The sequence below is a fragment of the Streptomyces sp. NBC_01268 genome (genome assembly GCF_036240795.1).
Taxonomy (GTDB): Bacteria; Actinomycetota; Actinomycetes; order Streptomycetales; family Streptomycetaceae; genus Streptomyces.
The window spans coordinates 5,843,632-5,901,302 of sequence record NZ_CP108454.1; the positions used below are offsets into that span (position 1 = coordinate 5,843,632).

49 protein-coding genes and 1 riboswitch (1 of these 50 running past the window's edge) are annotated in these 57,671 nt (G+C 72.4%); of the genes, 38 read left to right on the forward strand and 11 right to left on the reverse strand.

Annotated elements, in window-relative coordinates:
- Window positions 1-21 precede the first annotated feature (21 nt).
- From OG309_RS26475 to OG309_RS26495, 5 genes are all read left to right on the forward strand, one after another.
- A complete protein-coding gene (locus tag OG309_RS26475) occupies window positions 22-1,266 on the forward strand; it encodes a L,D-transpeptidase (RefSeq protein ID WP_329424399.1) in 1,245 nt (414 codons plus the stop codon).
- 85 nt (window positions 1,267-1,351) lie between these two features.
- Entirely contained in the window at window positions 1,352-2,119 is a 768-nt protein-coding gene (locus OG309_RS26480; protein ID WP_329424401.1) for an enoyl-CoA hydratase/isomerase family protein, read from the forward strand.
- 40 nt (window positions 2,120-2,159) lie between these two features.
- Window positions 2,160-2,759: an ATP-binding protein gene (locus OG309_RS26485; RefSeq protein WP_402546165.1), complete on the forward strand. Its 600-nt coding sequence runs from the start codon at window positions 2,160-2,162 to the stop codon at window positions 2,757-2,759.
- Between the two features lie 397 nt (window positions 2,760-3,156).
- Window positions 3,157-3,912 (forward strand): polysaccharide deacetylase family protein, encoded by a 756-nt coding sequence (locus tag OG309_RS26490; protein ID WP_329424404.1) that lies wholly within the window; start codon window positions 3,157-3,159, stop codon window positions 3,910-3,912.
- Entirely contained in the window at window positions 3,912-5,108 is a 1,197-nt protein-coding gene (locus tag OG309_RS26495; protein WP_329424406.1) for a YncE family protein, read from the forward strand. Before OG309_RS26490 ends, OG309_RS26495 begins: the two co-directional genes overlap by 1 nt.
- A 68-nt stretch (window positions 5,109-5,176) precedes the next feature.
- On the opposite strand, the gene OG309_RS26500 is transcribed toward OG309_RS26495, so the two are convergent.
- Window positions 5,177-5,815 carry a GNAT family N-acetyltransferase gene (locus OG309_RS26500; protein ID WP_329424408.1) on the reverse strand — a complete coding sequence of 213 codons (639 nt, stop codon included), beginning with the start codon at window positions 5,813-5,815 and terminating at the stop codon, window positions 5,177-5,179.
- A gap of 72 nt (window positions 5,816-5,887) precedes the next feature.
- Here OG309_RS26500 and OG309_RS26505 point away from each other — a divergent pair, with 72 nt between their 5' ends.
- The 3 genes from OG309_RS26505 (at window position 5,888) to OG309_RS26515 (ending at window position 8,496) form a co-directional block, all read left to right on the forward strand.
- Window positions 5,888-6,103: an EF-hand domain-containing protein gene (locus OG309_RS26505; protein WP_329424410.1), complete on the forward strand. Its 216-nt coding sequence runs from the start codon at window positions 5,888-5,890 to the stop codon at window positions 6,101-6,103.
- 207 nt (window positions 6,104-6,310) lie between these two features.
- The gene (locus OG309_RS26510) at window positions 6,311-7,855 is read left to right on the forward strand and encodes a hypothetical protein (RefSeq protein ID WP_329424412.1); all 1,545 of its coding nucleotides are present in this window, start codon (window positions 6,311-6,313) and stop codon (window positions 7,853-7,855) included.
- Window positions 7,852-8,496 carry a hypothetical protein gene (locus tag OG309_RS26515; RefSeq protein WP_329424414.1) on the forward strand — a complete coding sequence of 215 codons (645 nt, stop codon included), beginning with the start codon at window positions 7,852-7,854 and terminating at the stop codon, window positions 8,494-8,496. Before OG309_RS26510 ends, OG309_RS26515 begins: the two co-directional genes overlap by 4 nt.
- On the opposite strand, the gene OG309_RS26520 is transcribed toward OG309_RS26515, so the two are convergent.
- From OG309_RS26520 to gcvT, 4 genes are all read right to left on the reverse strand, one after another.
- Window positions 8,497-9,882 carry an L-serine ammonia-lyase gene (locus OG309_RS26520; RefSeq protein WP_329424416.1) on the reverse strand — a complete coding sequence of 462 codons (1,386 nt, stop codon included), beginning with the start codon at window positions 9,880-9,882 and terminating at the stop codon, window positions 8,497-8,499.
- Between the two features lie 169 nt (window positions 9,883-10,051).
- Window positions 10,052-11,311 (reverse strand): serine hydroxymethyltransferase, encoded by a 1,260-nt coding sequence (glyA, locus tag OG309_RS26525; RefSeq protein ID WP_329424417.1) that lies wholly within the window; start codon window positions 11,309-11,311, stop codon window positions 10,052-10,054.
- A gap of 25 nt (window positions 11,312-11,336) precedes the next feature.
- Window positions 11,337-11,714 carry a glycine cleavage system protein GcvH gene (gcvH, locus tag OG309_RS26530; RefSeq protein ID WP_329424419.1) on the reverse strand — a complete coding sequence of 126 codons (378 nt, stop codon included), beginning with the start codon at window positions 11,712-11,714 and terminating at the stop codon, window positions 11,337-11,339.
- Window positions 11,715-11,843: 129 nt separating this feature from the next.
- Window positions 11,844-12,968 (reverse strand): glycine cleavage system aminomethyltransferase GcvT, encoded by a 1,125-nt coding sequence (gene gcvT / locus OG309_RS26535; RefSeq protein ID WP_329424421.1) that lies wholly within the window; start codon window positions 12,966-12,968, stop codon window positions 11,844-11,846.
- Window positions 12,969-13,125: 157 nt separating this feature from the next.
- Window positions 13,126-13,237, reverse strand: a riboswitch (glycine riboswitch).
- Window positions 13,238-13,391: 154 nt separating this feature from the next.
- Between gcvT and OG309_RS26540 the strand changes: the two genes are divergently transcribed.
- The 11 genes from OG309_RS26540 (at window position 13,392) to OG309_RS26590 (ending at window position 25,473) form a co-directional block, all read left to right on the forward strand.
- On the forward strand, window positions 13,392-14,090 hold the full coding sequence (locus OG309_RS26540) for an AAA family ATPase (protein WP_443067592.1): 699 nt from the start codon (window positions 13,392-13,394) through the stop codon (window positions 14,088-14,090).
- Between the two features lie 74 nt (window positions 14,091-14,164).
- The gene (locus OG309_RS26545) at window positions 14,165-14,929 is read left to right on the forward strand and encodes an enhanced serine sensitivity protein SseB (protein ID WP_329424423.1); all 765 of its coding nucleotides are present in this window, start codon (window positions 14,165-14,167) and stop codon (window positions 14,927-14,929) included.
- A 76-nt stretch (window positions 14,930-15,005) separates the two neighbouring features.
- Window positions 15,006-15,797 (forward strand): enhanced serine sensitivity protein SseB C-terminal domain-containing protein, encoded by a 792-nt coding sequence (locus OG309_RS26550; protein ID WP_329424424.1) that lies wholly within the window; start codon window positions 15,006-15,008, stop codon window positions 15,795-15,797.
- A 338-nt stretch (window positions 15,798-16,135) separates the two neighbouring features.
- Window positions 16,136-17,137: an ABC transporter permease gene (locus tag OG309_RS26555; protein WP_329424426.1), complete on the forward strand. Its 1,002-nt coding sequence runs from the start codon at window positions 16,136-16,138 to the stop codon at window positions 17,135-17,137.
- Between the two features lie 111 nt (window positions 17,138-17,248).
- On the forward strand, window positions 17,249-19,024 hold the full coding sequence (locus tag OG309_RS26560) for an ABC transporter substrate-binding protein (RefSeq protein ID WP_329424428.1): 1,776 nt from the start codon (window positions 17,249-17,251) through the stop codon (window positions 19,022-19,024).
- 134 nt (window positions 19,025-19,158) lie between these two features.
- Window positions 19,159-20,157, forward strand: a complete 999-nt coding sequence (locus OG309_RS26565) for an ABC transporter permease (protein ID WP_329424430.1) — start codon at window positions 19,159-19,161, stop codon at window positions 20,155-20,157.
- Window positions 20,154-21,257 carry an ABC transporter ATP-binding protein gene (locus OG309_RS26570; RefSeq protein WP_329424431.1) on the forward strand — a complete coding sequence of 368 codons (1,104 nt, stop codon included), beginning with the start codon at window positions 20,154-20,156 and terminating at the stop codon, window positions 21,255-21,257. Before OG309_RS26565 ends, OG309_RS26570 begins: the two co-directional genes overlap by 4 nt.
- The gene (locus OG309_RS26575) at window positions 21,227-22,372 is read left to right on the forward strand and encodes an ABC transporter ATP-binding protein (RefSeq protein WP_443067643.1); all 1,146 of its coding nucleotides are present in this window, start codon (window positions 21,227-21,229) and stop codon (window positions 22,370-22,372) included. The genes OG309_RS26570 and OG309_RS26575 overlap by 31 nt, the downstream gene beginning before the upstream one ends.
- Before the next feature lie 90 nt (window positions 22,373-22,462).
- Entirely contained in the window at window positions 22,463-23,140 is a 678-nt protein-coding gene (locus tag OG309_RS26580) for a trimeric intracellular cation channel family protein (RefSeq protein ID WP_329424435.1), read from the forward strand.
- A 23-nt stretch (window positions 23,141-23,163) separates the two neighbouring features.
- Window positions 23,164-24,003, forward strand: a complete 840-nt coding sequence (locus tag OG309_RS26585) for a thioesterase family protein (protein ID WP_329424437.1) — start codon at window positions 23,164-23,166, stop codon at window positions 24,001-24,003.
- A gap of 306 nt (window positions 24,004-24,309) precedes the next feature.
- Window positions 24,310-25,473, forward strand: coding sequence for a cysteine desulfurase family protein (locus tag OG309_RS26590; protein WP_329424439.1), 1,164 nt, complete (start codon window positions 24,310-24,312; stop codon window positions 25,471-25,473).
- Here the strand turns inward: OG309_RS26590 and OG309_RS26595 are convergent.
- Complete coding sequence (locus tag OG309_RS26595; RefSeq protein WP_329424440.1) at window positions 25,466-26,215, reverse strand: N-acetylmuramoyl-L-alanine amidase; 750 nt, start codon at window positions 26,213-26,215, stop codon at window positions 25,466-25,468. The genes OG309_RS26590 and OG309_RS26595 overlap by 8 nt on opposite strands.
- A 60-nt stretch (window positions 26,216-26,275) precedes the next feature.
- Between OG309_RS26595 and mnmA the strand changes: the two genes are divergently transcribed.
- Complete coding sequence (gene mnmA, locus OG309_RS26600) at window positions 26,276-27,409, forward strand: tRNA 2-thiouridine(34) synthase MnmA (RefSeq protein WP_329424443.1); 1,134 nt, start codon at window positions 26,276-26,278, stop codon at window positions 27,407-27,409.
- A 51-nt stretch (window positions 27,410-27,460) separates the two neighbouring features.
- Here mnmA and OG309_RS26605 read toward each other — a convergent pair whose 3' ends face one another.
- Entirely contained in the window at window positions 27,461-28,093 is a 633-nt protein-coding gene (locus tag OG309_RS26605) for an alpha/beta hydrolase (protein WP_329424444.1), read from the reverse strand.
- A gap of 97 nt (window positions 28,094-28,190) precedes the next feature.
- On the opposite strand from OG309_RS26605, the gene OG309_RS26610 reads away from it, so the two are divergent.
- From OG309_RS26610 to OG309_RS26660, 11 genes are all read left to right on the forward strand, one after another.
- Window positions 28,191-28,733, forward strand: coding sequence for a TIGR00730 family Rossman fold protein (locus OG309_RS26610; RefSeq protein ID WP_329424445.1), 543 nt, complete (start codon window positions 28,191-28,193; stop codon window positions 28,731-28,733).
- Between the two features lie 7 nt (window positions 28,734-28,740).
- Window positions 28,741-29,439 carry an SDR family oxidoreductase gene (locus OG309_RS26615; RefSeq protein WP_329424446.1) on the forward strand — a complete coding sequence of 233 codons (699 nt, stop codon included), beginning with the start codon at window positions 28,741-28,743 and terminating at the stop codon, window positions 29,437-29,439.
- A gap of 253 nt (window positions 29,440-29,692) precedes the next feature.
- The gene (locus tag OG309_RS26620) at window positions 29,693-31,759 is read left to right on the forward strand and encodes a tetratricopeptide repeat protein (RefSeq protein ID WP_329424448.1); all 2,067 of its coding nucleotides are present in this window, start codon (window positions 29,693-29,695) and stop codon (window positions 31,757-31,759) included.
- Entirely contained in the window at window positions 31,756-32,778 is a 1,023-nt protein-coding gene (locus OG309_RS26625) for a methionine synthase (RefSeq protein WP_329424450.1), read from the forward strand. The genes OG309_RS26620 and OG309_RS26625 overlap by 4 nt, the downstream gene beginning before the upstream one ends.
- A gap of 41 nt (window positions 32,779-32,819) precedes the next feature.
- Window positions 32,820-34,997, forward strand: a complete 2,178-nt coding sequence (gene ligA, locus OG309_RS26630; protein ID WP_329424452.1) for an NAD-dependent DNA ligase LigA — start codon at window positions 32,820-32,822, stop codon at window positions 34,995-34,997.
- A gap of 273 nt (window positions 34,998-35,270) precedes the next feature.
- Window positions 35,271-37,400, forward strand: a complete 2,130-nt coding sequence (locus tag OG309_RS26635) for a putative bifunctional diguanylate cyclase/phosphodiesterase (protein ID WP_329424454.1) — start codon at window positions 35,271-35,273, stop codon at window positions 37,398-37,400.
- Between the two features lie 167 nt (window positions 37,401-37,567).
- Complete coding sequence (gatC, locus tag OG309_RS26640) at window positions 37,568-37,864, forward strand: Asp-tRNA(Asn)/Glu-tRNA(Gln) amidotransferase subunit GatC (protein ID WP_329424456.1); 297 nt, start codon at window positions 37,568-37,570, stop codon at window positions 37,862-37,864.
- A gap of 6 nt (window positions 37,865-37,870) precedes the next feature.
- A complete protein-coding gene (gene gatA / locus OG309_RS26645) occupies window positions 37,871-39,370 on the forward strand; it encodes an Asp-tRNA(Asn)/Glu-tRNA(Gln) amidotransferase subunit GatA (RefSeq protein ID WP_329424458.1) in 1,500 nt (499 codons plus the stop codon).
- Window positions 39,367-39,612 carry a hypothetical protein gene (locus OG309_RS26650; RefSeq protein WP_329424459.1) on the forward strand — a complete coding sequence of 82 codons (246 nt, stop codon included), beginning with the start codon at window positions 39,367-39,369 and terminating at the stop codon, window positions 39,610-39,612. Before gatA ends, OG309_RS26650 begins: the two co-directional genes overlap by 4 nt.
- A 15-nt stretch (window positions 39,613-39,627) precedes the next feature.
- Window positions 39,628-41,139, forward strand: coding sequence for an Asp-tRNA(Asn)/Glu-tRNA(Gln) amidotransferase subunit GatB (gatB, locus tag OG309_RS26655; protein ID WP_329424461.1), 1,512 nt, complete (start codon window positions 39,628-39,630; stop codon window positions 41,137-41,139).
- 156 nt (window positions 41,140-41,295) lie between these two features.
- A complete protein-coding gene (locus OG309_RS26660; RefSeq protein WP_329424463.1) occupies window positions 41,296-42,705 on the forward strand; it encodes a ricin-type beta-trefoil lectin domain protein in 1,410 nt (469 codons plus the stop codon).
- A gap of 24 nt (window positions 42,706-42,729) precedes the next feature.
- Here the strand turns inward: OG309_RS26660 and OG309_RS26665 are convergent, their stop codons facing one another.
- Complete coding sequence (locus OG309_RS26665; protein WP_329424464.1) at window positions 42,730-43,926, reverse strand: acyltransferase family protein; 1,197 nt, start codon at window positions 43,924-43,926, stop codon at window positions 42,730-42,732.
- 248 nt (window positions 43,927-44,174) lie between these two features.
- Between OG309_RS26665 and OG309_RS26670 the strand changes: the two genes are divergently transcribed.
- The 5 genes from OG309_RS26670 (at window position 44,175) to OG309_RS26690 (ending at window position 52,870) form a co-directional block, all read left to right on the forward strand.
- The gene (locus OG309_RS26670) at window positions 44,175-46,283 is read left to right on the forward strand and encodes a phosphocholine-specific phospholipase C (protein ID WP_329428548.1); all 2,109 of its coding nucleotides are present in this window, start codon (window positions 44,175-44,177) and stop codon (window positions 46,281-46,283) included.
- A gap of 166 nt (window positions 46,284-46,449) precedes the next feature.
- Complete coding sequence (locus OG309_RS26675; protein ID WP_329424465.1) at window positions 46,450-48,714, forward strand: MMPL family transporter; 2,265 nt, start codon at window positions 46,450-46,452, stop codon at window positions 48,712-48,714.
- The gene (locus OG309_RS26680; protein WP_329424466.1) at window positions 48,692-49,249 is read left to right on the forward strand and encodes a GNAT family N-acetyltransferase; all 558 of its coding nucleotides are present in this window, start codon (window positions 48,692-48,694) and stop codon (window positions 49,247-49,249) included. Before OG309_RS26675 ends, OG309_RS26680 begins: the two co-directional genes overlap by 23 nt.
- A gap of 374 nt (window positions 49,250-49,623) precedes the next feature.
- Window positions 49,624-49,797: a hypothetical protein gene (locus tag OG309_RS26685; RefSeq protein WP_329424468.1), complete on the forward strand. Its 174-nt coding sequence runs from the start codon at window positions 49,624-49,626 to the stop codon at window positions 49,795-49,797.
- 7 nt (window positions 49,798-49,804) lie between these two features.
- Window positions 49,805-52,870, forward strand: coding sequence for a helix-turn-helix transcriptional regulator (locus OG309_RS26690; RefSeq protein ID WP_329424470.1), 3,066 nt, complete (start codon window positions 49,805-49,807; stop codon window positions 52,868-52,870).
- Here the strand turns inward: OG309_RS26690 and OG309_RS26695 are convergent.
- The 3 genes from OG309_RS26695 to OG309_RS26705 form a co-directional block, all read right to left on the reverse strand.
- On the reverse strand, window positions 52,867-53,091 hold the full coding sequence (locus OG309_RS26695; RefSeq protein WP_329424472.1) for a DUF6191 domain-containing protein: 225 nt from the start codon (window positions 53,089-53,091) through the stop codon (window positions 52,867-52,869). The two genes, OG309_RS26690 and OG309_RS26695, sit on opposite strands and share 4 nt — an antisense overlap.
- Window positions 53,092-53,104: 13 nt before the next feature.
- Complete coding sequence (locus OG309_RS26700) at window positions 53,105-54,241, reverse strand: PQQ-dependent sugar dehydrogenase (protein WP_329424474.1); 1,137 nt, start codon at window positions 54,239-54,241, stop codon at window positions 53,105-53,107.
- 190 nt (window positions 54,242-54,431) lie between these two features.
- Window positions 54,432-55,436: an aldo/keto reductase gene (locus OG309_RS26705; protein ID WP_329424476.1), complete on the reverse strand. Its 1,005-nt coding sequence runs from the start codon at window positions 55,434-55,436 to the stop codon at window positions 54,432-54,434.
- Between the two features lie 74 nt (window positions 55,437-55,510).
- On the opposite strand from OG309_RS26705, the gene OG309_RS26710 reads away from it, so the two are divergent.
- Both OG309_RS26710 and OG309_RS26715 read left to right on the forward strand, forming a co-directional pair.
- Window positions 55,511-56,473 carry a 2-hydroxyacid dehydrogenase gene (locus tag OG309_RS26710; protein ID WP_329424478.1) on the forward strand — a complete coding sequence of 321 codons (963 nt, stop codon included), beginning with the start codon at window positions 55,511-55,513 and terminating at the stop codon, window positions 56,471-56,473.
- A 659-nt stretch (window positions 56,474-57,132) separates the two neighbouring features.
- Window positions 57,133-57,671, forward strand: the start of a protein-coding gene (locus tag OG309_RS26715; protein WP_402546162.1) for a putative bifunctional diguanylate cyclase/phosphodiesterase. 2,221 nt of this gene lie beyond the right edge of the window; 539 of the gene's 2,760 nt are visible here — the first part of the coding sequence; its start codon is at window positions 57,133-57,135; its stop codon lies beyond the right edge, outside the window.

The window sequence follows — 57,671 nt, forward strand, 5'->3', positions numbered from 1 at the left end:
GTGCGAGGGGAGAAGACCATAGTGAACGGGCAGCCGATATCCGGAGGGACCGCCGGACGACGGCGCCGAGGCGCCCGCCTGGGGGCGCTGGCGACGGGGACGCTGCTCCTCGTGCTGACCGCGTGCGGCGGCGGCGGCGCCACCGGCGGCGGCAAGGGGAGCCAGGACCCGGCGGGGACCGGCGGCAAGCAGGAGATCGCGGCTTCCGCCGCGGTCGTGACGATCGCCCCGAAGGACGGCGCCGACTCGGTCGCCACCAGCGGCGCGCTCAAGGTGACGGCCGATCAGGGCAAGCTGACCACCGTCACGGTCGCCGACACCAAGGGCACCGCGGTCGAGGGCAAGCTCTCCGCGGACGGCGCGAGCTGGGAGCCGCTCGGCCACCTGTCCGCCGGCACCCAGTACAAGGTGCACGCGGTCGCCAAGGACACCGAGGGCCGTGAGTCGGCGAAGGACACCACCTTCAGCACCCTCGTCCCGAAGAACACCTTCCTCGGCCACTACACGCCGGAGGACGGTGCGACGGTCGGCGTCGGCATGCCGGTCTCGATCAACTTCACCCGGGGCATCACCGACCCGGAGGCCGTCGAGCGCGCCATCAAGGTGACCGCGGAGCCGGCCGTGGAGATCGAGGGCCACTGGTTCGGCAACGACCGCCTCGACTTCCGTCCCGAGGAGTACTGGGCCGCGGGCACCAAGGTGACCGTCAAGCTGAACCTGGACGGCGTCGAGGGCCGCCCGGGCGTGTACGGCAAGCAGAAGAAGACCGTCACCTTCACCATCGGCCGCCGCCAGGTCTCCACGGTGGACGCCAGCGCCAAGACGATGAAGATCGAGCGCGACGGCCAGATCATCAAGACCCTGCCGATCACCGCCGGCGCACCGTCCACGACCACGTACAACGGTGAGATGGTCATCAGCGAGAAGTACAAGGTGACGCGCATGAACGGCGCCACCGTGGGCTTCGGCGGCGAGTACGACATCAAGGACGTGCCGCACGCGATGCGCCTGTCCACCTCGGGCACCTTCGTGCACGGCAACTACTGGGCCTCGGCCTCGACGTTCGGCTCGGCCAACGTCAGCCACGGCTGCGTGGGTCTGCGGGACTCCCGCGGCGCCGGGGACAGCTCGACGCCGGCCGCCTGGTTCTTCGACCGTTCGATCATCGGTGACGTCGTCATCGTGAAGAACTCGCGCGACAAGCAGATCAAGCCGGACAACGGCCTCAACGGCTGGAACATGTCCTGGTCGGAGTGGAAGGCCTGACCTTCCCCGTCCGACGACGCGGGCCCCGGTGCTGTGACCAACGGCACCGGGGCCCGCGTCGTTAACGGCGGCTAACCTTCGGACCATGACTGTGAACCTCGAAGTCGCCGAAGGCGTCGGCACGATCCGCCTCGACCGCCCCCCGATGAACGCCCTCGACATCGCCACCCAGGACCGGCTGCGCGAGCTGGCCGCGGAGGCGACCGACCGCGACGACGTGCGGGCCGTGATCCTCTACGGCGGCGAGAAGGTGTTCGCGGCCGGTGCGGACATCAAGGAGATGCAGGTCATGGACCACGCGGCCATGGTCAAGCGGTCCCGCGCGCTGCAGGACTCCTTCACCGCGATCGCCCGCATCCCCAAGCCGGTCGTCGCGGCCGTCACGGGCTACGCGCTGGGCGGCGGCTGCGAGCTCGCGCTCTGCGCCGACTACCGGATCGCCGCGGACAACGCCAAGCTGGGCCAGCCCGAGATCCTGCTCGGCCTCATCCCCGGCGCCGGCGGCACCCAGCGGCTCTCCCGTCTGATCGGCCCGTCCCGGGCCAAGGACCTCATCTTCACCGGCCGCATGGTGAAGGCGGACGAGGCGCTCCGGCTGGGCCTGGTCGACCGGGTCGTGCCGGCCGCCGAGGTGTACGAGCAGGCGCACGCCTGGGCCGCCAAGCTGGCGCAGGGCCCGGCGCTCGCGCTGCGGGCGGCGAAGGAGTCGGTCGACCAGGGCCTGGAGGCGGACATCGACACCGGTCTCGCCATCGAACGCACCTGGTTCGCGGGCCTGTTCGCGACGGAGGACCGGGAGCGCGGCATGCGCAGCTTCGTCGAGGAGGGTCCGGGCAAGGCCAAGTTCGTCTGAGGCGCGGTGCCGGAGCGGCCGCGTCCGGCCGCGCTTTCGACTGCCTCTGGCACATGCCGAACGAATCCCCCGGAATTATCGATTCCGGGGGGTCGATTCCCAGGGAACGGCCCCGCGCTCCGCTCCGTGCGGCCATGATGGGGGCATGGCGGGCCTGGATGGTACGGATCAACCGCGGCAGCGCGGCGGTGCGACCGCCGCACGGGCCGCAGAGGACGAACAGGCCGCGGAAGCGCTGCAGTTGTACGGTAATCCGGCCGAGGAGGATGTCCGGCTGCCGTCCCGTCCCGAGTCCGCCGCGGTCGCCCGCCGGCTCACCCAGTGGGTCGTGCTGCGCCAGTGGGCGCTCGGCCCGCAGATCGCCGAGCACGCGGTGCTGCTCGTCTCCGAGCTGGTCGGCAACGCCGTGCGGCACACCGGGGCCCGGGTGTTCGCCCTGCGGATGCTGCGCCGCCGCGGTTGGATCCGGATCGAGGTGCGCGACCCCTCGCGCGGGCTGCCCTGTCTGATGCCGGTGCACGAGCTCGACACGAGCGGCCGGGGCCTCTTCCTCGTCGACAAGCTGTCCGACCGCTGGGGCGTCGACCTCGCCCCGCGGGGCAAGACCACCTGGTTCGAGATGCGGGTCTCCGACCGCTGACCCCGCCCCCCGGGCCCTGCCCGTGACGCACGAAAGCCCCCGTCCGCCATGGTGAGGCGCGTGGGGGCTTTCGTGTGATGCGCCGTGGATCGGGGGGGTGTATCCACGGCCGCTACGTCGACCTGGCCCGGGTCAATGGGGGTCGTGTCTCCGACTATGGCAGACAGGTGGCCTCTCCGCCAAAAGTCCCTACCGGGATAGATCAGGACATACATGGACAGTTTACCGATGAATCGTTGGTGACATGGAGCACCGTCCTTATAAACGATGAATAAGTATGGCGTTCATCGGGTGTTTCCTCGCCTTGTCCGCATAATGGACGGCGTATCCAGCGCGACAAACGTCCTGAATTGGCCCAATCGCCGTGATTCCGGCATAGCGGGCCTTAAATGGTGCCGTGACGCCCACCGACCGCCGCGGTGCCCTCAGGGCCGGCGCGGCCACCGCCCTCGCGGGAGCCCTCGCCACCGCCTGCGGAACGGAGCCACGCCCCGCACCGCCCAAGGGACCCGCCCCCGCACCCGCAGCCCCGTCCCCCCGCCGCTACCCCGGCCGCCCGGACGAGATCGCCAACGGACCCCGGGACCGGCCCCGGGTCGCCCTCACCTTCCACGGACAGGGCGACCCCGCCCTCGCCCGCGCCGTCCTCGGCCACGCCGAACGGGCCGGCGCCCGCGTCACCGTCCTCGCCGTCGGCGACTGGCTCGACCGGCACCCCGAGATGGCCCGCCGCGTCCTCGACGGCGGCCACGACCTCGGCAACCACACCCAGCGCCACCTCGACGTCACCACCATGACCGAGGCCCGCGCCTTCGACGAGATCCAGTCCTGCGCCACCCGGCTGCGCCGCCTCACCGGCTCCATCGGCACCTGGTTCCGGCCCTCCCGCACCCAGCACGCCGGGCAGACCGTCCGCCGGGCCGCCCGGCGCGCCGGATACCCGCACGTCCTCTCGTACGACGTCGACTCCCTCGACTACACCTCGCCGGGCCCCGCCGCCGTCGTCGCCAACGTCACCGGCGGGATCCGCAACGGATCGGTGGTCAGCCTCCACTTCGGCTACGCCGACACGGTCGCCGCGCTGCCCCTCCTCCTCGCCGACCTCGACCGCCGCGGCCTGCGCGCGGTGACCACCACGGAGCTGCTGACCTGATGCCGACCCACGCCCCCCGCCCGACCCCGCGCACCAAGGGCCTGCTCGCCGCCGCCCTGCTCCTCGCCCTGGCCGGCTGCGGCAGTCCCCACCCCGCCGAGCACGGCGGCGGCGTCAAGAAGGCCGCCGTGCTCCCCGCCGTACCGAAACCGGCCGCCGCCCCCGCCGGGCTGCCCGGCATGCCACCGTTGCTCAAGCCCGACGACGTCTACGCCGCCGACCGGCCGAACCAGCTCTCCCCGGTCGTCAAGGGCTTCCCCTCCCGGGTGTACGTCCCCAACACCAGCTCCAACACGGTCTCGGTCATCGACCCCGCCACGTACAAGGTCGTCGAGACCATCCCGGTCGGCAACCAGCCGCAGCACGTCGTCCCGTCCTGGGACATGAAGACCCTCTGGGTCAACAACAACCGCGGCCACACGCTCACGCCCATCGACCCGGCCACCGGCGTCGCCGGCAAGCCCGTCGAGGTGCACGACCCGTACAACCTCTACTTCACCCCGAACGGCAAGTACGCCGTCGTCATGGCCTCGCTCGACCGCGAACTCGTCTTCCGCGACCCGCACACCATGGAACGCCGCAAGACCGTCCCCGTCTCCTGTTACGGCGTCAACCACGCCGACTTCTCCGCCGACGGGCGCTACTTCGTCGTCTCCTGCGAGTTCTCCGGCGAACTCCTCAAGGTCGACACCGAGAAGATGCAGGTCGTCGGCCAGCAGAAGCTGCCCTTCCAGGGCGCCATGCCGCAGGACGTGAAGATCTCCCCGGACGGCAGGACCTTCTACATCGCCGACATGATGGCCCACGGCATGTGGGTCCTCGACGGCGAGAAGTTCACCACCCCGACGCTGCTGCCCACCGGCAAGGGCTGCCACGGCCTCTACGTCTCCCGCGACTCCAAGGAGATGTACGTCTCCAACCGCGGCGAAGGCTCCGTCTCCGTCTTCGACTTCACGCAGAACCGCCTCACCAAGAAGTGGTGGCTCCCCCACGGTGGATCACCCGACATGGGAGGGGTCTCCGCCGACGGCAAGGTGCTCTGGCTCTCCGGACGTTACGACTCCGAGGTGTACGCGATCGACACGAGCACCGGGAAGCAGCTCGCCCGCATCCCCGTCGGCGGCGGCCCGCACGGCCTGGCCGTCTACCCGCAGCCCGGCCGCTACTCCCTCGGCCACACCGGCGTCTTCCGCTGACGCCACGCGCCCGGCGGGCCCTCGCACGACCCGCCGGGCCCTCGCACGACCCGCCGGGCTCCCGCGCCCTAGCCCGCGACGAGCAGCACCTCCGCGCCCACCGGACGGTAGCCCGCCGCCTGGAAGGTGCGGACGCTGCGCGCGTTGCCCGGGGTGTTCTGCGCCCACACCACGGCGTCCGGGGTCAGCTGCCGGGCCGCCGTCGCGAGCGCCCGGCCCAGCCCCCGGTGGCGCACGTCCTCGTCCACCTCGACCGCGACCTCCATGCGGCCCGCCACGCCCCGGCCCAGGATCAGCACGCCGCCGTCCGCCGCCCACACCCGGACCTCGTCGCGGTACTTCAGCGCCCGCGCCACCCGCGGATGCTCCTGGTCCTCGATCTCCCGCAGCTCGATCTCCGGCTCGCCCGGCAGCGCGTCCGCGACCGTCATCATGTCGACCGTGGTCACGTACCGGCCCGTGCGCGCCGTCAGCGCCGAGAGGAACCCCGGGGTCATGCTCGCCACCAGCGGGTCCGTCGACGCGGCCGCCAGCTCCGCCCGGATCCACTCGGGGTCCTCGTCCAGGAAGACCACGGAGTGGGCCGTGAACGACAGCACCCCCGCATCTCTCGGGTTCGGCTGCGGAACGATCGTCGTCGACCCGTCCGCGGGCGGGAACTCCCCGTGCGCCGCCGCTGCCAGTATGCGTGCCACTTCGCTGTTCATACCCCCATCATCGGGCACCGCGGCGCCCGATAATCTGACCCCCTACATCAGGCACCTCGAAGGGGCGGAAGCATGGCGGACATCGATTCGGCGCGCACGGCATTCAACAAGTTCGACGTGGACGGTGACGGCTTCATCACCGCCGCCGAGTACAAGAGCGTCATGGCGCAGCTGGGTGACTTCAACGTCACCGAGTCCGTCGCCGAGGCGCTGATCAACCGCCAGGACACCAACGGCGACCACAAGCTGTCCTGGGACGAGTTCTGGAACAACCTCAACAAGGCCTGAGCCTCGCGGGGGAGGACGGGCGGCACCGTACGGCCGAGCGCGCGTACGCCGAGCGGCCGCCCGTCCGACCCCCACCCCCGCTTTCGTGACGCTCCGTGCACGACGAGCGGATTTGCGTGGCGGGGAGGAAGATGGGGAGTGATCCACCCACCCCCCCTCATCCTCATGTTCACTGCCGTGCGACTGGCGCGTCGATCTCTGATGGCGGTGCTTCTGAGCGCAGCGATCAGTGTGGGCCCGCTCGCCTTCACACCCCTCGCCGCGGCCGCCCCGGAGCGGCTGCTCAAGGTCGAGGCACTCGCCCTGAACCCGGGGTCGGGCCCGCCCGGCACCAGCGTGACGGTGACCGGCACGGGCTTCGAGCACTGCGACGCCGCCCACCTCGGCCTGGAGGGCGGACCCGCCACCACGGCGTACGTGCAGCAGGCCACCCACACCCTCCACGGCGTCGTGCAGATCCCGCAGGGCACCGCCGTCGGCGGCCACGAGATCGTGGCCGACTGCTCCCCGGACGCCGACTACGCCACCAGCACCTTCACGGTCACCGGCGCCACGCCCCCGACCACGCCCCCGACCACGCCTCCGTCGCCGAACGAGGCCATCCCGGCCGTCACGCTCGACCGCTCCGAGGGCCCGCCCGGGGCGACCTTCAACGTCAGCGGCTCGGGCTTCGGCAAGTGCTACGCCGAGGACGTCGAGCTGTACGTGGACCAGGCGAAGGCACTGGACTACCGCATCGACGTCGGCGCGGAGACGGGGACCTTCACCCAGGAGCTGAAGGTCCCCGCCGACGCCAAGCCGGGCACCTACCAGATCCGGGCCGTGTGCGTCGGCTACCCGGGCACATCGGCGAGCGCGCCGTTCAAGGTGACGGGCACGGGCACGGAGGCGCACCCGTCGCTCACCCTCGACCCGGCCCAGGGCGAGAAAGGGACGCCCGTGCGGGCCGTGGGCACCGGCTTCACCTGCCCCGACGTCGAGATCGGCTGGGACGACGGCGGGGCGGCGCTGGGCACCGCGTCCGTAGCGGAGGGCGGCGGCTTCAGCACCGGGATCAAGGCCCCGGACGATGCCAAGCCCGGAGCCCACACCGTACGGGCCGTCTGCACAGCCGATCCGAAGCAGTACGCGGACGCCTCCTTCACCGTGAAGGACACCGCGCCGGGGACCACCGGTGACCAGAACGGTGGGAACCAGAACGGCGGTGACCAGAACGGCGGTGACCAGAACGGCGGTGACCAGAACGGTGGGAACCAGAACGGCGGTGACCAGAACGGTGGGAACCAGAACGGCGGTGACCAGAACGGCGGGAACCAGAACGGCGGCGACCAGAACGGCGGGAACCAGAACGGCGGCGACCAGAACGGCGGCGACCAGAACGGCGGGAACCAGAACGGCGGCGACCAGAACGGTGGGAACCAGAACGGTGGCACCACCGACGGTAGCGGCACCACCGGCTCCACCACGGGCGGCGACACCGGCGGCTCCACCACTCCCGTCGGGTGGATCGCCGGGCCCGCCTCCCTCGGCGGCGCGCTCGCGCTCGCCGTGGCCGCCGGCGCCTACTTCGGGCGGCTGCACCGCGGCCCCCGCTGGGTCCGCGGGCACGTGAAGGCCACGCTCCGCCCGGTCACCGGCAGTGCCGAGCTGGCCGAGACGCGGGCGCCCGGCGAGCCGCCCACCCACTCGACGCGGCTGGACCCGCACCCGGACCCCGGCCGGCAGAACCTCGACGAGGAGGAGGAACGATGAGTACCACCGCGCCCATGGCGGCCCCCACCGCGGCCCCCGCGACCGTCCGATCGTTCCTGCTCGGGCCCGAGGACGCCCTCGACGGCCCGCTGCGCGCCCACGGCACGGCGGGCCCGCTGCTCGCACCGGTGCGGGGCAGGACGCCCGCCGCCGACCGGGCCGTCGAGCACGAGCTGGCCGGCGTCGTGGACGACTTCCTCGGCCTCGACGTGCTCGACCTCGTGGCCGGCGGCTGGCGCGGCCACGCGGCGCTGCGGGCCGCCGCCCGGCGCACCCGGGAGCTGCCGGGCAGCGAGGAGGTCGTGGCGCTGGCGACCCACCGGGTCACCTCGACGCACCGGCCGTACGTCGACGTCTACGTGGACGGTGCGAAGCTGGGCACCCTCCAGGTCGAGCTCAACCTGGTCTTCTGGGTGTCCGGGTTCGTCTGCGTGGTCCGGGACGCGTGCCTGACCGGGGTGAACGCGGGGACCTGCTCGGTCGACGCGAGCCTCGCCGTGCAGGGGGCCGTCCTGGTCGAGCGCAAGGGCGGCCCGCTGGACCTGCCGGGCGCCTTCGCGCTGCGCGGCCCGGTGCCGCTGCTCGCGGAGGAGCCGGACCCGTACCGGGCCCGGACCGTCCCCCGGGTCAGCGGCCGGTGATCAGCACTCGATGATGTTGACGGCGAGGCCGCCGCGCGCCGTCTCCTTGTACTTCACGCTCATGTCCGCGCCGGTCTCCTTCATGGTCTTGATGACCTTGTCGAGGGAGACCATGTGGCTGCCGTCGCCGCGCATCGACATCTTCGCCGCGGTGACGGCCTTGACCGCCGCCATGCCGTTGCGCTCGATGCACGGGATCTGGACCAGGCCGCCGACCGGGTCGCAGGTGAGGCCGAGGTTGTGCTCCATGCCGATCTCGGCCGCGTTCTCCACCTGCTCGGGGGAGCCGCCGAGCACCTCGGCGAGGGCGCCGGCCGCCATCGAGCAGGCCGAGCCGACCTCGCCCTGGCAGCCGACCTCGGCGCCGGAGATGGAGGCGTTCTCCTTGAACAGCATGCCGATCGCACCGGCGGCGAGGAGGAAGCGGACCACGCCGTCCTCCTTCTCCTCCGGGGTGCAGGAGCCGGTGCCGAAGTTCATGTAGTAGTGCAGGACGGCGGGGATGATGCCGGCCGCGCCGTTGGTCGGGGCGGTGACCACCCGGCCGCCCGCGGCGTTCTCCTCGTTCACGGCCATCGCGTAGAGGGTGATCCACTCCATCGCGTGCGCGGCCGGGTCGCCCTCGGAGCGCAGCTTGCGGGCCGACGTGGCGGCGCGGCGGCGGACCTTCAGGCCGCCGGGCAGGATGCCCTCGCGGGACATGCCGCGCGAGACGCAGGCCTGCATGACCCGCCAGATCTCCAGGAGGCCCGCGCGGATCTCGTCCTCGGTGCGCCAGGCCTTCTCGTTCTCCAGCATCAGCGAGGAGATCGACAGACCGGTCTCCTTGGTGAGGCGGAGCAGCTCGTCACCGGTGCGGAAGGGGTACTTCAGGACGGTGTCCTCGGGGACGATCGGGTTCTCGCCGGCGACCGCGTCCTCGTCGACGACGAAGCCGCCGCCGACCGAGTAGTACGTCTTCTCCAGGACGAGGGCGCCCTCGGCGTCGTACGCGAAGACCGTCATGCCGTTGGCGTGGTACGGCAGCGCCTTGCGGCGGTGCAGGATCAGGTCGTCGTCGAAGGAGAAGGGGATCTCGTGCATGCCGAGCAGGTTGATCCGGCCGCTCGACTTGATCCGCTCGAACTCCTCGTCGGCGTGCTCGACGTCGACGGTGCGCGGGGAGTTGCCCTCCAGGCCGAGGAGGACGGCCTTCGGGGTGCCGTGGCCGTGGCCGGTGGCGCCCAGCGAGCCGTACAGCTCCGCTCGTATCGCCGCCGTGTGGGCGAGCAGCCCCTCGTTCTTCAGCCGGCGGGCGAACATCCGGGCCGCACGCATGGGGCCCACCGTGTGGGAGCTCGACGGGCCGATGCCGATCGAGAACAGGTCGAAGACCGAGATGGCCACGGGGGAACTCCTTGTGGGGGCTGGACGCCGTTGTCTGCCGGGGTGACGCAGAAACGAAGAGCGGTGGAGAAAGGGGCCGGGGCACCGCGCTCACTGTCCAGTGTGCGCGGTGCCCCGGAGGTTTCGTACGAACGGGCGCAAACGAACCCGGTAACAAAAGGGTACGAAACTACTTCAGGCCGGGGTACAGCGGGTGCTTGTCGGCGAGCGCCGTCACCCGGGCCTTGAGCGCCTCGGCGTCGAAGCCGGGCTTCAGCGTCTCGGCGATGATGTCGGCGACCTCGGCGAAGTCCTCGGCCTGGAAGCCGCGGGTCGCGAGGGCCGGCGTGCCGATGCGCAGGCCGGAGGTGACCATCGGCGGGCGCGGGTCGTTCGGAACGGCGTTCCGGTTGACCGTGATGCCGACCTCGTGGAGACGGTCCTCGGCCTGCTGGCCGTCGAGCTCCGAGTCGCGCAGGTCGACGAGGAGCAGGTGCACGTCGGTGCCGCCGGACAGGACGGAGACACCGTGGGCGGTGACGTCGTCCTGGACCAGGCGCTCGGCGATGATGCGGGCGCCGTCCAGGGTGCGCTGCTGGCGCTCCTTGAACTCCTCCGAGGCCGCGACCTTGAAGGAGACGGCCTTGGCCGCGATCACGTGCTCCAGGGGGCCGCCCTGGAAGCCGGGGAAGACCGAGGAGTTCAGCTTCTTGGCGAACTCCTTCTTCGCCAGGATGATGCCGCCGCGCGGGCCGCCGAGCGTCTTGTGCGTGGTCGAGGTGACCACGTCCGCGTACTCGACCGGGTTCGGGTGCAGACCCGCGGCGACCAGACCCGCGAAGTGGGCCATGTCGACCCACAGGTAGGCCTCGACCTCGTCGGCGATCCGGCGGAACTCGGCGAAGTCCAGCTGGCGCGGGTAGGCGGACCAGCCCGCGATGATCACCTTGGGGCGGTGCTCCTTGGCGAGGCGCTCGACCTCGGCCATGTCGACCAGACCGGCCTCGTCGACGTGGTACGCGACCACGTTGAACTGCTTGCCGGAGAAGTTCAGGCGCATGCCGTGGGTCAGGTGACCGCCGTGCGCCAGGTCCAGGCCGAGGATCGTGTCGCCCGGCTGGGCGATCGCGAAGAGGGCGGCCTGGTTGGCGGAGGCACCGGAGTGGGGCTGCACGTTGGCGTACTCGGCGCCGAACAGGTCCTTGATCCGGTCGATGGCGATCTGCTCGGCCACGTCGACGTGCTCGCAGCCGCCGTAGTAGCGGCGGCCGGGGTAGCCCTCGGCGTACTTGTTGGTGAGGACCGAGCCCTGGGCCTCCATGACCGCGACCGGAGCGAAGTTCTCCGAGGCGATCATCTCGAGGGTGGACTGCTGGCGGCGGAGCTCGGCGTCGACGGCGGCGGCGACGTCGGGGTCCAGCTCGTGGAGAGGGGTGTTCAGAAGCGACATGAATCGATCCCTTGGGGGTCTCGGTTTAGCCGGCGGTGAAGGCGGTGTACTCGTCGGCGCTGAGCAGGTCGTCCGGCTCGCCCGCGAGGCGCACCTTGAACAGCCAGCCGCCCTCGAACGGAGCGGAGTTCACGAGCGCCGGGTCGTCGACGACGTCCTGGTTGGCCTCGACGACCTCGCCGGTCACCGGGGCGTACAGGTCGCTGACGGACTTGGTGGACTCCAGCTCGCCGCAGGTCTCGCCCGCGGTCACCGTGTCGCCGACCTCGGGGAGCTGCACGTAGACGATGTCACCGAGCGCGTTGGCGGCGTGCTCCGTGATGCCGATCGTGGCGACGCCGTCCTCGACGGCCGACAGCCACTCGTGCTCCTTGCTGTAGCGCAGCTGCTGGGGGTTGCTCATGACCTGATTCTCCTGGATCGAGGGAGTACTGATGAACGTGGGTCTTGCGTGATGAGACACGAAGTGAGACATCCGAGTGAGGGAAACGTCACTCCTCGGACCCGAATGCGTCACTCGGGTCCCTTCATGTCACTTCTGGCGCTTGTAGAACGGCAGCGCCACGGTCTCGTACGGCTCGTGCGCGCCGCGGATGTCGACGCCGACGCCCTCGGTGCCGGGCGCGGCGAACTCCGCGTCCACGTACGCCATGGCGATCGGCTTGCCCAGGGTCGGCGACGGGGCGCCGGAGGTGACCTCACCGATGACCTGCCCGTTCGCGACGACGGCGAAGCCGGCGCGCGGGACCCGGCGGCCCTCGGCGATCAGGCCGACCAGCTTGCGCGGCGGGGCGGACTCGGCGCGCTCGGCGGCCTTCTCCAGCGCCTCGCGGCCGACGAAACGGCCCTCGTTGGTGGTCTTCTCGAACTTGACGACCCGGCCGAGGCCCGCGTCGAAGGGGGTCAGCGCGGTGGTCAGCTCGTGGCCGTAGAGCGGCATGCCCGCCTCCAGGCGGAGCGTGTCCCGGCAGGACAGGCCGCAGGGGATCAGGCCGACGCCCGCTCCCGCCTCGGTCAGCGCCTTCCACACGCCCTCGGCGTGCTCGGGCTTCAGGAACAGCTCGAAGCCGTCCTCGCCGGTGTAGCCGGTGCGGGCGATCAGCGCGGGGACGCCGGCGACGGTTCCGGGCAGGCCGGCGTAGTACTTCAGGCCGTCCAGGTCGGCGTCGGTGAGGGACTTCAGGATGCCGGGGGACTCCGGGCCCTGGACGGCGAGCAGCGCGTAGGCCTCGCGGTCGTCGCGGACCTCGGCGTCGAAGCCCTCGGCGCGGGCCACGAGCGCGTCCAGGACGATCTGGGCGTTGGAGGCGTTGGCGACGACCATGTACTCGGTCTCGCCCAGGCGGTAGACGATCAGGTCGTCGAGGATGCCGCCGTCCTCCTGGCAGATCATCGTGTAGCGGGCGCGGCCGTTGCCCACCGTGGAGATGTTGCCGACCAGGGCGTAGTCCAGAAGGTCGACGGCCTGCGGGCCCGTGACGGTGATCTCGCCCATGTGGGAGAGGTCGAAGAGGCCGGCCTGGTGACGGACGGCGTTGTGCTCGTCGCGCTCGCTGCCGTAGCGCAGCGGCATGTCCCAGCCGGCGAAGTCGGTCATGGTCGCGCCGAGCGAACGATGCAGCGCATCGAGGGCGGTCAGGCGGGGGGCAGTGCTCATCGGGTGGCTCCCGGGTCCCAGGGCGTGCGGGGCACGACATGCATGACGGAGGACGGTCCTCCCCATCTGTCATGGAACCTGAGAGGTTCACCGAGGGCATCCTCGGCTTGCACCTTGGGTGGGGTCGCGACAGGCGCGGCCCGCTTTTCAGATCTGCCTCATCCACGCGGTACGGGGCCTGAGAGATTCAAGGGAGGAACTTGCTCCTTCGGCGCCCGGGCGCACCCTGTGACTGCGGTGCGTGACCGGAACTCTCCCGCGCGGATTCGAGCGGCCGGTATGTGGTTGTGGACGCTCGTGCGAGCGCCTGCGCGCACATCATTGCACGGCGGTTCGGCCCGGCAAATCGCTTGCGTCTCATTACCCTTTCTTTACACTTCGTGGGCAAGGGTCTCCGCAGGGCCTACCAGGGGGAGCGACGCGATGCAGATGCCGCCGAGGATGCCGATGCGGCCGGTCCAGCGCGCCGGCGCCTACGCCACCGGTGCGGGCATACCCGTGCAGCACGCCGGAGCCCGCGCCCGCGCCCGGACCCGCCGGGGCCGACTGCTGCGCGACCTGCGCGACCGCGGCGGCCGGGGCCCCCGCGCCCTGGCCTTCGCCATGGGCGACGTCGTGGTCGTCTCCGGACTCCCCGGCAGCGGCAAGTCGACGCTCATGGGGCGCACGGCCGAGGGCCGCGCCATCGACTCCCAGCACACCCGCGAGCGCTGGGAGGCCCGGCTGCCCCGCTACCTGCCGTACGCCGTCTACCGCCCGCTCGCCCGCCTCGCGCACTACGCGGGGCTCCGCCGCGTCCTGCGCTCCGGCGCGAGCGTCGTCGTCCACGACTGCGGCACCCAGTCCTGGGTGCGCGGCTGGCTCGCCCGCGAGGCCAGGCGCCGCGGCACCGCCCTGCACCTGATCCTGCTCGACGTCGAGCCCGCGACCGCCCGCGAAGGGCAGCTGGCCCGCGGCCGCGGCGTCTCGGGCTACGCCTTCGCCCGCCACCGCCGCGCCGTCGGCCGGCTCGTGCGCACCGCCGAGGCCGGCCGGCTGCCACCGGGCTGCGCCTCGGTCACCCTGCTCGACCGGGACGCGGCCGACGCCCTGCGGAAGATCGGCTTCCGCGACGTGGCGTGAAGCACTCCACGGTCTTTCCGCACCTTTTTCGGTCACGGCGGCGCCGACGCGCCGTTAAGGTGCTGAACCGCACCATGTGCCGAGAGGGAGAAGACGAGACCGTGGACGTGACGTGGCCGGGCAATGAGCTCGAAGAGGTACTGGCCGCCTCGCTCGGCAACCCCTCGGCCGGCGGCCGCCTGGTCGAGGTGCTCGGGCGCAGCCCCGTATGGGTCCCGCTGCCCAACGGCGGAAGCCCCGACAGCAGCGACCTCGACCTGCCCACCCTGGAGATAGACGGCTACGCCTTCGTTCCCGTCTTCAGCTCCGAGCAGCAGTTCCTCGCCTGCGTCGGCGACCACATGTCCTTCACCGTCGCCCCCGCCCGCGACTTCGCCCGCGGCCTGCCCCCGCAGCTCGGCATCGCCGTGAACCCCGGCGGCACCGTCGGCGTCCCGCTGCCGCCGCCCGCCGTCGCCGAACTGTGCCGGGCCGGCCGCACCCCCCTCGACGGGCCCGCCAGCGGCGGCCGCGTCCGCCTCTTCGAGCCCGACTGGCAGGACGACCCCGTCGACTTCCTCGCCGCCGCGTCCGCCGAGTTCGAGGCCACCGGCACCGTCGCCACCGCCCGCCGCGTCCTCGCCAGCGTCGAGGGCACCGAACCCGCCCTCTTCATCGGCGTCCAGCTGCTCACCCCCGACGCCGACCGCAACGGGCCGCTCGACGCCCTCGGCCGCGCCCTCGGCCGGGTCGAGGCGGCCTGGCCGGTCAACCTCATCCTGCTCGACGTGGCACAGGACCCGGTCGGCGACTGGATGCTGGCGAAGGTGCGCCCCTTCTACCAGCGCGCCGCCGTGTGAGCGCCCCCCTGTTTAAGCTGAACTGATTCAAGCCGATCCACACCGCGATACGGACGACGAGGGGCGGGACCCAAAGGTGAGCGCGTCAGGCACCGCTGCGACCGGAATGGTCGAGCACACGCTGCGCCAGGTGACACCCGGGCGCCCCGACGCCTACGAGCAGCTGCTGCACGCCCTCGCCACCGCCGACGTCTGGATGCTGCTCTGGCAGGGCTCGCCCGGCTCGCCCGACGCCCAGTACGGGAACATGGAGGTCGACGGCTTCGGGTACGCGCCCTGCGTCACCTCCGCCCAGGAGCTCGCCGCCTCCGGCTGGAACCGCGCCCACGAGCTCGCCTCCGGCCTGGAGATCGCCCGCGCCCTCTATCCCGACCGCTGGGGCATCTGGCTGAATCCGCACGCCCCCGGCGGCGGCGTCGGCATCCCCTGGGCCGATCTGCGCCGCATCGCCACCGGCCTGGACCGGATGCCCGCCGGACCCCTGCGCCTGACCGAACCCGCCGTGGAGATCCCGCAGTTCTACGCCCTGCTCACGCAGAACGCCCACCGCACCCCGGCCGTGCGCTCGCTTCGCCGCGCCTGGGTGCAGCCCGCGCTGGGCTCCCCGTACCTCGCGATCGGTCTGGACCTGTACGACTCCTCGCCGGCCTCCGTCGAGGCGGTGCGCACGATGATGCGCCAGACCGTCGCGTCCGTCCCCGAGGGGCTGCCCGTCTCCACCGTCGCGATGTCCGACGCGTACGACCCGGTCGCGATGTGGCTGCACGCCCACGCCCGGCCCTTCTACGACCGCGACGCGCACGCCGCTCCCGCGGCCCCGCCCGCCCCCGGCTACGGCTACCCGCCGGCCGCGCCCCGCCCGTACTGACCCGTCCCGGACGGGTACGTCCGTTCCGTCGCTTCCGTCGCCCCAATTCACTCCTGCCCGACAGGAGTTGAGCGGGATGTCCGGTCTGGCCGAATAGCGGCCGAGTTGGTCCGCTCACGCGATCACGACGTCCGGATAACGGAAGACAACGCACCGCATCACGTTTACGCAAACATTCCTCTTGGGGTCTGGCGGGTGATCGCGGACACATTGAAGACTCCCCGGAACACCAGGCGTTCGGCTCCCCCCGAGCCGGTGCCCAGCAGTTGTTCCACCGAGCCGCTACCCGCGGCGGGCAAGGGCCGGCGACCCGGCGGCCGAGAGGGGTCCTCACCACGATGACGGCACCACTGCACGAGACGAATGCGGCTGAGCAGGCCGCGGCCGTCGACGCCGTGCCCGACGCGCCGGCCAAGGCGATCGAGGGACGTTCCCCCTGGAAGATCGCCTGGACCCGGCTGAAGCGCGACAAACTCGCCCTCGCGGGCGCCTTCGTGGTCGTCTTCCTGATCCTGGTCGCGATCTTCGCGCCGGTCATCGTCGGCCTCCTCGGCCACCCGCCGGACGAGTTCCACGAGGACCAGATCGACCCGCTCTTCGGCACCCCGATCGGCTCCTGGGGCGGCGTGAGCTCCGACTTCCTCTTCGGCGTCGAGCCGGTCAACGGCCGCGACGTCTTCAGCCGCATCGTCTACGGCGCCCGGATCTCGCTGCTCGTGGCCTTCGCCGCCGCGCTCTTCGCGGTCCTGCTCGGCACCGTCCTCGGTGTCGTCGCCGGCTACTTCGGCGGCTGGATCGATGCGGCCCTCAGCCGGGTCATGGACGTCATGCTCGCCTTCCCGCAGCTGCTGTTCACGATCGCCCTGGTCTCCGTGCTGCCGAACCAGCTCCTCGGACTCGACGGATCGGGCGTCCGCATCGTCGCCCTGGTCGTCGTGATCGGCTTCTTCGGCTGGCCCTACGTGGGCCGCATCGTCCGCGGCCAGACGCTCAGCCTGCGCAACCGCGAGTACGTCGAGGCCGCCCAGAGCCTGGGCGCCGGCCGGCTGTACATCCTGCGCCGGGAGCTGCTGCCCAACCTGATCGCACCGATCATGGTCTATACCACTCTCATGATCCCCACCAACATCCTCACCGAAGCGGCGCTCAGCTTCCTCGGTGCGGGTGTGAAGCCTCCCACCGCTTCCTGGGGGCAGATGCTGTCGACGGCCATCACCACCTACGAGGCCGACCCGCTCTTCATGGTGATCCCCGGCCTCGCGATCTTCATCACCGTGCTGGCGTTCAACCTCTTCGGCGACGGCGTGCGCGACGCGCTCGACCCGAAGAGCTCCCGCTGACCGTACGCCGTTCACCGCAAGACCAGCCCCTGCCGCTGTCGACAGGAGGCACATCCCCCAACGGCGGACCACCGTGACAACGGCCGCCACTACTTCGGAGGTTGCTCGACCATGACTCTGAACAGCTCCCAGAGGCGCAGAATCGCCGCAGGCGCGCTGCTCGCCGCGGCCACGATGGTCGCGACCACCGCGTGTGGCGGCGGCAAGGGCGGCGACAGCGGCGGCAAGGGCGGCAAGGCGGGTGCGCCCGGCTTCAACGCCGCGGTCAACCAGGTCGCCAGCCCCTCCGACAAGAAGGGCGGCGAGCTGAAGTTCATCGGCTCGCAGGAGGCCGACTCGTGGGACCCGCAGCGCGGCTACTACGGCTTCGTGTGGGACTTCCAGCGCTACTACACGCGCCAGCTGGTCTCGTTCAAGTCCGAGCCGGGCGCCGCCTCCACCGAGCTGGTCCCGGACCTCGCCACCGACGCGGGCAAGGTCTCGGCCGACGGCCTCACCTACACGTTCACGCTGAAGGACGGCGTGAAGTGGGAGGACGGCAAGCCGATCACCTCCAAGGACGTCAAGTACGGCATCGAGCGCATCTGGGCCCAGGACGTCATCTCCGGCGGCCCGATCTACCTCCAGCAGGTCCTCGACCCCAAGAAGACCTACGCGGGCCCGTACAAGGACACCGCCGCGGACAAGCTGGGCCTCAAGGCGATCGAGACCCCGGACGACAAGACCATCGTCTTCAAGCTGCCGGTCGCCAACGGTGACTTCCTGCAGATGCTGGCGATGCCCGCCGCCTCCCCGGTCCGCCAGGACAAGGACACCAAGGCCAAGTACGGCCTGAACGTCTTCTCCTCCGGCCCGTACAAGTGGCAGTCGTACGCGCCGAACAAGTCCATGAAGCTCGTGCGCAACGAGAACTGGGACGCCAAGTCGGACACCATCCGCAAGGCCCTCCCGGACACCATCAGCGTCACGTTCACCACGAACGCCGACGACATGGACAACCGCCTGATCGAGGGCGAGTACGACCTCGACATCAACGCGACCGGTGTCGGCGCCGCCGCCCGCCAGAAGGTTCTCCAGCAGAACAAGGCGAACGCGGACAACCCGCAGACCGGCTTCATCCGTTACGCGGTCTTCCCGCAGACGGTCATCACCAACGTCGAGTGCCGCAAGGCCATCATCTACGCGGCCGACTCGAAGTCCCTCCAGACCGCCCGTGGCGGCCCGCAGGCCGGTGGCGACATCGCCTCCAACATGCTGCCGCCGGCGATCAAGGGTGCCGACCCGAAGTACGACCCGTACGGCAAGCTGGGCGGTGCCCCGGACGTCGCCAAGGCGAAGGACGCGCTGAAGAAGTGCGGTAAGCCGAACGGCTTCAAGACCACGATCGCGGTCCGCAACAACAAGAAGATCGAGATCGCGACCGCCGAGTCCCTCCAGCAGTCGCTGAAGGCCGTCGGCATCGACGCCCAGATCGACCAGTTCGACGGCGCCCAGACCTCCGGCATCATCGGTTCGCCGAAGGTGGTCAAGGAGAAGGGCTACGGCATCATCATCATGGGCTGGGGCGCCGACTTCCCGACCGGCCAGGGCTTCCTGCAGCCGCTCGTCGACGGCCGCTTCATCCTGCAGTCCGGCAACAACAACTTCTCCGAGCTGAACGACCCGGCCGTCAACGGCCTGTTCGACCAGGCGCTGAAGGAGACCGACCCGACCAAGGCCGGCGAGATCTACAAGCAGATCAACACCAAGGTCTCCGAGGCCGCGGTCTACCTGCCCTTCACCCACGAGAAGAACATCATCTGGCGCGGTTCGCGCCTGACCAACGTCTACACGGCCGACGCCTACAACGGCCGCTACGACTACGCGTCGCTCGGCGTCGTCAAGTAAGTCGCCTCCAGCCGAGTCTGAAAACCAACTCGCTCCAACGGCGCACCCGCCGCTAGGTCCGAAGGGCAGGTGAGGGCCGTGCGCGGCGGCCGGGGAACCCGATCGGGTTCCCCGGCCGCCGACCGGCCGACCGCATGCTTGCATACATAATCCGACGGCTCTTCGCCGTCGTCATGATGCTGCTCGTCGTCACCCTGGTGACGCTCAGCATCTTCTTCCTCATCCCCAAGCTGACCGGCAGTGACCCTGCCGCGATGTTCGTCGGCAAGCAGGCGGATCCGGCTGCCATCGAAGGCGTCCGTCAGAAGCTGGGCCTCGGCGATCCGATCCTGGTGCAGTTCTGGCACTTCGTCTCCGGGATCTTCGTCGGCCGCGACTACGTGGGCGGCGGCGACTCCATCCACTGCGCGGCGCCCTGCTTCGGCTACTCGTTCAAGACCGAGCAGGACGTCTGGTCCATGCTGGTCGACGCCTTCCCGATCACCCTGTCCATGGTCATCGGCGCGGCCGTGCTGTGGCTGGTCCTCGGCGTCTCCACGGGCGTCCTCTCCGCGCTCAAGCGGGGCACGATCGTCGACCGCGCGGCGATGATCACCGCGCTCGCCGGCGTCTCGCTCCCCATCTTCTTCACGGCCATGCTGGCGATGCTCGTCTTCCGCACCCAGCTCGGCTGGCTCGACGCCACGTACGTGCCGATCGGCGACTCCATCGGCGGCTGGTTCGGCGGCCTGATCCTCCCGTGGGTCACGCTCGCCTTCCTGTACGCGGCGATGTACGCGCGCCTCACCCGCGCCACCATGCTGGAGGTCCTCGGCGAGGACTACATCCGCACCGCGCGGGCCAAGGGCCTGCCGGAGCCGGTGGTGCTCGGCAAGCACGCGATGCGCTCCACCATGACCCCCATCCTGACCATCTTCGGCATGGACCTCGGCGCCCTCGTCGGCGGCGCGATCCTGACCGAGACCGCGTTCAACCTCCAGGGCCTCGGCTGGATGGCCATCAAGGGCGTGAGCGACCGCGACCTGCCGCTGATCATGGCCGTCACGCTCATCACCGCCGCCTGTGTCGTCCTCGCGAACCTCGTGGTGGACCTTATGTACGCAGTGATCGACCCCCGAGTGAGGCTGGCATGACCGACAAGCTGGCACGGACCGGCGCCGCCGTCGGCGAGCCGGTCGCCACCGGGAACGCGCCCTCCGACGCGTTCCTCGACGTCCGCGACCTGAAGATCCACTTCCCGACCGACGACGGCCTGGTGAAGTCGGTCGACGGCCTCACCTTCCAGCTGGAGAAGGGCAAGACCCTCGGCATCGTGGGCGAGTCCGGCTCCGGCAAGTCGGTCACCTCGCTCGGCATCATGGGCCTGCACACCGTCGGCCAGTACGGCCGGCAGAAGGCCCGCATCTCCGGCGAGATCTGGCTCAACGGCCGGGAGCTGCTCACCGCCGACGCGGACACCGTGCGGAAGATGCGCGGCCGCGAGATGGCGATGATCTTCCAGGACCCGCTGTCCGCGATGCACCCGTACTACACGGTCGGCCACCAGATCGTGGAGGCCTACCGGGTCCACCACAACGTCGACAAGAAGACCGCCCGCAGGCGGGCCGTCGAACTCCTCGACCGGGTGGGCATCCCCGAGCCGGCCAAGCGCTTCGACAACTACCCGCACGAGTTCTCCGGCGGTATGCGCCAGCGCGCGATGATCGCGATGGCGCTGGTCAACAACCCCGAGCTGCTCATCGCGGACGAGCCGACCACCGCGCTCGACGTGACCGTCCAGGCGCAGATCCTCGACCTGATGCGGGACCTGCAGAAGGAGTTCGGCTCCGCGGTCATCATCATCACGCACGACCTCGGCGTGGTCGCCGAGATCGCTGACGACATCCTCGTGATGTACGGCGGACGGTGCGTGGAGCGCGGCTCGGCCGAGGACGTCTTCTACGAGCCGAAGCACCCCTACACCTGGGGCCTGCTGGGCTCCATGCCGCGCATCGACCGGGAGCAGACCGAACGGCTCATCCCGGTCAAGGGCAACCCGCCCAGCCTCATCAACGTCCCCAGCGGCTGCGCCTTCAACCCGCGCTGCCCGTACGCGGACGTCCCCAAGGGCGGCATCACCCGGACCGTGCGCCCCGAGCTGACGGAGACCGGTTCCCGACACTTCTCGGCCTGCCACATGTCGCAGGAGGAGCGGAACCGGATCTGGACCGAAGAGATTGCGCCGAAGCTGTGAGCGAGACGACGGAACCCCTGCTGAAGGTCACCGGCCTGCAGAAGCACTTCCCCATCAAGAAGGGGCTGCTGCAGCGCCAGACCGGCGCCGTGAAGGCGGTCGACGGGATCGACTTCGAGGTCTATCCCGGAGAGACCCTCGGCGTGGTCGGCGAGTCCGGCTGCGGCAAGTCGACGATGGGCCGCCTGATCACCCGTCTCCTGGAACCGACCGGCGGGAAGATCGAGTTCGAGGGCACGGACATCTCGCACCTCGGCGTCGCGAAGATGCGCCCGCTGCGCCGCGACGTCCAGATGATCTTCCAGGACCCGTACGGTTCCCTGAACCCGCGCCACACGGTCGGCGCGATCGTCTCGGCCCCCTTCAAGCTGCAGGGCGTCGAGCCCGAGGGCGGCGTGAAGAAGGAGGTCCAGCGCCTCCTCGGCCTGGTCGGCCTCAACCCCGAGCACTACAACCGCTACCCGCACGAGTTCTCGGGCGGCCAGCGCCAGCGCATCGGCATCGCCCGCGCGCTCGCGCTCAAGCCCAAGCTGGTGGTCGCGGACGAGCCCGTCTCCGCCCTGGACGTCTCCATCCAGGCGCAGGTGGTCAACCTCCTGGACGACCTCCAGGAGGAGCTCGGCCTCACCTACGTGATCATCGCGCACGACCTGTCGGTCATCCGGCACGTGTCGGACCGCATCGCGGTCATGTACCTGGGCAAGGTCGTCGAGCTCGCCGACCGCAAGTCCCTGTACGAGAGCCCGATGCACCCGTACACCCGCGCGCTGATGTCCGCGGTCCCGATCCCGGACCCGCGCCGGCGGGGCCAGAAGACCGACCGCATCCTGCTCACCGGCGACGTCCCGTCGCCGATCGCCCCGCCGCCGGGCTGCCGCTTCCACACCCGCTGCTGGAAGGCGACGGAGCTGTGCAAGACCCAGGAGCCCCCGCTCCTGGAGCTGCGGCCGGGCCAGCGCGTGGCCTGCCACCACCCGGAGAACGCGGACGGCCTGAGCGTCCCCGCGGCGCGCGAGTCGGTGGAGGTCGCCATCACGAAGAAGCCGGAGGCGACCGCCCCGGAGGAGACCGCCCCCGAGCCGGACGCGACGGACGAGGCGACGCCAGAGTCCTGAAGCCGTCACGAGGCCCCCACGGCCCGCCCGGGCCGTGGGGGCCTCGTGCCCATGTCAGGCCCGCCCGGGAACAAGCGGCACAATTGGGCGGTGCTCCACGATCTGTTCAATCCCTCCGTCCAGCACGCCCTGGACCTCATCGGCATCTTCGTCTTCGCGATCTCCGGCGCCCTCCTGGCCGTACGCAAGAACTTCGACGTCTTCGGCATCGCGGTCCTCGCCGAGGCGACGGCGCTGGGCGGCGGCATCGTCCGCGACCTGATCATCGGCGCGGTGCCCCCGGCGGCCTTCACGGACCTCGGCTACTTCCTGATGCCCCTGGTCGCGAGCGGCCTGGTCTTCTTCCTGCACCCCGAGGTGGAGCGCACCCAGACCGCGGTTAACGTCTTCGACGCGGCGGGCCTCGGACTCTTCTGTGTCACGGGCACCACCAAGGCGTACGACTACGGCCTCGGCCTGACCTCCTCCGCGGCGCTCGGCCTGGTGACGGCCGTCGGCGGCGGTGTGCTGCGCGACGTGCTGGCCAACGAGGTGCCGTCGCTGCTGCGCTGGGACCGCGACCTGTACGCCGTGCCGGCGATGGTGGGCGCCACGATGGTGGTGCTCTGCATCCGCTTCGACGCGCTCAACGTGTTCACGAGCAGCGCGGCCGTGCTCACCGCGTTCGTGCTGCGCCTCCTGGCGATGCGCTATCACTGGCGGGCGCCGCGCGCCTGGAACCGGCGCTCCTCCGCCCGCGAGGAACCCGAAAAAGCTACCGCTCAGTAGCTAAATCCTGTACGGTCGCCGCCATGAGCACGAGCATCGAGGCGACGAGCGAGTTCGACCGCGACACGGCCGTCACCCTGCGCGCCCCGGGCGTCTACGACGCCGAACTCTCCGCGGGCTGGACGATCATCCAGGCGGTCAACGGCGGCTACCTGCTCGCCCTCCTCGGTCGCGCCCTCGGCGACCACCTGCCCCACCCGGACCCGTTCACGATCTCGGCGCACTACCTGACGCCGTCCGTGCCGGGCCCGGCGGTCATCCGCACCGAGACGGTCCGCACCGGCCGCACCCTCTCCACCGGCCAGGCCTCCCTCTTCCAGTACGCGGAGGACGGCACCGAGGTCGAGCGCATCCGCGTGCTGGCCTCCTACGGCGACCTGGACCAGCTCCCCGCCGAGGTCCGCACCACGGCGACCCCGCCGGCCATGGCCCCCATCGACCAGTGCTTCGGCGCCTCGGACGGCCCGACCCCCCAGATCCCCGGCTCCTCGGCGATCACGGAGCGCCTGGACATCCGCCTGGACCCGGCCTGCGTGGGCTGGGCGATCGGCGCGCCCTCCGGCAAGGGCGAGATGCGCGCCTGGTTCGGCCTGGCCGACGCCCGCGACCCGGACCCGCTCTCCCTCCTCCTCACGGTCGACGCGCTGCCGCCGACCTCCTTCGAGCTGGGCCTCAAGGGCTGGACCCCCACGGTGGAGCTCACGACCCACGTCCGCTGCCGCCCGGCCCCCGGCCCGCTGCGCGTCTCCATCACCACCCGCAACCTGGCGGGCGGCTTCCTGGAGGAGGACGCGGAGGTCTGGGACTCGGCCGACCGCCTGGTGGCCCAGTCCCGCCAGCTGGCGAGGGCCCCCCGGGGCTGACCGGACACCCGACGACGGCGGGGAGGGCGGCGGGGCCGGAGCGGGGGTGGGGGTGTCCGGACGTGGCGGCGCCCGTGACGAGCGAAGCGAAGTGAAGGTCGCGGTCCGGACACCCCCACCCCCGCGGAGGTTCCGGCGCCCGTGGAGGCACGGGTCTCGGGGCGAAGGCCCCCTGAGGGGAAGCCCCGGACGGGATCAAGGGCGAAGGCGAGGCCACGCCGAGCGGAAGCCGAGCGGCGGGATAAGAGCGCCACAAACAGGCCACACGACGGCCCGCCCCACCCGGCCTCGTAGAATCGACCCACCATGGCTTACCTCGACCACGCGGCGACCACGCCCATGCTCCCCGAGGCGATCGAGGCGATGACCGCCCAGCTCGCCGTCACGGGCAACGCCTCCTCGCTGCACGCCGCAGGCCGGCGCGCCCGGCGGACCGTCGAGGAGGCCCGCGAGACGCTCGCGAGCGCGCTCGGCGCCCGCCCCAGCGAGGTCGTCTTCACCTCGGGCGGCACCGAGGCCGACAACCTCGCCGTCAAGGGCCTCTACTGGGCCCGCCGCGCCGCCGACCCGCGCCGCACCCGCGTCCTGTCGAGCCCGGTCGAGCACCACGCCGTGCTGGACGCCGTCGACTGGCTGGCCACCCACGAGGGCGCCACGGTCGAGTACCTCCCGGTGGACCGGTACGGCCGGGTGCACCCCGAGGCCCTGCGCGAGGCCGTCGCCCGCGACCCCGGCTCCGTCGCGCTCGCCACCGTGATGTGGGCGAACAACGAGATCGGCACGGTCATGCCGGTCCGCGAACTGGCGGACGTGGCGGCCGAGTTCGGCGTGCCGCTGCACGCCGACGCGGTCCAGGCCTTCGGTCAGGTCCCGGTCGACTTCGCCGCCTCCGGCCTCGCCGCGATGACGGTCTCGGGCCACAAGATCGGCGGCCCGTACGGCATCGGCGCCCTGCTCCTGGGCCGTGAGTACACCCCGGTCCCGGTCCTGCACGGCGGCGGCCAGGAGCGCCACGTCCGCTCCGGCACCCTCGACGTACCGGCCATCGCGGCCTTCGCCGTGGCCGGACGCCTCGCGGCGGAGGGCCGCGAGGAGTTCGCCCGCACGGTGGGCGCCCTGCGCGACGAGCTGGTCACGGCGGTCCGGACGGCCGTCCCGGACGCGCTGCTCGGCGGCGACCCGGACGACCGCCTCCCGGCCAACGCGCACTTCACCTTCCCCGGCTGCGAGGGCGACTCCCTGCTCCTCCTCCTGGACGCCGCCGGCATCGAGTGCTCGACGGGCTCGGCCTGCACGGCGGGCATCGCGCAGCCGAGCCACGTGCTGCTCGCGACGGGCACGGACCCGGACCTGGCCCGCGGCACCCTCCGCTTCACGCTCGGCCACACCTCCACCAAGGAGGACGTGACGGCGGTGGCGGAGGCGATCGGCCCGGCCGTGGAACGCGCGAGGACCGCCGGCCTCAGCTGACCGGGGCGGGCGTCCGGTCGAGCCGCGCCCGCTCCTTCCGCACGAGCCCCAGGTACCGCTCCCAGTCCCAGTGCGGGCCGGGGTCGGTGTGGTCGGTCCCGGGCACCTCGACGTGCCCGATGACGTGCTTCCGGTCGACGGGTATCCCGTACCGCCGGCAGATGTCGGCCGTCAGCCGCGCCGACGCCGCGTACATCGCCGCCGTGAAGTCCTCGGGCCGGTCGACGAAGCCCTCGTGCTCGATGCCGATGCTGCGCTCGTTCATGTCCCGGTTGCCCGCGTGGTAGGCGACGTCGAGCTCGCGGACCATCTGCGCGATGTGCCCGTCCTTGCGCACCACGTAGTGCGCGGCGGCGGCGTGCGAGGGGTCCTTGAAGACCTTCACCGCCGAGGCGTAGCTGCCCTGCACGACATGGATCACGACCCGGTCGACGGCGTAGTCGCCCGGCCGGTCGGCCCGCCGCCAGTTGTAGTCGGACGCCGCGGTCCACTCGGCGCCCTTGTGATCGAGCTCGCCCTCGGTCCGCCGCCGCTCGGTCCCCGGCAGCCGCCACCACAGCCGGGCCAGCTCGTCCCGGGCGAGCACGGCGGTGCCGGCGACGGCGACCCCGCCCCCGATCAGGAACGCCCGCCGCGAGGTCCCGCCCTTCCCGCTCTTCCGACCCTTCCCACCCGTCCCGCCCTTCACGCTCTTCGCACCCTTGCCACTCGTCCCGCTGTTCCGATTCCCCTGCTTCCCCATATGACCGAGAACGCTTACTCCGGCGACCACGGTTCCCCGGCCCCGTACCCTGGTAGGGCTATGACTCAGACCCCGCAGCAGCGCCCCCTCCGTGTCCTCGCCGCCATGTCCGGCGGGGTCGACTCCGCCGTCGCCGCCGCCCGCGCCGTCGAGGCGGGCCACGACGTCACCGGCGTGCACCTCGCCCTGTCCGCGAACCCGCAGTCGTTCCGCACCGGTGCGCGGGGCTGTTGCACCATCGAGGACTCCCGCGACGCCCGCCGCGCGGCGGACGTCATCGGCATCCCCTTCTACGTGTGGGACCTGGCCGAGCGCTTCCGCGAGGACGTCGTGGACGACTTCGTCGCCGAGTACGAGGCGGGCCGCACGCCCAACCCGTGCCTGCGCTGCAACGAGAAGATCAAGTTCGCGGCGCTCCTCGACAAGGCCCTCGCCCTCGGCTTCGACGCCGTGTGCACCGGCCACTACGCGACGGTGCTGGTGCGCGAGGACGGCACGCGCGAGCTGCACCGGGCCTCGGACATGGCCAAGGACCAGTCGTACGTCCTGGGCGTCCTCGACGAGAAGCAACTGGCGCACGCCATGTTCCCGCTCGGCGACACCCTGACCACCAAGGACGAGATCCGCGCGGAGGCGGAGCGGCGCGGCCTGGCCGTCGCGAAGAAGCCCGACAGCCACGACATCTGCTTCATCGCGGACGGCGACACGCAGGGCTTCCTCGCGGCCCGCCTGGGCAAGGCGGAGGGCGACATCGTCGACGAGTCGGGGGCCAGGATCGGCACCCACGAGGGCGCGTACGGCTTCACGATCGGCCAGCGCAAGGGCCTGCGCATCGGGCACCCCGCCGCGGACGGCAAGCCCCGCTACGTCCTCGACATCTCCCCGGTGAACAACACGGTCACCGTCGGCCCCGCCGAGTCCCTGGACGTCACGGGCCTCACCGCGATCAAGCCCCGCTGGTGCGGCACGCCCCCCGAGGGCCCCGGCCGCTACACCGCCCAGCTCCGCGCGCACGGCGGCGAGACGCCGGTGAACGCGGAGATGCGGGACGGCGAGCTGACGGTCGCCTTCGACCAGCCGGTCCGGGGCGTGGCCCCCGGCCAGGCGATCGTCCTGTACGACGACACCCGCGTGGTGGGCTCGGCGACGATCGCGACGACGGTCCGGGCGACCGCGGCACGACAGACGGCCTGACCGCCGGGCCGCCGCGCCGATCGGTCCGATCAGCGCGACCGGTCCGGTGGTTCAGCCCCCCACAGCGGCCCCGTCGCGCCCGTCGCCCCCTACGGCCCCGTCGACGCCGAGGACCTCCTCCAGGAACTCCGCCAGCACCGGCGCGAGCACATGCGGCGCCACCTCGTCCGTCTGCCCCGTGAGCGTGCGGTGCCGGCCGCGGGGGACGGCCGCGGCGACCGTACGGGCCGCCCGGCGCGTCCCGGCGGGGCTGGAGCCGCCGTCGATCACGAGGACGCGGGCCAGGACCCGGCCGAGTCCGTCGGCGGCCCCGTCGGTGTACGGCGGCTCGTACACCGACACCGCCCCGACCGGCACCCCGGCCGCCGCGGCGGCGAGCGCCAGCCCCCCGCCGGAGGCCGTGCCGTGCACGGCCGCGGCCCCGCCCACCGCGTCCACGACCAGCGCGAGGTCCCCGATCTCGCGCTCGACCGGACCCGCCCCGCCCCTCCGCTCGTAGACGACGACCGGGAAGCGCCGGGCGAGCAGCCCGGCCAGCACCCGCTCGCCGCCGCCCTCCCCGGGGCCCCCGCCCACCAGGATCACCGGCGGCCCGTCTCCGTACCGCTCGTAGGGGATCCGCGTCCCGTCCTGCGCCGTGACCAGGCCCGGGGCCCGGCCCGCCGTGAAGCACACCTCGTCCATGGAAGCTCAGACCGGGACGGCTCCCGGAACTCATCGCTCCCCGGCGGAACTTCCGGGAAAAATCTCGAAGCCGTCGCGAAGGCCTACCGTGGGGCCCATGAACATCTGCGTCTTCCTCTCCGCCGCCGACCTCGACGAGCGCTACACGGCCCCCGCCCGCGACTTCGCCACCCGCCTCGGCAAGGCCGGTCACACCCTGGTCTGGGGCGGCTCCGACACGGGCCTGATGAAGGTCGTCGCGGACGGTGTCGAGGAGGCGGGCGGGCGCCTGGTCGGCGTCTCGGTCGACTTCCTCGCCGCGAAGGCCCGCCCCCGCGCGGACGAGATGGTCGTCACGAAGGACCTCGCCGAGCGCAAGGCGCTGCTGCTCGCCAAGTGCGACGCGATCGTCGTCATGGTCGGGGGCACCGGCACCCTCGACGAGGCCACCGAGATCCTGGAGCTGAAGAAGCACGGCAAGCACACCAAGCCGGTCGTGCTGCTCAACACCGCGGGCTTCTACGACGGCCTCAAGGCGCAGTTCCGCCGCATGGAGGAGGAGAACTTCCTTCCTCTGCCGCTCGCCGACCTGGTCTTCTTCGCGGAGGACGGGGCGGCCGCACTGGGGTATCTGGAGGAGGCCGTGGGCTCGCGCGGATGATGCGAGCATGGGCCCCATGGCAACTCATGTGATCACCGGAGCGGGCTCCGGCATCGGCGCCGCCGTCGCGCGGCGGCTGCACGCGCGCGGGGACGAGCTCGTGCTGCACGCGCGGGACGCGGGGCGGGCGAAGGAGCTGGCGGCCGAGTTCCCTGGGGCCCGGACGCTCGTCGGGGACCTCGCGGACCCGGACCGGCTGTCCTGGGCGTTCTCGCACCAGACCCTGCCCGAGCGCGTCGACACCCTGCTGCACATCGCGGGCGTCGTCGACCTGGGACCGGTCGGTGAGCTCACCCCCAAGACCTGGCACCACCAGCTCAACGTCAACCTGGTCGCCCCCGCCGAGCTGACCCGCCACTTCCTGCCCCAACTGCGGGTCACCAAGGGCCACGTCGTCTTCGTGAACTCGGGCGCCGGCCTCAACGCGCACGCCGAGTGGAGCGCGTACGCCGCCTCCAAGCACGGCCTCAGGGCGCTCGCGGACTCCCTGCGCCACGAGGAGCACGACAACGGGGTCCGGGTCACCTCCGTGTACCCGGGGCGCACGGCCAGCCCCATGCAGGCGAAGGTGCACCAGCAGGAGGGCAAGGAGTACGACGCCGACCGCTGGATCGACCCCGAGTCGGTGGCGACCACCATCGTCATGGCGATCGACCTGCCGCGCGACGCCGAGGTCAACGACCTGTCGGTCCGCCCGGGGCGCTGAGCCGATGACGGGGGGCGGGACGGCGGGGAGCGACCCGACCGCCGGGGGCGGTGCGGTGGCGCACGACCCGGCCACAGGGGGTGGTGCGGTGGCGCACGACCCGGCCACAGGGGGTGGTGCGGTGGCGCACGACCCGGCCACAGGGGGTGGTGCGGTGGCGCACGACCCGGCCACAGGGGGTGGTGCCGTGGCGCACGACCCGGCCACAGGGGGCGGTGCCGTGGCGCACGACCCGGCCACAAGGGGCGGTGCCGTGGCGCACGACCCGACCACAAGGGGCGGTGCGGTGGCGCACAACTCGGTCACCGGCGGGACGCACGGCACCGTCGTCCAGGCCGGGCACATCGAGCACCTCGTCGTGCAGCAGGGCCCGCCCCCGGCCGACGAGGTCACCGTCGCCCCGCCCTGGGGACGCCGGGGCACCCCGCTCCGAGGACGGGACGAACTGCTCGCCCGGCTCCGGACGGCCCACGGCACGCACGTGCTGTACGGCCTCGGGGGCGTCGGCAAGACCAGCCTCGCCCTGGAGGCCGCGCGTGGCTTCGCGGCCGGGGGTGCGCCCGTGTGGTGGGTCGCCGCCCAGGACTCGGGCCGGCTCGCGGGCGGGTTGCGCGCGGTCGCCCGCCGGGTGGGCCTGCGGGAGGACGAACTCGCCGCGGGGCAGACCGCCGACCTGCTGTGGGAGCGCCTCGGCGCCCTGCCGGGCCCTTGGCTGCTCGTCGTCGACAACGCGGACGAGCTCGCCCTGCTCGACGGACCGGGCTCCCTGGCCGCCGGTACGGGCTGGGTGCGGATCCCGGCGGGCGCGGGCGGGCTCGTGCTCGTCACCACCCGGGACGGAGACCTGGCCGCCTGGGGCGCGGGGCCCGCGCTGCACCCGCTGGGCGCGCTGCCGGGGGAGGAGGGCGCCCGGGTCCTCGCGGACCGGGCGGGGGAGGAGGCCGGTCCCATGGCGGACGCCGAGCCGCTCGCCGTGCGCCTGGGCGGCCTGCCTCTCGCCCTGGACAGCGCGGGGCGCTATCTCGCCTCCGTCACCGAACGCCCCGCCTTCCTCCGTACACCCGGCGAACCCGCCACGTACGGGGCCTATCTCGCCGCCCTCGGCACCGGCGACCTAGCGGTCGACGGCGACGGCACCCTGGCCCGCATATGGGCCATGTCCCTGCGGCTGCTGCGCGACCGGGGCCACGCCCACGCCGAGGAGCTGCTGCGGGTCCTGGCCGGGTTCGCCGACGCGCCCGTACCGCTGCGGGTGTTCGCGCCGGAGCGGCTCACGATCCCGCCCGGCGAGCTGTGGAGCTGCCTCCAGGCCCTGGACCTGCTGGGCCTCGTGTCCCTGCGCGCGGACGGCGAGCCGGTGGTGATGCTGCACCCGCTGGTGCGGGACGCGTACCGGGGCGAGCGGGAGCGGCTGTCGGCGGAGCTGGCGGTGCGCGTCGAGGACCCCAAGGCGCTGGTGCCGCTGTGGCCGCTGCTCGTCCCGCACCTACTGGACGACCTCGGGCCGGGCGTGGACGAGACGGGCTGGACGGGCGCCGTCCGCGCGGTGCGGTCGCTGAGCGCGCGGGGCCTGGTCCTGGAGGCCGTCGAACGGGGTCTCGCCGTCCACGAGGGCGCGGCGCGCCACCTGCCGGCGGGCCATCGCACCGTGCTCGCGGCGGGCTGCGAGTACGGGGACGCCCTGCTGGCCTCCGGGCGCGAGGACGAGGCCCTGCACGTGCTCGACCGGCTCATCGAGGAGTCGGCCGCGGCGGCCGGGTCCGACGAGCTGCTCGTGGTGCGGGCCCGGAACCTGCGGGGCGTGGCCCTGCACCAGTGCGGCGATCTCGAAGCCGCCCGGGCCGAGTTCACCGCCCTGATCGAGGGCGAGTCCCGACTCCTGGGGGACGACGACCAGCAGGCCCTGGCGGCCCGCGCCAACCTGGCCATGATCCTCGCGCAGCTCCACCGGACCGAGGACGCCCTGGCGGAGATGGACATCGTGCTGGCCGCGGGGACCCGGCTGCTCGGTCCCGACGACCGGGACACGCTCACGACCCGGATGAACCGGGCGTGGATCCTGCGGGAGCTCGGCGAAGCGGAGACCGCCCGCGAGGAGGCGGAAGCCGTCGTCGAGGCCCGGGGCCGGCGCTTCGGCCCCGACCATCCGGACACCCTCGCCGCCCGCTTCAACCTCGCCACCATGCTCGACCCCGCGACCGCCCACGCCGAACTCGCCGCCGTCCTGGACGCCCGTACCCGCGTCCTCGGCCTCGACAACCCCGTCACCGTCGCCACCCGCGAGGCCCTGGAGCGTACGCGACGTACGCTTCCCGGGTGAGCGAGAAGAGCGACAAGAGCGCATTCCCCTGGGCCGCCGCCACCGGAGTCGGGTCCATGCCCGGCGGTGACGCCCGTGAGGCCGCCAAGACCGTCACCGGGTCCTTCGAGGACTTCCCGTTCCTGGCGGAGCTGCCCGCGCGGGGGCCCGGCGCGGACATGATCGGGCGGACGGCGGGGATGCTCGTCGAGCTGTACGCGCACGTGGAGCCGAGCGGCTGGCGGATCAGCGACCGGCCGGGGCGCGACACCCGGCGGGCCAGGTCCTGGCTGCGGGAGGACCTCGACGCCCTGGAGGAGTTCACCCAGGGGTACGAGGGGCCGCTCAAGGTGCAGGCGGTGGGGCCGTGGACGCTCGCCGCGGCGCTTGAACTGCGGGGCGGCGAGGCGATGCTCGGGGATCCGGGGGCCGTACGGGACCTGGCGGGCTCGCTCGCGGAGGGGCTGCGCGGGCACCTCGCCGAGGTGCGCAGGCGCGTCCCGGGCGCGCGGCTGGTGCTCCAGTTCGACGAGCCGTCCCTGACGTCGGTGCTGCTCGGCCAGGTCCGCACCGCCAGCGGCTACCGCACCTACCGGGCCGTCGACCGGCAGGTCGTGGAGGGCACGCTGCGCGAGGTGATGGAGGCGCACGACGGTCCGGTGGTCGTGCACTCCTGCGCTCCCGGCGTGCCGTTCGGGCTGCTGCGGCGGGCCGGGGCGGCCGGCGTCTCGTTCGACTTCGGGCTGCTCACCGAGCGTGACGAGGAGCCGATCGGCGAGGCGGTGGAGGGCGGGACCGTGCTCTTCGCCGGTGTGGTGCCGTCGACGGACCCGGCCTCGGGGGCATTGTCGGACCCGGGCGGTAGCGTCATGGGTGTCAGGACGTTGTGGCGCAGGCTGGGGCTGAATCCGGGGACTCTCACGGAGTCCGTGGTGGTCACCCCGACCTGTGGTCTCGCGGGCGCCTCCCCGGAGTACGCCCGTAAGGCGCTCGCCCACTGCGCCAGGGCGGCGAGATCGCTCGCGGACAACCCAGAGTGACCGGGGTGACCGGGTTTCAGGCATCGGGAGGACGAGGAACGGTGGCAGTCGAACAGGGGGCCCCCGCCGAGGCGCGGGAGAAGCACGCCGAGCTGGCGGAGCAGGTCGAGGAGCACCGCTTCCGGTACTACGTGAAGGACCAGCCGGTCGTCAGCGACGCGGAGTTCGACCGGCTCCTGCGGGCCCTGGAGGCCCTGGAGGAGCAGTATCCGGAGCTGCGGACGCCGGACTCGCCGACCCAGAAGGTCGCCGGGTCGTACGAGACGGAGTTCACCTCCGTGGAGCACCGCGAGCGGATGCTCTCGCTGGACAACGCGTTCGACGACGAGGAGCTGGCCGCCTGGGCCGAGCGCGTCGGCCGGGACGTCGGCACCTCCGACTTCCACTACCTGTGCGAGCTGAAGGTCGACGGCCTGGCCGTGAACCTGACGTACGAGCACGGCCGGCTGACCCGCGCGGCGACCCGCGGCGACGGCCGCACCGGCGAGGACATCACGCCGAACGTGCGGACCATCGCGGACGTCCCGGACCGGCTGCACGGCGACCGCGTCCCGGCGCTCGTGGAGATCCGCGGCGAGGTCTACTTCCCGATGGAGGCCTTCGAGGGGCTGAACGCGCGGCTGGTCGAGGCGGGCGACAAGCCCTTCGCCAATCCGCGCAACGCGGCGGCGGGTTCGCTGCGCCAGAAGGACCCGAAGGTGACGGCCACCCGCCCGCTGCACATGGTGGTGCACGGCATCGGCGCCCGCGACGGCTTCGACATCGACAACCTGTCGCACGCCTACGAGCTGCTGCGCGAGTGGGGCCTGCCCACCGCCCGGCACAACCGGGTGGTCGACTCGCTGGGCGGCGTACGGGAGTTCATCGCGTACTTCGGTGAGAACCGGCACTCGGTGGAGCACGAGATCGACGGGGTCGTCGTCAAGCTGGACGAGATCCCGCTCCAGGGCCGGCTCGGTTCCACGGCCCGTGCCCCGCGCTGGGCGATCGCCTGGAAGTACGCGCCGGAGGAGGTCAACACCAAGCTGGTCGACATCAAGGTCGGCGTCGGCCGCACCGGGCGCGTCACGCCGTACGCGCAGGTGGAGCCGGTGACGGTGGCCGGTTCCGAGGTCGAGTTCGCCACCCTGCACAACCAGGAGGTGGTGAAGGCCAAGGGCGTGCTGATCGGCGACACGGTCGTGCTGCGCAAGGCCGGCGACGTCATCCCCGAGATCCTGGGCCCGGTGGCGGACCTGCGGGACGGCAGCGAGCGCGAGTTCGTGATGCCGGCCGAGTGCCCGGAGTGCGGCACGGCGCTGAAGCCGATGAAGGAGGGGGACATCGATCTGCGCTGCCCCAACGCGCGGACGTGCCCCGCCCAGCTGCGGGAGCGGCTGTTCTTCCTGGCCGGCCGCCAGTGCCTGGACATCGAGAACTTCGGCGCGGTCGCGGCGGCGGCCCTCACCCGTCCGCTGGAGCCGGCCCGGCCGCCGCTGCTCGACGAGGGCGATCTGTTCGACCTGACGATCGAGCAGCTGCTGCCGATCAAGGCGTACGTCCTCGACCCGGACAGCGGGCTGCCCAAGCGGGACCCGAAGACGGGCGAGGAGAAGATCGTCACGGTCTTCGCCAACCAGAAGGGCGAGCCGAAGAAGAACGCGCTGGCGATGCTGGAGAACATCGCCGCGGCGAAGACGCGCCCGCTGGCCCGCTTCATCAACGGCCTGTCGATCCGTCACGTCGGCCCGGTGGCGGCCGAGGCGCTGGCCCGCGAGTTCCGTTCGCTGGAGCGGATCGAGCAGGCGACCGAGGAGGAGCTGGCCGCGGTCGACGGGGTCGGCGGGATCATCGCGACGGCGGTGAAGCAGTGGTTCGCCGAGGAGTGGCACCAGGAGATCGTGCGCAAGTGGCGTGCGGCCGGGGTGAGTCTGGAGGACGAGGGCGCCGGCGAGGAGATCGGGCCGCGTCCGCTCGACGGGCTGACGGTGGTCGTGACGGGCACCCTGCAGAACTTCACCAGGGATGGCGCAAAAGAGTCGCTCCAAGCCGGTGGAGCGAAGGTGACTGGTTCCGTTTCGAAGAAGACCGCCTTTGTCGTTGTGGGGGACAACCCGGGCTCGAAGTACGACAAGGCGATGCAGCTGAAGGTTCCGGTTCTGAACGAGGAGGGCTTCGCCGTCCTGCTCGAACAGGGTCCCGAGGCAGCTCGGGAGGTGGCCCTCCCGGTCGTCGAGTAGTCCCCCGACAGGCCGCGGAGGCTCACCCGTTCGGCGCATACCAGATCGTTACGGGTGGCCGGGTCGCATTCGGGCAAGAGATGGAGAGCGCTGCCCGTCGGAGCCCTCCGCGGCCTAGTGTGGTGACCGTGCGTCCGTCGCGCACGGCTGTGTGAGGGCCCTGCCGGACGCGGGAGCAGGACACGCGGTACGACGAGCGACGGCACGACGGCCCAGTGGCATGACGACGGCCCCCGCGTTGCGACGGCACCGCCGGTTGTGAGAGGGACGGGAATGAAACCGACCGAGAGTGCCGCCCCGGTCGCACGGCCCCAGGGCCGTGCGGCGTTCGTGGGCATCACCTCCGGGCTGCCCGGAGCGCTGGTGGGCATCGCCGCCGTCGTGCTCGCCGCCGGGCTGTACCGGACGCTCAGCTCCGGCCAGGGCCTCTTCCCCGGCGGAGGCGCCGGCTGGTCCCTCGCCGTCCTCACCGGGCTCATCGTCGGCCATCTGGTCGCGCTCGGCCGCGACCGCTGGTGGGGCGGCACCGGCTCCGGCGCCGCCCTCACCCTGGCCGTCCTGCTGCTCTACGGCTGGGTGCCCGCCTGTCTCGTCTCCCTCTCCGTCGTCGTGCTCGTCGCCGCCGCCCGCCGGCACCGCTGGCGGCACGGCCTGCTGCACGGCGCCGTGGACGTGATCGGCGCCTGCGCCGCCGCCCTCGTCCTCGCCACCTTCGGCGACGTCCCGACCGTCGCCGACCCCTGGCGGCCCCTCGACTGGGGGATCGCCGACGTGCCGGAAGTGGTGCTCGCCGCCGTCGCCTACCTCGTGGTGACCCGACTGCTGCTGTGGTACGCGCTCGCCCCCCAGGGCGGCACCCTGCCCACCGCGGCCCGCACCGCCCTGGTCCGCCAGGGCCTGGTCGCCGTCGCGCTGCTCGGCATCGCCCCCCTCATCTGCGTGGTCGCCGTCGCCCACCCCGCGCTGCTGCCGCTCTTCGTCGTCCCGCTGATCGCCCTCGACTCCACCCTGTGGATCGCCCGCGCCCGCGCCGAGGAACAGCTGCGCGACCCGCTCACCGGACTGCCCAACCGCCAGTGGCTCCTGGAGCGCACCTGGACCGCCCTGGAGGAGGCCGAGGGCGAGGGCGTCCGCTCCGCGCTCGTCCTCATCGACCTCGACCGCTTCCGCTCGGTCAACGACACCCTCGGGCACCTCGCCGGCGACCGGCTGCTCCTCCAGATCGCCGAACGGCTCCGCCTCGCCCTGCCCCGCGGCGCCGAGGCCGCCCGGCTCGGCGGCGACGAGTTCGCCGTCCTGCTGCCCACCGCCGACTCCACCACCAGCGCCCAGCGCGTCGCCCGCCACCTCGTCGCCGAACTCTCCTCGCCGCTCGACCTCGACGGGCTCACCCTCGTCCTGGAGGCCAGCGCCGGCGTCGCCGTCTTCCCCGAGCACGCCCTCGACGCCGAGGGCCTCCTGCGCCGTGCCGACGTGGCGATGTACCAGGCCAAGCGGGACCGCACCGGCGTCGAGGTGTACGAGTCGAAGCGCGACTCCAACACCCCCGACCGCCTCGGCCTCCTCGGCGACCTGCGCCGCGCCCTCGACGCCGGCGACGTCGAACTGCACTACCAGCCCAAGGTCCGCTTCGACGGCCAGGTCGCCGGCCTGGAGGCCCTGGTCCGCTGGGTCCACCCCGAGCGCGGCAAGGTCCCGCCGGACGAGTTCATCGCCATCGCCGAGTCCTCCGGCCTCATGCCCCACCTCACCGAGTACGTCCTGGAGACCGCCCTCGCCCAGGTGGCCCGCTGGCGCGCCCAGGGCCTCAACGTGCCGGTCGCCGTCAACGTCTCCCCGCGCGACGTGCACACCCCCGGTTTCGCGGGCGCCGTCGCCGCCCGGCTCGCCCGGCACGGCGTACCCGCCGGGGCGCTCCAGCTGGAGATAACGGAGCACGTCCTCCTGGAGGACCCGCAGCGGGCCGCCGACACCATGGCCGGGCTCACCGGGCACGGCGTCAAGATGTCGCTCGACGACTTCGGTACGGGCTACTCCTCCCTCGTACACCTGCGCCGCCTCCCGGTGAGCGAGCTGAAGATCGACCGTTCCTTCGTCGCCCGGCTCGCCGTCGACAACGAGGACGCCGAGATCGTCCGCTGCACCGTCGACCTCGCCCACTCCCTGGGCCTGCTCGTCGTCGCCGAGGGCGTCGAGGACGACGAGACCTGGGAGCGGCTGCGCGACCTGGGCTGCGACGCGGTCCAGGGCTGGCTGGTCGCCGCCGCCATGCCGCCCGGCGAGGCCACCGCCTGGCTCCGCGCCCGCGGCGAGCACGGCTGGCGCCGCCCCTCGGAGATCGCGGCGGCGGCCGCGGCCGCCGCCGTGGAGGCCGACCACCCGTCGGGCCACGTGGTGCAGTGACGTCACTTTCCCCGTGGCGAGGGGGTGATCCGAGCGGGGAAACCGCCCCCTTCGCCGGGCGGCGCCGCTCCCCGCTTCGGCGGGGATGCCCCTCCATGTTCGTGAGGGCGGCCCGCGCCCCATAGGATTGCGGTACATCCACAAGACTCACCCCTGAGGATCTCTGCATGCCTGGCATCACGCGCGAGGAGGTCGCCCACCTCGCACGGCTGGCGCGTCTGGAACTCGCCGACGGAGAGCTCGACCACTTCGCCGGTCAGCTCGACGACATCATCGGCGCGGTCGCCCGCGTCTCCGAGGTCGCCGACCAAGACGTACCGCCGACCTCCCACCCGCTGCCGCTGACCAACGTCATGCGCGCGGACGAGGTCCGTCCGTCGCTCACCCCCGAGCAGGCGCTCTCCGGCGCCCCGGCCCAGGAGCAGCAGCGTTTCAAGGTGCCGCAGATCCTGGGGGAGGACTAAGAAGTCATGACGGACAACATCATCATCAAGCTCACCGCCGCCGAGATCGCGGCGAAGATCGCCTCCGGCGAGCTCACCGCCGTCCAGGTCACCGAGGCCCACCTGGCCCGGATCGAGGCCGTCGACGAGAAGGTCCACGCCTTCCTGCACGTCGACCGCGAGGGTGCGCTGGCGCAGGCCCGTGCCGTGGACGAGAAGCGTGCCCGCGGCGAGAAGCTGGGCCCGCTCGCCGGTGTCCCGCTCGCGCTGAAGGACATCTTCACCACCCAGGGCATCCCGACCACGGTCGGCTCCAAGATGCTCGAAGGGTGGATCCCGCCCTACGACGCGACCCTCGTCAAGCGGCTGAAGGCCGCCGACGTGGTCATCCTGGGCAAGACCAACATGGACGAGTTCGCGATGGGCTCCTCGACGGAGAACAGCGCGTACGGCCCGACCGGCAACCCGTGGGACCTCACCCGGATCCCCGGCGGCTCCGGCGGCGGCTCCTCGGCCGCGCTCGCCGCGTACGAGGCCCCGCTCGCCATCGGCACGGACACCGGCGGCTCCATCCGCCAGCCCGCCGCCGTCACCGGCACGGTCGGCGTCAAGCCGACCTACGGCGCGGTCTCCCGCTACGGCATGGTGGCCTTCTCGTCCTCCCTGGACCAGGGCGGCCCCTGTGCCCGTACGGTCCTCGACGCGGCCCTGCTGCACGAGGCCATCGCCGGGCACGACCCGCTCGACTCGACCTCCATCGACGCGCCGGTCCCGCCGGTCGTCGAGGCGGCCCGCAACGGCTCGGTCGCCGGGATGCGCGTCGGCGTCGTCAAGCAGTTCCGCGGCGAGGGCTACCAGGCCGGTGTCGTGCAGCGCTTCGACGAGTCCGTCGAACTGCTGAAGTCGCTGGGCGCCGAGATCGTGGAGCTGGACTGCCCCACGTTCGACCTCGCGCTCTCCGCGTACTACCTGATCGCTCCGTCGGAGTGCTCCTCCAACCTGGCCCGTTTCGACGGTCTGCGCTACGGCCTGCGCACCGGCGACGACGGCACCCGGTCCGCCGAGGACGTCACCGCGCTCACCCGCGAGGCCGGTTTCGGCCCCGAGGTGAAGCGCCGCATCATCCTCGGTACGTACGCGCTGAGCTCGGGCTACTACGACGCCTGGTTCGGCTCGGCCCAGAAGGTCCGCACGCTCATCACCCGCGAGTTCGAGGCGGCGTTCGAGCAGGTCGACGTGATCGTCTCCCCGACGACCCCGACCACCGCCTTCGCGATCGGCGAGCGCGCCGACGACCCGATGGCGATGTACCTCGCGGACCTGTGCACCATCCCGACCAACCTGGCGGGCAACTCCGCCATGTCGCTGCCCTGCGGCCTCGCGCCGGAGGACGGCCTGCCGGTCGGCCTGCAGATCATCGCCCCCGCCCTGAAGGACGACCGGCTCTACAAGGTCGGTGCCGCCGTCGAGGCCGCCTTCGTGGAAAAGTGGGGCCACCCGCTGCTCGAGGAGGCTCCGTCGCTGTGAGTACCAGTGCACTGCAGAAGGCCAAGGGCTTCAAGAAGTCCAGGACCGGCACGTACCTGTCGATGGGCACCACCGCTTTCGGCGCCCTGAGCGTGGCGAAGCAGGTCAAGAAGGCGCGCGCCGAGCACGACACGCTGAAGCTGGTCGACGCCGTCGTGTCCGCCGCCGCCATCGTCACCGGCCTCGCGATCCTGTACCGCGAGCTGAAGCGCCTCGGCGACGACGACGTCCTGCTGGGCTGAGAGGGAAGTTCCACCGTGACTGTCACTGAACTGCTGTCGTACGAAGCGGCGCTCGCCACGTACGACCCCGTCATGGGCCTTGAGGTCCATGTCGAGCTGGGCACCAAGACCAAGATGTTCTGCGGATGCTCGACCGAGCTCGGCCAGGACGCCAACACGCAGACCTGCCCGACCTGCCTCGGTCTGCCGGGCGCGCTGCCGGTCGTCAACGCGATCGGCGTCGAGTCCGCCATCAAGATCGGTCTCGCGCTGAACTGCGAGATCGCCGAGTGGTGCCGCTTCGCCCGGAAGAACTACTTCTATCCGGACATGCCGAAGAACTTCCAGACCTCCCAGTACGACGAGCCCATCGCCTTCGACGGCTACCTGGACGTCCAGCTGGAGGACGGCGAGATCTTCCGCGTGGAGATCGAGCGCGCCCACATGGAGGAGGACACCGGCAAGTCCACCCACATCGGTGGCGCGACCGGCCGCATCCACGGCGCCTCGCACTCGCTGCTCGACTACAACCGGGCCGGCATCCCGCTCATCGAGATCGTCACCAAGCCGATCGTCGGTGCGGGCGAGCGTGCTCCCGAGGTCGCCAAGGCGTACGTCGCGGAGCTGCGCGAGCTGATCCGTGCCCTGGGCGTCTCCGAGGCGCGCATGGACAAGGGCCAGATGCGCTGCGACGTCAACCTGTCGCTGATGCCGAAGGGTTCGAGCACCTTCGGTACGCGTTCGGAGACGAAGAACGTCAACTCGCTGCGCTCCGTGGAGCGGGCGGCGCGCTTCGAGGTCCAGCGCCACGCGGCCGTCCTGCAGTCCGGCGGCTCGATCCTGCAGGAGACCCGTCACTTCCACGAGGACGACGGCAGCACCACCTCCGGCCGGATCAAGGACAACGCCGAGGACTACCGCTACTTCCCCGAGCCGGACCTGGTCCCGGTCGCCCCGGCCCGTGCCTGGGTCGAGGAGCTCCGGGCGGCTCTGCCGGAGCTGCCGCGGGTGCGCCGCAACCGGCTGCGCGAGGAGTGGGGCGTGTCCGAGCTGGACATGCAGGCCATCCTCAACGCGGGCGCGGTCGACCCGATCGTCGCCACGACCGAGGCGGGCGCCGACGCGGCGTCGGCGCGGAAGTGGTGGATGGGCGAGCTGGCCCGCAACGCCAACGAGCAGGGTGTCGCGCTCGACGAGCTCCCGATCACCCCGGCGGACGTCGCCCGCGTGTCGGCCCTGGTCGCCTCCGGCGACCTGAACGACAAGCTGGCCCGCCAGGTCATCGAGGGCGTCCTCGCCGGCGAGGGCACCCCGGACGAGGTCGTCGAGAAGCGCGGCCTGAAGGTCGTCTCGGACGACGGCGCGCTCGGCACGGCCGTCGACGAGGCCATCGCGGGCAACGCGGCCATCGCCGACAAGATCCGCGGCGGCAAGGTCGCGGCGGTCGGCGCACTGGTCGGCGCGGTCATGAAGGCCACGCGCGGTCAGGCCGACGCGGCGCGCGTGAAGGACCTGATCCTGGAGAAGCTGGGCGTCAGCGAGGGCTGATCCGGCTTTCCCGTACGGGCACGTGGGCGCCCCGCACCGGAGCTTCGGCTTCCGGGCGGGGCGCCCTGTCGTGTGCGGAGGCCGTGTGGATACGATCGCGCAGATCAGCAGGTGATCTTCCTGCCGCCTTCACATCCGAACCGTACGGGGGAACGCATGTCCGCCTCTCGCAGAGCCCTGGCACTCGTGGCCACGGGTTGTCTGTCCCTGATAGGCCTCCAGGCCGGTCCGCTCGCGGCGGAGGCCGCCGCGGCCACCGACAGCGGCCAGTTCCAGGGAGTCAACTGGGCCGACCCGCGGGACAACTACGCGAGCGACGAGCTGGTCCTGTCGGGTCTGTCGAAGACCGACGACTTCCCGACCACCTACGCCAAGTCCGCCGCGATCGTCGGCCAGTTCCAGAGCAAGTTCGGCGTGAACACGGTCCGGATGCCCGTCAACCCGGCCACCGTCAACGGCTCGTACTGGCAGTCGTACACGGGAGCCATCGACGCCGCCGTGCACAAGGGCGCCAAGGTCCTGCTCGGCTACTGGGAGGCCCCGGAGACGAAGGACGGGCGGATCGACGACCAGGCGTCGTACGACGCCATGTGGTCGACGATCATCGCCAAGTACGGCGACTCCCGCCAGGTCTACTTCGAGCCGATGAACGAGCCGTTCGGCTACTCGGCCGCGCAGTGGACCGACGTGGCCGCGCGCTGGCTGACCGACCACGGCCAGAACATCGCGCGCGAGCGCGTCTTCGTCGGCGGCTCCGGCTACAGCGAGGACGTGCGCCCGGTGTGCGCCGACTCCCGCCTGGCCGGCACCCACCTCTCCCTGCACCACTACGGCTTCTGGCACGGCGACTGGAAGGACCGCGCCCAGTGGGCGGCCGACCTGCGCACCAAGGTCGGCGGCTGCGCCTCCCGTACGGTCCTCACCGAGTTCGGCGCCAACCTGGCCAGCGGCCTCGACTACAACGGCCCGACGAACGGCTCCCACGAGATCGCCTACCTCCAGGGCGACACGGACACCCTGCGCGAGCTCGGCATGGGCTCGGTCTACTGGCCGGGGCTGCGCAACGGCGACTGGTACAGCCTCACCGAGCTCCAGGGCACCGGTACGGACCTGACGCTGCGCACCACCAACCAGTCCGCCGCCGACCGGCTCGCCTGGGCCTGGTTCGGCACCGGCCGTCCGTCCGTCGCGAACGGCGTGCTGCGCGGTGTCGGTTCCGGCCACTGCCTGGACGTGCCCGGCGCCTCGAAGGAGGCCGGCAGCTCGCTGATCGTCTGGTGGTGCACCGCCGGCTCGGCCAACCAGCAGTGGGCGTACACCCCCGAGAAGGAGCTGCGCGTCTACGGGAACATGTGCCTGGACGCGGACCACGGCACGCGCGCACTGATCATCTGGTACTGCAACGGCGGTGACAACCAGAAGTGGAACCTCAACGCCGACGGCACGGTGACCAACCAGTTCAACGGGATGAACCTGGACGTCTCCGGCGAGGCCACCGCCCCGGGCAGCTCGGTCGCCCTCTGGTACGGCAACAGCGGCTCGAACCAGAAGTGGCAGCGGTCCTGACCTGACGCGCGGGCGCTCCGGCGCTCAGTGAACGAACGCGGGCTTCTCCGCGGGCCTGAGCCCGCGGCGGAGCCCGCGTCTCATGAGGCGGCCCATCGGACGCTCGACCCAGCGGTGGATGCCGTAGGAGAGCAGCAGCACGGCGGTGGTGGTGACGGCCAGGTTGCCCCAGTGGCCGAGCGTCGGGACGTGGTGGGTGAGGCCCTTGGCGAGCGGGATGCCGATGCTCACGTGCAGCAGGTAGAACGGGTAGGTGAGCGCGCCGGCGGTGACGAGCCAGCGGTGGCGCACGTGCCGCAGCGGGCCGAGCGTGGCCAGCATCAGCACGCCGAGGAACGCGGTGAGGAGCAGGGCGCTCAGCGTCCAGGAGACCGTGTTCCCGGTGCCGGACGTGGCGAGGTGCCAGTTCACCCGGATCTGGAGCACGCTGAGCTGGTAGGCCCAGGCGAGGCCCATCACGGTCCACAGCATCAGGTTCTGCCCGAAGCGGCACATCAGGTAGAGCACGATCCCGGCGACGAAGAGGCCCGCGTAGGTGCTCAGGACGAACTGGTCGAGCAGGGTGATCCGCTGGGAGTGGGTGACGAAGGCGGCGACCAGCCACACGGTGCAGAAGCCCAGCATCCGCTCGTACGTGGCGCCGAACTTCAGCACGAGGACCATGAGCAGGTAGAAGCGGGCCTCGACGTCGAGGGTCCAGGCGACGCCGTTGAGCAGGTCGGTCCTGAGCGGTCCGGGGAACATCGTCAGGTTCGCGACGAGCGCCCGGGGGTGGAGCATGGTCCCCGGGTCCTCGGTCTGCAGGGGGATCAGCGCGACCCGTACGCAGATCAGCAGCAGCACGAACCAGTACGCCGGGAACAGCCGGGAGATCCGCGAGACGGCGAACTCGCCCGGGGTGCGGCCCCAGGCGCTCATGCAGATGACGAATCCGCTGATGAGGAAGAACATCTCGACGCCGAGCCAGCCGTACATCGCGGCCCGGTGCACGAGGTACGCGAAGACCTTCGGCGACTCGCCCCAGGTGGCCGTCCTCGGCGTGCCGAGGAAGTGGAACGCCGCGACCGTGAGCGCGGCGACCAGGCGCAGTCCGTCGACCACGGCCAGCCGGGGCGGCCCGGCCGGAGCTCCGACGGGGGGCCCGGCAGGGCGTGCGGACCCGCGGGACGGGGTCTGTTCGTCCGGGACCACGGGTCGTTCACTCGTACGTGTGGCGTTCATGTGTTCCTCACCGATCGGTTGCCCCCGTACGACCCGTGGCCCCGGCGGATGGTTGTCCGAGTGCCGCAAGTGGCTGAAAATCGCTTGGACTCATGCGGTGTTCCGTTGGACGTTCACCGTCCTGCCCTCGCCGGGCCTTCTCTCCGTCATCCGGTCTCATTACCGTCCTCGGCGTACCAACCCAATGGATCGAAGAGGAACCATTGGTCGTCAGGTCCTCGACTGGGAGGTCGGTCTTGTCCACGGAGATGAACCGGGAGCTGTCCCGCAGGAGGCTTCTCGCGCTGGGTGGCGGTGCTCTCGGCGTCGCCGCCGCGGGATCGCTGCTGCCGCCTTCGCTGCAGGCCGCGATGGCCGCCGAGCCGGCGCCCGGGGGGCTGTCGGCGGTGCGGCACGTCGTGATCCTGATGCAGGAGAACCGGTCCTTCGACCACTACTTCGGCACCCTGCGCGGTGTCCGCGGATTCGGCGACCGCAATGCCATTGAACTGCCCTCCGGCAAGCCCGTCTTCGAGCAGCCCGCCGCGGCCGGACAGACCGTGCTGCCGTTCCCCGTCCGCGGGGCCGCCGAGACGCAGAAGAAGGACCTCCAGTACATCGGCGACCTCGACCACTCCTGGGGCGGCGGCGGGAAGGCCTGGCGCGGGGGGTGGATGGACGGTTGGGTTTCGGCCAAGACCGCGGCCACCATGGCGTACTACGACCGGCGCGACATCCCGCTGCACTACGAACTCGCCGACACCTTCACCATCTGCGACGCCTACCACTCCTCGATCCACACCTCCACCAGCCCCAACCGCAACCACCTCTGGTCCGGCTGGACCGGCCACGAGGCCGACGGCAGCCGCGCCGTCACCAACGCCGCCTACGCGGAGGGCACCCACCCCGGCTACGGCTGGTCCACCTACGCCGAGCGGCTCGAAGCCGCCGGGCGCAGCTGGAAGACGTACACCGAGTGGGAGAACTTCACCGACAACAACATCGAGTTCTTCACCAGCTTCAAGAAGATCGCCCGCAAGGCGCTCGCCGGCACCGGCGGCCACACCTTCATGGAGTCCTTCTACGCCGCCGTCCGCGACACCGACGACCTCGCCGAGCGGACCCGCCTGCTCGGACTCCTGGAGGAGGGCGTCGCGACCCTCACCGACGCCGAGCGCTCCCTCTTCGAGCGCGGTCTCCGCCGGGTCGAGTCCGGCACCCTCGCCGACGCCTTCCGCGCCGACGTCGCCGCCGGGACGCTCCCCGAGGTCTCCTACCTCGTGCCCTCCGCGGTCGACTCCGAGCACCCCGGCTCCTCCTCGCCGGTGGCCTCGGCCTCCCTCGTCTACAAGGTCCTCGACGCGCTCGGCGCCCACCCCGAGGTCTGGCGCCACACCGTCGTGCTGATCAACTACGACGAGAACGACGGCTTCTTCGACCACGTGCCCCCGCCCGTCCCGGCCGCCGACGACCCCGCCGGCGACGCCGAGCGATGGAACGGCCAGCCCACCGGCCTCGGCATCCGGGTCCCGCTGCTGGTCGTCTCCCCGTGGTCGGTCGGCGGCTTCGCCTGCTCCGAGACCTTCGACCACACCTCCGTGATCCGCTTCCTGGAACGGCTGACCGGGGTCCGGGAGCCCAACATCACCCCCTGGCGCCGGAGCGTCACCGGCGACCTCACCTCCGCCTTCGACTTCCGGCGCACCCGCAGGCAGCCGCCCGTCGAGCAGCCCGGGCCCGTCCCGCCCTTCACCGGCCGCTGGCGCCCCCAGCCGCCGGCGGTGCAGTCCATGCCCGTCCAGGAGCCCGGCACGCGCCCGGCGCGCCCGCTGCCGTACCAGCCGGACGCCTCGGCCACGGTGGGCGAGGGCACCGTCACCGTCGCACTGCGGAACACCGGCAGGGCCGGCGCGCACTTCGCGCTCTACCCGTACGCGGGCGAGTTCGCCGTCCCGCAGCACCGGGACGTCAGGGGCACGGCGCAGTGGGCGGTCCCCCTCGCGGGGGACCGGTACCGCTTCACGATCACCGGCCCCAACGGCTTCCGCCGCGAGTTCGAGGGCCCCGCCGCCGGGCGCGCCCAGCTCGCCTCCCGCGTCGACCACCACGACCGTGACCTGCACCTCACCGTCCGCAACGACTCCGCGGCCCCGGTCTCCTTCACCGTCCGGCCGCTCGGGTACGTGGACCCCGAGGACCTCCGCGGCGGCAGCCGCTGGACCCGCACCGTCACGGTCAAGCCCGGCCGGACCCGTACGGTCGTGCACTCCGCCGCCGACGCCCAGGGCTGGTACGACGTCGAGGTGACCGGACCCGACGGCTTCCGCCGGCGCCTCATGGGCCACATAGAGAACGGGCGCCCCAGCGTCTCGGGGTAGCGGGGGCCGGGAGACCGCCCCGGGCACGGCCGACCGTCCATGAGGGGTCGGGACCTCGGTCCCGACCCCTTCCGGGCAGGCTGTGAGGATCGCCACGAAACGGTCAAACGATCACTTTTGGCTGTAACAGTGGGGCCAGTACCGATCCACCCAGGGAGCGCGTCCGTTGGCAGCCATCGCACGGTGGTGCATCAAGCACCGCCTCGTCGCCGTTCTCCTCTGGCTCCTCGCCCTCGGCGGGACCGTGACCGGAGCGGCGATCGCCGGCAGCGCGTACTCCAACGACTACGAGGTCCCCGGCACCGAGTCCGGCCGGGCCACCGCCCTGCTCGAACAGGGCTTCCACGGCGCCGGCGGGGACAGCGACACCATCGTCTGGCACACCGACCGCGGCAGCGTCCGCGCCGCCGGCGTCGAGCAGCGGATGACCGCCATGCTCGACAAGGTCGCCGAGCTCCCCGGCATCGCCTCCGTCGCCTCCCCGTACGGCCCCGCCCAGGGCCAGATCAGCGAGGACGGGCGCACCGCCTACGCCACCGTCACCTTCGACGCGCAGGCCGACGACATCCCCGAGAGCGAGGCCAAGGCCCTCGTCGACACCGCCAGGGCCGCCGCCACCGACGACGTCCAGGTCGCGCTCGGCGGCAGTGCCGTCGCCCTCACCGAGGCCCCCGGCGGACACGTCGCCGAGGCCGTCGGCGTGATCGTCGCCGCCGTCGTCCTCTTCGTCGCCTTCGGCTCGCTCGCCGCCTCCGTCCTGCCCATCGCGACCGCCCTGGTCAGCGTGGGCACCGCCTACTCCGGCATCGTGCTCCTCGGGCACCTCATGACGGTCGCCGACTTCGCCCCGATGCTCGGCATGCTCATCGGCCTCGGCGTGGGCATCGACTACGCGCTGTTCATCGTCACCCGGCACCGCAAGGGCCTCAAACGCGGCCTGCCCGTGCCCGAGGCCGCACGGATCGCCGTCGCCACCACCGGCCGCGCCGTGGTCTTCGCGGGCGCCACCGTCTGCATCGCCCTGCTCGGCATGCTCATCCTGCGGCTCAGCTTCCTCAACGGCGTCGCCATCGCCGCCTCCCTGACCGTGGTGCTCACGGTCGCCGCCTCCGTCACCCTGCTGCCCGCGCTGCTCTCCCTCATCGGGATGCGCGCCCTCAGCCGCAGGGAACGCCGCCACCTCGCCGAACACGGCCCCCAGCCCGAGCTGCCCACCGGCTTCGCCGCCCGCTGGTCCGCCTTCGTCGAGCGCCACCCCAAGCTGCTCGGCGCGGTCGCCGCCGTCGTCATGCTGGTGCTCGCGCTGCCGACCTTCTCCCTCCACCTCGGCACCTCCGACCAGGGCAACAACCCCGCCACCGCCACCACCCGGCAGGCCTACGACCTGCTCGCCGACGGCTTCGGGCCCGGCGTCAACGGGCCGCTGACCCTCGTCGCCTCGCTCGACGGCGCCGACGCCAAGGTGGCCATGAACGAGCTGCCCGCCACCCTCGCGCACACCAAGGGCGTCGCCTCGGTCTCCCCGGTCACGTACAACAGCAGCGGCGACACGGCCGTCGTCACGGTCGTGCCCGAGTCCTCGCCCCAGTCGAAGGCCACCAGCGAGCTCGTCGACCGCCTCCGCGACGACGTCCTGCCGACCACCGCCGACGGCACCTCGCTCCAGGTCCACGTCGGCGGCGTCACCGCCTCGTACGACGACTTCGCCGAGATCATCGTCGGCAAGCTGCCGCTCTTCGTCGGCGTCGTCATCGCCCTCGGCTGCGTCCTGCTGCTGCTCGCCTTCCGGTCGATCGGCATCCCGCTCAAGGCCGCCGCGATGAACGTCGCCGCCGTCGCCTCCGCCTTCGGCATCGTCGTCGCCGTCTTCCAGTGGGGCTGGGGCACCGAACTCCTGGGCCTCGGCAGCGCCGGCCCGATCGAGCCCTTCCTGCCCGTGATCATGGTCTCGGTGCTCTTCGGGCTCTCCATGGACTACCAGGTCTTCCTGGTCAGCCGGATGTACGAGGAGTGGCTGGAGACCGGCGACAACCGCCGGGCGGTCCGGGTCGGCCTCGCCGAGACCAGCCGCGTGATCAACTCCGCGGCGGTCATCATGATCTCCGTCTTCCTCGCCTTCGTGCTCTCCGGCGACCGCGTGATCGCCATGTTCGGCATCGCACTCGCCGCCGCCGTCGCACTCGACGCCTTCGTCCTGCGCACCCTCCTCGTACCCGCGCTCATGCACATGCTCGGCGGCGCGAACTGGTGGCTGCCCCGCTGGCTCGACCGCCGGCTGCCCCGGATCAGCATCGAGCCCCCGGAGTCCCGGGCCGCCGCCGACGCCCGCGACGCCGATGTCCGCGACGCCGGGCGTGCGAAGATCCCTGCGCAACGAGTGACCGTCCCGCTGACCGAGGAGCAAGACGATGTTCGCGATATCGCTGGGTGACGACGGTGCGGAACTGACCCCGCTGGAGCCCTGGCAGGCCGAAGAACTCCTCGCCCACATGGACCGCGGCCGGGAGTTCATCGGCGCTCACGTCGGCCTGACCGACGTGGTCACCGACCTCGACTCGGCCCGCAGCTACCTCCAGGGGTACGCCGACAAGGCCGCCCGCGACGCCGGCCGGCTCTACGCCATCCGCGTCGACGGCGCGCTGGTCGGAGGCGTCATGTTCCGGATCTTCGACACCCAGAGCGAGATGGCCGAGGCCGGCTGCTGGGTCGAGCCCGGGTACGCGGGCCGGGGCCTGGTCACCCGCGCCTGCCGGGTCATCCTCGACTGGGCGATCGAACAGCGCGGCATCCACCGCGTCGAGTGGCACGTCTCCTCGGAGAACGCCCCCAGCATCGCCGTCGCCCGCCGCCTCGGCATGAGCCGCGACGGCGTCATGCGGGAGAGCTACCCCTACCGCGGCAAGCGCGCGGACATGGAGGTGTGGTCGGTCCTGGCCCACGAATGGCGGGCGGCCAAGGCCTCCTAGGGACGCATCGGGACCTGCCGGGGGGTGCCCTAGGGCCTGTCGTCACACTCCCGTCGTCGCCCGAAGGGCGGCCCCGCGGCGTCTGGTGCGTGCTCTCGGCGTGCCGGGTGGAAGCCCTCGTACTGGACGTACTCGGACTTTCACCCGGTGCGGCGAGAGCGCGTGCCAGGCGTCGCGGGGCAGGCGGGAGTTTGACGACAGGCCCTAGGCCCCCCAAGGCACCCTGGGCGTGCGCCCTAAGGCACCTCAGGCACCGCCTAAGGCCCCCCGTACGCCGAACATGCGGCACTCTCCCCATGTGGCCGCACCCCCTGGGCGAGGAAAGTAGGGGTCATCGCAAGGAGCGATGACCCCACATCCTCAGGGAGCACGACATGTTCGAGTACGAACTCCACCGCATCCACCACGCCGAGCTCGTCCGCGAGGCCGCCGCCGAGCGCCTCGCCCACGAGGCCGCCCGCACCGGCAAGGGCCGACGCTGGGCCCGGAAGCAGGACCCCGAGGGGCGGGTGAACACCGGCCAGGACCGCTTCGCCCGGGCCGCGTGACCCCCTTATGGGTGCGATCACGGACGTCTGTGCGATGCTCGGCGCCGTGGAGACCAAGTCAGTGAGCCCCGTGTTCGTCGGCCGGGCCGGCGAACTCACCGCCCTCACCGAGGCGCTCTCCCGCGCGACCGCGGGAGAGCCCCAGGCCCTGCTCGTCGGGGGCGAGGCCGGGGTCGGGAAGACCCGCCTCATCGAGGAGTTCACCGCACTCGCCCGCACCCAGGGCGCGGTCGTCGCCGTCGGCGGCTGCGTCGAGATCGGCGCCGACGGGCTGCCCTTCGCACCCTTCTCCACCGCCCTGCGCGCGCTGCACCGCCGCCTCCCCGAGGAGCTGGCCGCCGCCGCCGACGGGCACGAGGGCGAACTCGCCCGCCTCCTCCCGGAGTTCGGCGACGTCACCCACCACGAGCCGGCCGCCGAGGACTCCACCGCCCGCCTCTTCGAGCTGACCGTACGGCTCCTGGAGCGCATCGCGGCCGACCGCACCGTCGTCCTCGTCCTGGAGGACCTGCACTGGGCCGACGCCTCCACCCGGCACCTCCTCGCCTACCTCTTCCGCACCCTGCACCGCGGCCGCATCGTGGTCGTCGCCACCTACCGCGCCGACGACATCCACCGCCGCCACCCGCTGCGCCCGCTCCTCGCCGAACTGGACCGGCTGCGCTCCGTCCGGCGCATCGAGCTCGCCCGCTTCACCCGCACCGAGGTGCACCGCCAGCTCACCGGCATCCTCGCCGCCGAACCCAGCCCCGTCGTCCTCGACGAGGTCTTCGAACGCTCCGACGGCAACGCCTTCTTCGTCGAGGAGCTCATCGCCTCCCACGAGTGCGGCACCGCCCTCGGCTCCCTCAGCGAATCCCTCCGCGACCTCCTCCTGGTCCGCGTCGAGGCCCTGCCCGACGACGCCCAGCGCGTCGTCCGCGTCGTCGCCGAGGGCGGCTCCACCGTCGAGTTCGACCTGCTCGCCGCCGTCGCCCGGCTCGCCGAGGACGAGCTCATCGAGGCCCTGCGCGCCGCCGTCGGCGCCAACATCCTGCACGCCGCGCCCGACGGCGACGGCTACCGCTTCCGGCACTCCCTCGTCCGCGAGGCCGTCAGCGACGACCTGCTGCCCGGCGAGCGCTCCCGGCTCAACCGCCGCTACGCCGAAGCCCTGGAAGAGGACCCCGGCCTCGTCCGCGCCGACGCCCGGGCCAACCGGCTCGCCACGTACTGGTACCACGCCCACGACGCAGCCCGTGCCCTGCCGGCCGTCCTGCGCGCCTCCGTCGAGACCCGCAAGCGCTACGCCTACGCCGAGCAACTGCGGCTGCTCGAACGGGCCATGGAACTCTGGGACGACGCCCCCGCCGACATCCGCCGCGACCTGCGCCCCATGGACTACGCCGAGGCCTACCCTTCCTGCGGCTGCGACCCCGACACCCCGCTGAGCTACCTCGACCTGCTCGCCGAGGCCGCCGTCGCCGCCCGCCTCTGCGGCGAACGCGAACGCGCCCTGAAGATCGGCAAGATGGCCCACCGGCTGCTCGACGGCGCCGAGGACGACGACCCGCTGCGCTCCGCCTGGTTCTGGGTCGAGCGCGCCCGGCTCCAGTCCAACCTCGCCCGCGGCGACGGCTGGGACGAGATCGCCCGCGCCCAGGACCTCGTCCGCGGCCTGCCGCCGTCCGCCGTCCACGCCGTGGTGCTCGCCTTCGCCGCCGGCTGGGGCATGCTCCGCAACCCGGGCGCCGACGCGCTCGCCGCCGCCGAACGGGCCGTCGAGTACGCCCGCCTGGTCAAGGCCGAGGGCACCGAGCTCGCCGCCCGGCTCACCCTCGGCACCATCATGGTCTCCGCCGGAGACATCGAGGACGGGCTCGCCGAGATGCGCGAGGTGGGCGAACGGACCCTGGCGCTCGGCCAGTTCCACGAGGCCTCCCGCGCCGCCGTGAACATCTCCTCCGCCCTGGAGGGACTCGGCCGCTCCCGCGAGGCCGTCGAGGTCGCCACCGCCGGGATCGCCATGGCCCGCTCCCACGGCCTGGTCGACAGCGCCGGCTGGGTCCGCGCCAACCTCGCCGAGTCGCTCCTCTCGCTCGGCGAGTGGGACCGCGTCCAGGAGGAGTGCGAACTGCTGCTGCGCACCGGGGCCGCCGGCTCCAAGCCGGGCGGCACCGCCCTGCTCCAGCTCGCCCACCTCGCCGTCGGGCGCGGTGAGCCGGCCGCGGCCGCCGCCCGCCTCGCCGAGGCCGCCGCCCGCTACGGCACCCGCGACCCGATCCCGCAGTACACGCTGCCCATGACGCACCTGACGACCGCCGTCGCCGCCGCCGAGGGCCGGCTCGCCGACGTCCGCGCCGAGCTCGCCGCGGTGGCCGCGGCCGGCTTCCCGGCCGGCACCCACCGCTACGGCTGGCCGTTGGTCCTCGTCGCCGTCACGGCCGAGGCGGACGCCCGCGGCCTGCCGGCCGCCGCCGAGGGCCGCGCCGCCGCCCTGGACGCGGTACGCCGCTGCGTCCGGTCGCTGGCCGCCCAGGCGCCCGTGTGGCAGGCCTACGGCCTCCAGGTCTCCGCCGAGCTGGCCCGCGCCGAGGGCCGGGACACCGCCGAGCGCTGGGCCGAGGTCGTCGCCGCCTTCGCGGAGCTGGACCGGCCCCACGAGCTGGCCCGGGCCCGGCACCGGCTCGCCGACGCGCTGCTCGCCGAGGGCGGCCGGCGCGAGGAGGCCGCCGCCCCGATGCGCGAGGCCCACGCCACCGCCGTACGCCTCGGGGCGCATCCGCTGCGCGAGGACGTCGAGCTGCTCGCCGCCCGCGCCCGCCTCCCGCTGCGGGCTCCCGAGGGGGCCGACGGCCCTGCGGAGCCGGAGGACGAGGCCGCGGACGCCTTCGGGCTCACCCCGCGCGAGCAGGACGTGCTGCGGCTGGTCGCCGAGGGGCGGACCAACCGCCGGATCGCCGAGGAGCTGTTCATCTCACCGAAGACGGCGAGCGTCCACGTCTCCAACATCCTCGCCAAGCTGGGCGTCGCCGGACGGGGCGAGGCGGCCGCCCTGGCGCACCGCCTGCGCCTCCTGGAGCCGACCGGCTAGGAGGCCGTGTCCCGGTCGCCGGCCTCCCGGTCGTCCGCCGAGGGGGAGGGCTCCCCGGCGGCGCCGGGCAGGCGCATCACGACCTTGCCGGAGGTGAGGTCTATCGGGCCCTTGTGGGGGTCCGCGTCGCCCATGTCCTCCCTGGTCAGGGCGAGCCGCTGCCGCTCGTCGTCGGTGTGCTTGCGGCCCGGCGCGAACAGCTCTTCCATCAGGTTGAACATCCGCCTCGCCTTCCTACCCGACCTCCAGCCGGAGGATCTTGTCGTCACCGGGCCCGGGGGTGCCCCGGGTGTCGGTCTCACTGGTCACGAGCCAGAGCCGGGTGCCGCCCCCGGTCGCCAGGACCGTGCGCAGCCGCCCGTACTCACCCGTCAGGAACGCCTCGGGCTCTCCGGAACGTTCCGCTCCGGAGAGCGGGATGCGCCACAGTCTCTCGCCCCGGAGTCCGGCCATCCAGACCGCCCCCCGCGCGTACGCGATCCCGCTGGGCGACGCGTCGGCGGTACGCCACTGGGCGACCGGGTCCGTGTACCCGGACCGGCCCGCACGGCCCTCCACCACCGGCCAGCCGTAGTTCTTCCCCGGCTCGACCAGGTTCAGCTCGTCCCAGGTGTTCTGCCCGAACTCGGACGCCCACAGCCGCCCGGCCGGGTCCCAGGCCAGGCCCTGGACGTTCCGGTGCCCGTACGAGTAGACGACGGAGCCCGGGAAGGGGTTGCCCGGCGCCGGGCGGCCCTCCGGGGTCATCCGCAGGACCTTCCCGCCGAGCGAGCCCCGGTCCTGGGCGAGCCCGGTCCGCCCGGTCTCGCCGGTTCCCGCGTACAGCATCCCGTCCGGCCCGAAGGCGATCCGCCCGCCGTTGTGGATCACCCCCTTGGGGATGCCGGCGAGCACCGGCTCGGGGGCGCCGAGCCGGTCACCCGGCCCGCCCTCGTACCGCATGCGGACGATCCGGTTGTCCGTCGCCGAGGTCAGGTAGGCGTACACCCAGCCGTCCCGCACGGCGAGGCCGAGCAGCCCGCCCTCGCCGCCCGGCACCACCCCGGGCACCACGCCGAGCGCGGTCTTCCGGCCGGTCCGGGCGTCGACCCGGGTGACGGTCCGCTCGTCGCGCGAGGAGACGAGCAGGTCACCGCCGGGCAGCTCGGCGAGCCCCCACGGCGACTTCAGGTCCTCGGTGAGCACCCCCGCGACGCGCGGCGCCCCCGGGGACGCGGCCGACGACGACGCGGCAGGCGGGGCGGACGAGGAGGGCGGGGCGGGCGCCCGTCCCGCGTCCCCGCCCGACGACGAGCACCCTGCGGTCAGCAGCAGGACGGCGACGGCCCCCGCCGCACCTCCCACGACGGTTCGACCTCGATCTCGGCCCATGATCCGGTCCCTTCCGGCGACGGTCTCCCCCTTGATACACCGCCGGAGACGCGTCCCGGTCCGCGCCGGGTGGGTCGGCCCCACGATCCCAGGGCCCGCCGGCGGCACGGCGCCCCCTACTGGAGACGGACGCGGGGCCCGGGGGAGTTCCCGGTCCGCCCGCCCGGACCGCGGTTCCGCGCCGTGCGGGTCAGTCCCACGACCCCCGCGCCGCCGGCAGCGCGGCGATCTCCGCCAGGTCGGCCTCGTCGAGCCTCAGCTCCGCCGCCCGCGCGTTCTCCACGGCCCACCGCTCGTGCTTCGCGCCCGGGATCGGCACCACGTGCCGGCCGCGGCCCAGCACCCACGCCAGCGCCACCTGCGCCGGGGTGACGCCGTCGCCGTGCCGTGCCGCCACCCGCCGCAGGCCGACGAGCAGCGGCTGGTTGGCCGCCATCATCTCGGCCGTGAAACGCGGATGCCGGGCCCGCAGGTCGTCCTCCTCGAAGCCGCCGCCCGGCGTGAGCGTCCCGGTCAGGTAGCCGCTGCCCAGCGGCATCGCGGCGAGGAAGCCCACGCCCCGCGTCGCGCACCAGGGCAGCAGCCGCTCCAGGGCCTCCGGCGCCCAGACCGAGAGCTCGGCCTCGACCGTCGCGACGGGGAAGACCTGCTGGATCCGCTCCAGTTGCCGGATCGTTCCCTCATAGCCGCCACCCGTCCGGCCCCGCCGGGTCGCCCGCGCGCCCACCGCGCACAGACCGAGCGCCCGCACCTTGCCCGCCCGCACCAGCTCGGCCATGGCGCCCCAGGTCTCCTCGACCGGCACCTCCGGGTCGGCGCGGTGCAGCTGGTAGAGGTCGATCACATCGGTCTGGAGCCGCCGCAGCGACGCGTCGCAGGCCCTGCGCACGTACCCGGGACGCCCGTTGGCCACGATGTGCTGGTCGCCGCCGACGAGCAGCCCGCACTTCGTCGACACGAAGACGTCCGCCCGGCGCTCCTTCAACACCCGCCCCAGCAGAAGCTCGTTGGTGAACGGACCGTACATGTCGGCGGTGTCGAGCAGACTGGTCCCGGCGTCCAGCGCCGCGTGCACCGTCCGCAGCGAGCGGTCTCCCCGCCGCTGCGACCCGCTGTACGCCCAGTGCATCGGCATGCATCCGAGGCCCACCGCACCCACATCGAGCGCCGCCGCCCCGATCGTCCTGCGCTCCACCTGCCGGTACCCCTCCCTCTGCCACCCCCAAAGTAACCAATCGCGCGCGGGATTCTTCGCATAGCCTCCCGGTCATGACGTTCGATGACACCGCCGCTGACGTGTGGCTTCCGATTCCCGCGGACGAGATCGAGGGACTTCCCGAGCCGGGCGCGTCGGGCCTGAACTACCGTTTCTGGGACGGCGGGCCGGAATTCCCGGCCGATCCCGCGCACTGCGCCTTCTACGTCGTCCCGTACATGAAGGGCGAGGAGGTCGCGGTGCGCCCGCTCGCCGGGATGACCTCGGTCCGGGCCGTGCAGACGCTCTCGGCCGGAATCGACCACGTGACGCCCGGCCTCGACCGGCTGCGCCCCGGCGTCCGGCTGTGCAACGCCAAGGGCGTCCACGAGGCGAGCACCGCCGAACTCACCCTCGCCCTGATCCTCGCCTCGCTGCGCGGCATCCCCGGCTTCGTCCGCGGCCAGGACGCCGAGGAGTGGCGGGCCGGCTTCTACCCGGCGCTCGCCGACAAGTCGGTGCTGATCGTCGGATACGGTTCGATCGGCGCCGCCATCGAGGACCGGCTCGCCCCCTTCGAGTGTGCGCGGGTCGTGCGCGTCGCGCGCTCCGCACGTGCCACCGAGCGCGGTCCCGTACACCCGATGACCGAACTGCCCGCGCTGCTGCCCGAGGCCGACGTGGTCGTGCTCTCCACACCGCTCACCCCGGCCACCCGGCACCTCGCCGACGCCGGGTTCCTCGCCCGGATGAAGGACGGAGCGCTGCTGGTCAACGTGGCCCGCGGCCCCGTGGTGGACACGGCCGCGCTCCTGAAGGAGGTCGAGAGCGGCCGGATCACCGCGGCGCTCGACGTCACCGACCCGGAGCCGCTGCCCGCCGGACACCCGCTGTGGCACGCCCCCGGCATCCTGATCAGCCCCCATGTCGGCGGCTCCACCTCGGCGTTCATGCCGCGCGCGAAGCGCCTGATGGCGGCGCAGCTCACCCGGTTCGCGGCCGGTGAGGAGCTCGCGAACCTGGTCCTGACCACCTGAGACGCGCGCCCCCGGTGCGCGGCGGCCGCGAGCTCCGCACCCCGTCACGGAGAGTACTGCGACCCTGTCCCTGAGTGACGATCCTGGTGTATCGTCCCGGAGCGGGGGACTGCGTCGAGAACGGGCAGACGCTGGGGAGCGAAGTGACGGGACACCAGATTCCGAGGGGGGTGACGGGTGGAGCGCGGCCGAGCGAGCGACGATCCGACGCGGCGGGGCCGACGGCCCACCCGTGCCCCACAGCCGCCCTGCCGGACCAGCCGGGCCCCGGCCGGCCCGCCGCGACCGGCCCCGGCGGGGACGGCCGCGCAGGCACCGAAGCCCCCGCCGTCCCCGTGCCCCGCACGGGCGGCGACCCGGCCCCGCCGCAAGGCGGCGACCGCGCGCCGGACGCCGGTGAGGGACCCGGCCGGGTCCCCGCCCCCTGCGCCGAGGACCCCGCGGCCTCCTGCGGTCATGCCGTGCCGCGTCCCGACACACAGACCGACAGCCTCTGCGGCCCCGGCGCGCACGGGCACCCCGGCGAGAGCCCGGAGCTCCCGGTGAGCGCGCCCGGGACGCTCGTCCGGCAGCGGCCCGTGAGCGGCCGGACCGGCCTCCGGCCCGGGGCCGGCCGGCCCGCGCCGGGGCAGGGCCGCCCGGGGCCCGGGGTCGGGGGAGTGCTCACCCAGATCGGGCTCGGCCTGGTCTGCGGCGGATACGCCACCGGCGCCGCCCTCGGCTGGGGCTCCGAGGAACTCGCCCTCGTCATGGGCGACTTCGGGCTGAGCGCCGCCGCCCTCGCCGCCGCCGTCTCCTGCTTCCTCTACGCCCGCGGCCATCGCGGCAGCTTCCGCCCCGCGTGGCTCCTCTTCGCCTTCTCGTCCTTCATGGCCGCCGTCGGCAACGGCGTCTGGGGCTGGTACGAGGTCGTGCTCGACCGCGAGGTGCCCACCCCCTCGCTGGCCGACCTCTGCTTCCTGCTCTTCGCGCCGCCCGCCATCGTCGGCCTGCTCGTCCTCGCCAAGAAACCCGTGACCCGGGCCGGCTGGGTCTGCCTGGCGCTCGACGCCTGGCTCATCGGCGGATCCCTGCTCACCCTCTCCTGGAGCCTCGCCCTCGCGCACACCGCGCGCGTGGAGGCTGCCGAGGGCGAGAGCGTCGCCCGCGCCGCGCTCTCCCTCGCGTACCCGCTCCTGGACATCGTCCTCGTCAGCAT

What these genes read in the sequence shown, in the direction of transcription:
- OG309_RS26495 (WP_329424406.1), top strand. Translation starts at nt 3,912, where the DNA reads ATGCCGACCCACGCCCCCCGCCCGACCCCGCGCACCAAGGGCCTGCTC.
- OG309_RS26480 (WP_329424401.1), top strand. Translation starts at nt 1,352, where the DNA reads ATGACTGTGAACCTCGAAGTCGCCGAAGGCGTCGGCACGATCCGCCTC.
- OG309_RS26500 (WP_329424408.1), bottom strand. Translation starts at nt 5,815, where the DNA reads ATGAACAGCGAAGTGGCACGCATACTGGCAGCGGCGGCGCACGGGGAG.
- OG309_RS26590 (WP_329424439.1), top strand. Translation starts at nt 24,310, where the DNA reads ATGGCTTACCTCGACCACGCGGCGACCACGCCCATGCTCCCCGAGGCG.
- OG309_RS26700 (WP_329424474.1), bottom strand. Translation starts at nt 54,241, where the DNA reads ATGGGCCGAGATCGAGGTCGAACCGTCGTGGGAGGTGCGGCGGGGGCC.
- OG309_RS26545 (WP_329424423.1), top strand. Translation starts at nt 14,165, where the DNA reads ATGTGCCGAGAGGGAGAAGACGAGACCGTGGACGTGACGTGGCCGGGC.
- OG309_RS26505 (WP_329424410.1), top strand. Translation starts at nt 5,888, where the DNA reads ATGGCGGACATCGATTCGGCGCGCACGGCATTCAACAAGTTCGACGTG.
- OG309_RS26565 (WP_329424430.1), top strand. Translation starts at nt 19,159, where the DNA reads ATGCTTGCATACATAATCCGACGGCTCTTCGCCGTCGTCATGATGCTG.
- OG309_RS26605 (WP_329424444.1), bottom strand. Translation starts at nt 28,093, where the DNA reads ATGGACGAGGTGTGCTTCACGGCGGGCCGGGCCCCGGGCCTGGTCACG.
- OG309_RS26660 (WP_329424463.1), top strand. Translation starts at nt 41,296, where the DNA reads ATGTCCGCCTCTCGCAGAGCCCTGGCACTCGTGGCCACGGGTTGTCTG.
- OG309_RS26670 (WP_329428548.1), top strand. Translation starts at nt 44,175, where the DNA reads ATGAACCGGGAGCTGTCCCGCAGGAGGCTTCTCGCGCTGGGTGGCGGT.
- glyA (WP_329424417.1), bottom strand. Translation starts at nt 11,311, where the DNA reads ATGTCGCTTCTGAACACCCCTCTCCACGAGCTGGACCCCGACGTCGCC.
- OG309_RS26635 (WP_329424454.1), top strand. Translation starts at nt 35,271, where the DNA reads ATGAAACCGACCGAGAGTGCCGCCCCGGTCGCACGGCCCCAGGGCCGT.
- gatA (WP_329424458.1), top strand. Translation starts at nt 37,871, where the DNA reads ATGACGGACAACATCATCATCAAGCTCACCGCCGCCGAGATCGCGGCG.
- gcvT (WP_329424421.1), bottom strand. Translation starts at nt 12,968, where the DNA reads ATGAGCACTGCCCCCCGCCTGACCGCCCTCGATGCGCTGCATCGTTCG.
- gcvH (WP_329424419.1), bottom strand. Translation starts at nt 11,714, where the DNA reads ATGAGCAACCCCCAGCAGCTGCGCTACAGCAAGGAGCACGAGTGGCTG.
- OG309_RS26695 (WP_329424472.1), bottom strand. Translation starts at nt 53,091, where the DNA reads ATGTTCAACCTGATGGAAGAGCTGTTCGCGCCGGGCCGCAAGCACACC.
- OG309_RS26560 (WP_329424428.1), top strand. Translation starts at nt 17,249, where the DNA reads ATGACTCTGAACAGCTCCCAGAGGCGCAGAATCGCCGCAGGCGCGCTG.
- OG309_RS26595 (WP_329424440.1), bottom strand. Translation starts at nt 26,215, where the DNA reads ATGGGGAAGCAGGGGAATCGGAACAGCGGGACGAGTGGCAAGGGTGCG.
- OG309_RS26570 (WP_329424431.1), top strand. Translation starts at nt 20,154, where the DNA reads ATGACCGACAAGCTGGCACGGACCGGCGCCGCCGTCGGCGAGCCGGTC.
- mnmA (WP_329424443.1), top strand. Translation starts at nt 26,276, where the DNA reads ATGACTCAGACCCCGCAGCAGCGCCCCCTCCGTGTCCTCGCCGCCATG.
- OG309_RS26610 (WP_329424445.1), top strand. Translation starts at nt 28,191, where the DNA reads ATGAACATCTGCGTCTTCCTCTCCGCCGCCGACCTCGACGAGCGCTAC.
- OG309_RS26515 (WP_329424414.1), top strand. Translation starts at nt 7,852, where the DNA reads ATGAGTACCACCGCGCCCATGGCGGCCCCCACCGCGGCCCCCGCGACC.
- OG309_RS26540 (WP_443067592.1), top strand. Translation starts at nt 13,392, where the DNA reads ATGCAGATGCCGCCGAGGATGCCGATGCGGCCGGTCCAGCGCGCCGGC.
- OG309_RS26690 (WP_329424470.1), top strand. Translation starts at nt 49,805, where the DNA reads ATGGGTGCGATCACGGACGTCTGTGCGATGCTCGGCGCCGTGGAGACC.
- OG309_RS26615 (WP_329424446.1), top strand. Translation starts at nt 28,741, where the DNA reads ATGGGCCCCATGGCAACTCATGTGATCACCGGAGCGGGCTCCGGCATC.
- gatC (WP_329424456.1), top strand. Translation starts at nt 37,568, where the DNA reads ATGCCTGGCATCACGCGCGAGGAGGTCGCCCACCTCGCACGGCTGGCG.
- OG309_RS26585 (WP_329424437.1), top strand. Translation starts at nt 23,164, where the DNA reads ATGAGCACGAGCATCGAGGCGACGAGCGAGTTCGACCGCGACACGGCC.
- OG309_RS26680 (WP_329424466.1), top strand. Translation starts at nt 48,692, where the DNA reads ATGTTCGCGATATCGCTGGGTGACGACGGTGCGGAACTGACCCCGCTG.
- OG309_RS26710 (WP_329424478.1), top strand. Translation starts at nt 55,511, where the DNA reads ATGACGTTCGATGACACCGCCGCTGACGTGTGGCTTCCGATTCCCGCG.
- OG309_RS26685 (WP_329424468.1), top strand. Translation starts at nt 49,624, where the DNA reads ATGTTCGAGTACGAACTCCACCGCATCCACCACGCCGAGCTCGTCCGC.
- OG309_RS26555 (WP_329424426.1), top strand. Translation starts at nt 16,136, where the DNA reads ATGACGGCACCACTGCACGAGACGAATGCGGCTGAGCAGGCCGCGGCC.
- OG309_RS26665 (WP_329424464.1), bottom strand. Translation starts at nt 43,926, where the DNA reads ATGAACGCCACACGTACGAGTGAACGACCCGTGGTCCCGGACGAACAG.